This window comes from Streptomyces sp. NBRC 109706, from assembly GCF_000974485.1.
Taxonomy (GTDB): Bacteria; Actinomycetota; Actinomycetes; order Streptomycetales; family Streptomycetaceae; genus Streptomyces.
On the sequence record NZ_BBOM01000014.1, the window covers coordinates 57,672 to 114,483 of the forward strand.

Below are 56,812 nucleotides of genomic sequence, written 5' to 3' on the forward strand. Positions count from 1 at the left end.
CAGCGCGGCGAGCCAGCCGGGGCGCGGCACCGCGTCGTCGTCCAGGAAGGCCACCAGTTCCGCGGTGCTGTGCCGCACCCCGGTGTTGCGGGCCCCGGACAGCCCGGGGTTGCCCTCGCTCGGCACGACGCGTTCGGCGGGCCAGCGCTGTCTGGCCCGGGCCAGCAGTCCCTCCTCGTGGTCGATCACCAGGACGAGTTCGTCCCCGTCGTCGAGCTGTGCGCGGACGGCCTCGACGGCCTCGCCGAGCGCCGCCCAACGCGCTTGGGTGTAGGCGCAGATGACGACGGCCATCCGGTCGGTGGCGCGCCCGACGCCGCTGGGCCGCGGCGTCGGGCGCTGGCCGGTCAGGGCGCCACCTCGGTGAGCGTGGCGGGGGCGGACACGGCGACGGCGCGGTCGGTGGCGCGCAGCGCCCGCAGCCGGACGCGGTGCGCGCGGTGTCGGTCGGCGGCGGCGGTCCTGAGGGCGCGCAGCCGGAACCGCTCGCGGAGGATGGTGCGCAGCACCCGCAGCCCGTCGCGGACGGCGTGCAGATTGGACTCGCCGTGGATGCGGCAGCGTTCGACGCTCGGCACCTCGGTGACCGTGAGGGAGGCGGCCGCGATACGGCAGTTGATGACGGTCTCTATCTCGAACCCGTCTCCCCAGGGGGTCTCCTCCGGTGGCAGCGTGGTGTCGGGCAGGTCCAGGTAGACCAGGACATCGCGCCAGAAGGCGTTGTAGCCGTAGCAGAGGTCGGTGTAGCGGGTGCGGTAGAGCGTGTTGACGGCGACGGTGAGCGCCCGGTTGCCGAGGCCGCGCACCACGGTGAGGTCCTCGCTCCCGCCGTCCGGCAGGTGGCGCGACCCCTTGGCGACATCGGCGCCGGCGACGAGGGTGGCGACCATCGGTTCGATCTCCCCCGGGTCGGCGGATCCGTCGGCGTCGAACATCACCAGGATGTCGCCGGTGGCGGCCTCGAACCCGCAGGCGAGGGCGTTGCCCTTGCCCTTGCGGGTCTGCTGTACGAGCCGTGCGGTCGGCATCACCCGGCGCACCGTCTCGACGGTGTCATCGGCTGAGCCGCCGTCGACCACGATGACCTCGTGGACCGGCGGCAGGGTGGGCAGGACGACTTCCAGATTTCTGGCCTCGTTGTACGCGGGGACGATGACGCTGACCGTCGGGACGTACGACCCGACGTGGGGGTGCTGCACGGTGCCTCCGTGGCTCGGGAGTCCGAAGACCTGGCGCGCGGAGGGCTCCGCGCGCAGGAGGCGAGTGCGGTACTAAGGTTAGGTGAGGCTTACCTTATCAAAACTTTATGGGGGTTGTGCTGGCGGCCGTGTGGAAACCGCACCGAAAAGCCATCTCCTCCCTCAACTCCCCCTGGGTCGCCCCCGGTCCACCCACAACAGCCAGGCCAGATAGCCGCCGCCGAGCAGGCCCGTCAGCACGCCCACGGGCAGCACGATCGGCGCCAGCAGACGCTGCGCGGCCAGATCGCTCGCCACCAGCAGCAGCGCCCCCAGCACGGCGGCGGCCGTCACCCCGGGGCCGACCCCACGGGTGAGCCGGCGCGCGAGCTGGGGGGCGGCCAGGGCGACAAACGCGATCGGCCCGGCCGCCGCGGTCGCCGCGGCGGTGAGCGCGACCCCGGTCAGCACCAGCAGCAGCCGCGCCCTGGGGACCCCCACGCCCAGCGCGATCGCCGTGACATCCCCCATCTCCATCATGGTCAGCACCTGTTGACCCGCCATCGCTACCGGCAGCAGCACCAACAGGGCGCAGGCCAGCGGCAGCGCGTGCTCCCAGCCCCGCCCGTTGAGGCTGCCCACCAGCCAGGTCTGGGCGGCGGTCGCGTCGCCCAGCGAGGCCCGGGTGAGCAGATAGCCGTTGAACGCGGTGAGCACCGCCGAGACGCCGATGCCGACCAGCACGAACTGATGGCCCGTCGCGGATCCGGCGGAGGCCACCAGCGCCAGGACGAGCGCGGCGCACAGCACCCCGCCGGCGACGGAGAACAGCGCCACCGCCAGCGAGCCCCCGCCGGCGAGCACGATGCCCAGGATGGCGCCGGTCGCCGAGCCGGCCGTGAAGCCCACCACATCGGGGCTGCCCAGCGGGTTGCGGGTCAGGCTCTGGAACACCGAGCCCGAGGCGCCGAGCGCCAGCCCGGCCAGCGCGCCCACCACGACCCTGGGCAGCCGGAACTCGACCACCACCAGACGCACGCGCGGATCGCCGCCCCCACCGGTGCCCGTCACCACCGACCACACCTCGCCCGGCGTGGTCGGCACCTCCCCGACCACCAGGGCGGCGGAGGCCACCACCAGCAGCGCGGCGAGCAGCAGGACGACCACCGCCGCCTCGCGCGCCCGCGCACCGTCGTAGCGCGGGCGGCGGAACCGGGGCCGGGCGACGGGGCTTTCCCTGGCCGTCACGCGGCGGCCCCCCGGCGCCTGGCGCCGCGCTCGGCGCGGCGCACCATGGCGACGAAGAAGGGGCCCCCGATCAGCGCGGCGACGATCCCGACCTCCAACTCCCCCGGCCGGACGACCACGCGGCCGACCAGATCGGCCGCCACCACCAGCGAGGCGCCCAACAGCCCGGACAGCCACAGCACCCACCGCTCGTCCGAACGGGCCCAGCGGCGCGCCACATGGGGCACGGTCAGCCCGACGAAGGCGAGCGGTCCCGCGGCGGCCGTCGCGGCACCGCAGAGCAGCGTGATCACCAGCAGCCCGGCGAGACGGATCGACGTCAGGTTCGCGCCCAGGGTCCGCGCCAGCTCGTCGCCGAGCACCAGCGCGTTCAGGCCCCGGCCGAGCAGCAGCGCCCCGCCGATGCCGACCGCGATGAACGGCAGCACGTCCAGCAGCACGTCCGTGCCCCGGCCCTCCAGTGAGCCGACCGCCCAGAACCGGAACTGGTCGAAGGCCCGTGGCACGGAGAGCACCAGACCATTGGTCAACGCCACCAGCGCGGCGCTGATCGCGGTCCCGGCGAGCACCAGCTTGGTCGGTGAGCCGCCGTCCAGACCACGGGAGCCGAGCAGATGCACCACCACCGAGGCCAGCGCGGCGCCGGCCATCGCCCACCACACCGTCATCGCGACCGAGGACGCCCAGGACAGCGCGAGCGCCACCGCCACCGCGGCGGCCGCCCCGGCGTTCACCCCGAGCAGGCCCGGATCGGCGAGCGGATTGCGGGTCAGCGCCTGCATCACCGCGCCCGCCAGGCCCAGCGCGGCGCCGACCAGCACGGCCAACACCGTGCGCGGCAGCCGCAGTTCCCACACCAGATCGTGTTCCGCCGCCGTCTCGTCGCCCAGCAGCGCGGCGACCACGTCGGCGACCGGCGCCGGCCGGGAGCCGACGAGCACGCCCAGCGCCGTCAGGACCAGCAGCACGACGCCGAACACCACGACCATCCAGGCCGGATGGGCACGTCGCTCCCCGACCGGGGCGGCCTCGACGGCCCGCCCGGGGGCCTCGGGCGAACGGGGCGGCGCCGTCATCCGGTCTCCCCCGCCGCCGAGCCCTCCTCCGAGCCCTCATCCGGCAGCAGGACATCGACGATCTCGGCCTCGACGATCAGCCGCCTGGTCGCCGCGCCCTCGCTGTAGTCGCAGGTGATCAGCGTGAGTTGGGCCGTGGTCGGCTCGGCGCCCGGCTGGTCGCGCACCGGCAGCAGCACGGAGACCTCCGTGGGCGCCACCACCCGGGTCCCCGTGACGGTGTACACCCAGGTGCCGACGGCGGTCTCGAAGCGGACGGTGTCGCCGGCCGCCACCTCGGTCAGCCGGTCGAAGGGACCGCCGGGACCGGAGCGGTTGTTGTGCCCGGCGACCACCGCGTTGCCGATCTCGCCGGGCAGCGCCGTTCCCGGGTAGTGGCCCGGCCCCCGGCCGAGCTGGTCGAGGGACACCCCGGCCACCACCGCGAGTTGGGGATCGTCGGTGAGATCGGGGAAGCGGAGGACGCCCACCAGATCGCCGACGACCGGCTGCGGCAGGGACCCCACGGGCACCACGGGCTGACCCGTCGCGGCGGCACCGGTCGAACCGAGCGGGGGCGCGAACCGGTCCAGCAGCTCGGCCTGCGCCTCCCGGGCGCGCGCCTCCTGCGTCCAACGCTTCGCCCCCCAGTGGCCGGCGAGCACCAGGGCCGCCACCAGGACGACGACGCCGAGCGCGAACAGCGCGGGCACGCCCCGGTATCGGGCCCGCCGCAGCAGGACCCAGACGACGGCGAAGAGCGCGAGCAGCGGAAGGACCCATGGCCAGGACTCCACCTCGGCCACGAACGAGGAGCCGGCGGCGGCCTCGTCCACCGCGCCGTGCAGCACATAGCGGCCGGCCACCAGCCCGTCCAGCGACACCGGGATGGAGTAGGTCGCGCTCCCGCCGGGTGCTACGGCGGCGACGTCCACCTCGCCGACGGGGCTGCCGCCCAGTTCGTTGCGGCCGGCCAGGACCTGGACGGTGCGGGCCGGCAGTTCCACGGTGCCGGTGTTCTGCACGGTGACGGTCAGGGTGTAGGAACGGTGGCCCAACACGGCGCCCAGCAGCCGGTCCCGCCAGCCGGAGGGCCCGTCCACGGCCGAGGCGACGACCACCCGGGGCGGCGCCGTCTCGCCCTCGCCGTCGGTCCCGGTGTCCGTTCCGGGGTCGTCCGGGTCGGCGACCGGCGCTTCGGGGACGGCCACCGGGAGGACCGCGCTGATCCCGCCGGTGAGGGTCTGGCCGCGCAGCACGCAGGGGCAGCCGCCCGGCGGCGCCACCGCCAGGAGATCACCGCTGCCGGTGCCGTCCGCGCCGACCGTGACGGTGGTCGACGCCGCCACCGCGCAGTCGGCGGAGCCCTGTTCGGCGCGCTCGCCGCAGAACGAGACGGCGACCAGCCCGGCGGGCCAGCCGGCGAGGGTGACGTTCACCCGCTCCCCCAGCGTGATGCTGGTGGAGTCGGTCTGGATCGTCGGCTCGGCCGCCGGCTCGGTCTCGTCCGCCCATGCCGCGCCCCGGAACACCACGCCCGACACGGCCAGCAGACACACCGCCACCAGGCGGACCCAGGGGGCTCTCATGGCGTCCGGCCCGGGGCCGCGCCCGGGTCGGTTCCCGTTCCCGTTTCCGTTTCCGTTCCCGTTTCGGTTTCGGTTTCGGTTTCGGTTTCCGGGCCCGGTTCCGGATCGGCTTCCGGCTTCGGCTTCGCTTCCGTTTCCCGATCGGCTGCCGGGTCCTCCGCGTCCGTCTTCTCCCGCAGTTTCGCCCGCAGTTCGGCGATGACGGCGTTGCGACGGCGCCGGCGCCAGAGCAGGAGCCAGACCACCCCGCCGAGCAGGGCCAGGGCGAGGACGAGCAGCCAGGGCACGACCCAGAGCGCCGTGCCGAACCCCTGGGCATCCAGGTCCTCGTCGAAACGGTCCGTGGTGTCGACCGGACGCAGCAGGCCGTCGACCTCAAGACGCACCCCGGCCGGCACCCCGTCCAGGACCGCCCGCTGCTCGACGACATTGCCCGGCAGCACCTCGGGGAGTTCGACGGTGGTGGTGGTCCGCCCCCAGCCGGCCACGCCGGCCGCCCCGATCTCCTGCTCCCCGGCCAGCCGGACGTTGCCGGTGTTGCGCACGCTCCAACTCATCTCGATCCGGCCGTCGAACGGGTTCCACCAGCCGCCGACATGGCGGACCTCAAGGTCCTCGATCTCAAGACGGGGTTCCAGCTCGCCCCGCACCGTCAGATACACCCGGGCGGCCACCCGCGCGTCGACCAGAACCTCCTGGCCGTCGTCCGTGGTCCGCACGCTGGGCAGCGAGGTCACCACGCCCCCGACATGGTCGCCGGGCGTCGCGTTCTCCGGGACGGTGACGCGGAACGGGAGATCCACGCGGGAGCGCGCGGGCACCGTCACCGAGCCGTCGGACGCCACCTGTTCGGACGCGACGCTGATCCAGGCGCCCACGTCCACCGGGGCCTCGGCGGTGGCGAGCAGGTCGAAGTCGCCCTCCGGGGTGTTCAGCGCGTCCGTTCCGAACACCCGGAGGGTGATGGGGTGTTCGGAGTGGTTGCTGATGCCGACGACATCGTCGACCACCGCGCCGGCGTCGACATCGTGCACGAAGTAGGGCCGTTCGCCTGGCCCTTCGGGGCCTGACGGCTGGACCTGCCAGCTGGTGGGCTCCGGTTCCTCGGCGTCGTCCGCCTGGGCGAGCGGGGCGCCGAGCTGGAACCCCAGCAGGATGAGCAGGATCACCGCCGGCGCGGCGAGACGCCGCGCCGGCGCCCGCGTCGCGCGCGGGGAGAAGGCGAGGGGCACAGGGGGCTCCAGTTGGGGCTGGCCGGAGAGTTCCGAGGAGGGACCGGAGAGTTCCGGAGGAAGAAGGGGGCGCGCCGTTCAGCCGGTGCCGTGGGGCACGGGCGCCGGGCGGGCGGCGCGCCCGTTCACCGTCTCAGGAGAGGGTGAGGGTCACGGTGGCGGTGTAGGCACCGGGCACCGTGGTGGTGGGGGCGGCGAACCGCAGGCTCGCGCCCACCTCGGCCGTAGCGCGTCCCGCGCCGGGGTCGGTGCGGGCGAGGAGGGCGCCGGCGCCGAGGCCGGTTCCCGCCGCCACCCGGTCCCCGGCGACGACATCCCGCCCGTCGCCGGTGGACACGACCTCGGGACGCCAACCGAGGTACCGGCCGTCGACGGTGGCGCCGTCGGGGCCGGCGAAGTCCGACACCTTGCCGACGACGTTCCAACCGGGGTCGGCCGAACGGGTGTCGGTCACCGTGACCAGCGGGAGGTACCCGCTCGCGGTCAGGGCGTCGACACCGGGGTTGAGCTGGGCCTCGCCAAGGTCGACGGAGGAGTCGGCGATGTTGAGGGACAGCCCGCCGTCGGTGGCGACATCGACGCCGATGTCGACGCCGACCGAGTCACCGCCACCGGGATCCGTCGGATCGGTCGGGTCCGTCGGGTCCGTGGGATCCGTGGGATCCGTGGGATCCGTGGGATCCGTCGGGTCCGTGGGATCCGTCGGGTCGGTGTGCTCGGCGAGCACGGTGAAGCGGGTGTCGTAGAACTCGGGGCTGGTGAAGTACCCGAGCATGCCCTGGACGTCGTAGGGCTCCAGGGTCTCCGGGTCCAGCCCGCCATAGCTGCCGGTGAGCAGCTGGATGTAGTAGGAGCCCGGTTCGAAGGCGACGTCCGAGGAGTTGGGGCTGCCGGAGGTCGTGCCGTCCGGCAGCTCGAAGCTGATCTCGAAGTCACCGCTGTCGGCCTCGGCGTTCACCAGCACCCAGGCGCCCTGGCCGAGTTGCGAGGCGGTGCCGCCGATGGTGCCGGGACGGGTGTCGGTGTCGGGCACGGTCTGCTGATAGGGCGCCACCCGTCGGAACTGGGTGGCGTCCTCGGTCGCCATGACCTTCAGCCCGAGGACCGAACCGTGTTCCCCGTCCCGCTTGAGCCATCCCGAGCCGCTGACGGTGATCTCCTCGCCGGGGACGAAGGTGTCCCCGGAGATCGTCAGGGTCCGGCCGGCCAGGGCACCACGACCCTCGACGGAGATGGGATCGCCGGCCGCGTGGGCCGGTTGACCTGCTATCAGGCCGGTCGCGAGGAGCCCGACCGCGGCGGCGAGCACACCCGCCACCCGGCCGGGCCGTCTTCTTGTCTGATACATGGACGACAACTCCTTCTGCCCCTTTCACGATGCGCGCCCCGCCCACCGGGGGCGGTCCCCCGGGCCGACGGTGCGACGGACGGCACCGCTCCGCCCAGGAACGCGCCAACGAGGTTAGGTTAGGCTAACCTACATGCCTACCAACGTCCGGGTGTCCCCGGTGCGGGCGCCGGCCGGCCGCACCAGACCCCATCCGCTCCGCGCCACGCTCTGCGCCGTCATATCCGCCCTGCTCCTCGCAAGTTGCGGTCTCGCCGCGAACGACGAGACACCGACGACCACCGAGGACACCCGAAGCGTCACCGACGCCCGGGGGCGGTCCGTGGACATCCCCTCCGAGCCGACGCGCGTGGTGACGCTGAGCGAACCGACCCTCGACGCGGCGCTCGCGCTCGGCGTCACACCGGTGGGCACGGCCGCCGCGCGCGGGCAGAGCAGCCAGGTGGCGAGCTATCTGCCGGCCGGCGCCGCCGAGGCCACCGTCGTGGGTCAACTCACCGCGCCCAACCTGGAGGAGATCGTCCGGCTCGACCCGGAGCTGATCCTCGTCGACGGGACCGCCGTCAACGACGATGTGCTCATCGGGAAGCTCCAGGACATCGCCCCGACCCTGTGGATCGGCGAGGCCGGCAACGCCGACTGGCGCACCGGGCTGCGTGCCGTCGCCGACGCCCTCGGCGAGAGCGAGGCCGCCGACGCCTTTATCGCCGACTACGCGCTGCGGGTCGAGGAGGTCACCGCCGCGCTCGGCGCCAACGCCGGGGCGCGCGTTTCGATCGTGCGCTGGGGACTGGCCAGCGGCGCGTTCCTGCCGCAGTCCACCTTCCCCGCGATGGTGCTCGGCGATCTGGGGCTGACCAGGCCCGAGGCGCAGAACATCGAGGGCAACGGCCACTCCGAGCAGGTGAGCATCGAGAACGTCGGGATCCTCGACGGCGACTGGATGTTCTTCTGCACCCTCGGCGGCGCCGCGGGCCCCGCGACGGCCGAGGACGGGGGCGGCGAGACCGGGGTGGAGGCGAGCGCGGAGGCGCTGCGCCGGGCCGCCGAACTCGCGGTCGGCTTCACCGAGTTGGACGTCTACCAGGCCGACCGGATCGTGCCGGTGGACGGCACCGCCTGGGGCAGCGCCGGCGGCCCGCTGGCCGCCCAACGGATCCTCGACGACGTGGCGGACCACCTCGCCGAGTGACGCCTCACCCCACTTCCCCCGCACGCGCCTCGCGCAGTTTCCCGACCCGAACCCGCGACCCGGAACGCCCGGGCCCGACGCATCTGGAGTACCGATGAGACGACGCCTCCCCCGTACGACGCGCACCGCCCTGGCCCTGGGGACCGGCGCGTTGCTGGCCCTGGGCGCGGCGCCGGCCGCCGCCGCGCCGGCCACGGTGTCCACCGCGTGGCCGGCGGCCGACGACGACTGCCAGTCCGATCCGACCACCGCGATACGCGGCAGGCTCCCGCTGTGCGGCAACCCGGCCGGTCGGACGGTGACCATCACCTCGGGCCCGGTGGCCCCCGGCGGCACCGTCACCTTCACCGGCACCGGGTTCGTGCGGGATGTCGACGGCAGGGGACAGACCGTCAACCTGCGCTTCAACGATGTGGACCTGATCGGCGGCAGCTTTGTCGCCGACGACGAGGGGAACCTCAGCGGCGAGGTCACCATCCCCGACCAGGCCACCCTGGACGCGTACCGGAGCGAGTACGGCGCCGAGCGCTTCTGGCTGCGGTTCCTCACCGGTGCGGCGGCCACGGACGGCGAGGACGACGCCCCGGCCCGGTCGTTGCACGCCTTTGTCGAGCTGGTCGACGACGGCGCGGCCGACTCCGGTGGCTCCGACTCCGGCGCCGACGGCGGCTCGGGGGACAACGGCGGTTCGGACTCCGGTGGTTCGGACGCGGGAGGTTCGGGTGACAGCGGCGGCTCGGACGCGGGCGGCGCGGGCGACAGCGGCGGCTCCGACGCGAGTGGCACGGCCGGGAGCGCCGGCGCCGAGGCGGGCTCGGGGGGACGGCTGCCGGAGACCGGCGTCGACGATTCGTCGGCCCTGACCTGGGCCGCGGCGTTGGCGGCCGGTGCGGCCGGGATCTTTGTGGTGGACCGGGCGGTGCGCCGGCGGCGCGCTCCCGCGGAGTGAGGCGTCCGGGCCCGATTCCCGCACCCGCATCCGCACTTCTTAGGTTAGCCTTACCTGAATTTGGTGTGGGCGGGGCTCCGTCCCCGCCCACACCCGTCCCGTCGCCCGCAGCGCCCGTTTCCCCGTAACCCCGTAACCCCGTAACCCCCTCATCGCCCCGGAGGCCGATCCGATGTCCGCCGAGCCCCCCGTCCTGACCCCGGCGCAGCTGCGCGCGGATGTGTACGAGCTGCTGGGCCACGAAGTCCCGGACGAGGCCCATCTCTTCGACGAGGGCCTTGACTCGGTGCGGCTGATGTCGCTCGTCGAACGGTGGCGGGCCCAGGGCGGCGAGGCGGGCTTTATCGACTACCTCCAGGAGCCGACCCTCGCGGCGTGGACGGCGCTGCTCGCCGACGACCGGTGAGCGGAGACCCCCGGGAGCGGGAGACGCTGCCCCTCACCCGTGCCCAGCTCGCCATCTGGTTCGCCGTGGCCCTGGACCCGGCCAACCCGGCGTTCGAATGCGCCGAGTACGTCGAGCTGTCGGGACGGGTCGAGGCCGAGGCGTTCCGCCGCGCGGTGGACCGTTCGCTCGCCGAGGCGGTGGGGCTGCGGGCCCGCTTCGCGGTCGTCGACGGCGTGCCGGGCCAGACCATCGCCCCGCCCGAACTGGCCCCCCGCACCCGGCTGCGCGATCTGCGCGACCGGCCGGACGACGAGGCCGCGGCCCGGTCCTGGATGGGCGAGCAGCTGACCGTCGCCCAGGATCCGCTGGCGCCGGACGCCCGGCTGGTGGACAGCGTGCTGCTGCGGCTGCGCGACCGTGACCTGTGGTTTCTGCGGATCCATCATCTGCTCGCCGACGCCTACGCGTTCGGTCTTGTCGAGCAGCGCGCCGCCAGGATCTACACGGCGGAGCGGCGCGGTCAGGCGCCGCCCCCGCCCCGGATCGCCACCCCGCACGAAGTGCTGGCCGCCGAGGAGAGCTGGCTGGCCGGCCCGGGGCATGCCGCCGATCTGGAGTACTGGGCGCGGCAGTTGGCGGGCGCCGACCGTCCGACCCGGCTCGGCCGCGACGCGGCCCCCGCGCGCCACCGGCACCACCTCGTCGCCCATCTCGGCCCCGAGCACACCGACCGGCTCAAGGCGGCGGCGACCGCCACCGGGGCCTCCTGGCCGGCGCTGGTCGCCGCCGCCCACGCCGACTACGCGGCCGCCATGACGGGCACCGGGGACGTGCTCCTCGGGCTGCCGTTGACCGGACGCGCCTCGCCGGCCGCCCTGCGTTCGGTCGGCACCCAGGTCAATGTCCTCCCGCTGCGCCTGGCGGTGGACCCGGGGCGCCCCCTGGCCGAGCTGGCCGGCGAGGTCGCCGAACGGCTGCGGCGGGCCAGGGACCACCAGGGCGCCAGGGCCGAGGCCGTCGCCAGGTTCCTCGGCGACGGGCAGGCCGTGCCGGCCTGGACGCGGGCCACCCGGATCAACCTCAAACCGTTCGACACCGCCCTGCGTTTCGGCGAGTTGACGGGCCGGGTGCAGCATCTGGCCACCGGACCCGTGGAGGATGTCGAGATCACCGTCACCGCCGAGGAGTCGACCGGCGACCTGCGGGTGGTCCTCGACGCCAACCCCGACGCCTGCACCGAGGACGAGGCACGGGCCCACCACCGGCGGCTGCTGCTGCGGCTGCGCCGGGCCGCCGCCGGCACCAGGGGGCGTCGACCGGACGGCCGTGGCCACCTCCCGGTGGCGACGGACGGCGAACGGGCGCGGCTGGCCCGGTGGAACGCCACCGACCATCCGGTGCCGGACCGCACCCTCGCCGATCTGCTCGCCGAGGCGCTCGACACCCCGGGGCCGGCGCCCGCGCTGCGCTGGGACGGCGGGCGGATGTCACGCGCCGCGCTCGCCGGGCGGTCCCGCGCGTTGGCGCACACCCTGACCGAACTCGGCGTCGGGCCGGGCGGGATCGTCGCGGTCGCCGCGCCGCGCGGCCCCGAGCTGGTGACGGCGCTGCTCGCCGTCCTGGAGGCGGGCGCCGCGTTTCTGCCGCTCGATCCGGACGCGCCCCCGGCGCGCACCGGGGAACTGCTCGACCAGGCGGCGCCCCTCGCCGTCCTGGCGGGGCCGGGGGTGCTCGCCGGTCCGCACGGCCCCGCGCTGCGCGCCCACGGACCGGTGGTGGAGGTGCCGCCGGCGGACGAGGGCGACGAGGGCGACGTCCCGGTGGCCGGACGGGTGACGCCACGGCGGCCGCTGTCCCCGTCCGATCCGGCCTATGTGCTCTTCACCTCGGGTTCCACCGGCGCGCCCAAGGGGGTGGTGGTGCCGCACCAGGGCATCGTCAACCGCCTGCTGTGGACACAGCACGCCCTTCCCCTGGGGCCCGACGACGTGGTGTTGCAGAAGACGCCGGCCACCTTCGACGTCTCGGTCTGGGAGTTCTTCTGGCCGCTGCTCGCCGGCGCCTCCCTCGCGCTGCTCGCTCCGGGCGCGCACCGCGACCCGGCCGCCATCGCGGCGGCGGTGGCCCGACACGGCGTCACCACCCTGCACTTCGTGCCCTCGATGCTGCGGGAGACCTGCGCGCATCTGCGGGCGGCCGACGAGGACCGCCGCCGGGTCGCGCCGCTGCTGCGTCGTGTCCTGTGCTCGGGCGAGGCCCTGGACGCGGGCTCCGTGCTGGCGGTCCACCGGCTCCTGCCGGCGGCCCGGCTGGTCAACCTCTACGGCCCGACCGAGGCCGCCATCGACGTCACCTGGTGGGACGGTGGCTCGGGCCGGGCTCCGCGCCCGTCGCCCGATGCCGGGTCCGTGCCGATCGGCGGGCCGGTGTGGAACACCAGGGTCGCGGTGCTCGACGCGGCGGGCCGGGAGCTGCCGCCCGGCGGCGTCGGTGAACTATGGGTCTGCGGCGTCCAGTTGGCCACCGGCTATCTGGGCAGGCCCGATCTGACGGCGGACCGCTTCGTCACCCTCGACCCCGGCGTCGCGGGCACCGGCGGGGCGACACGCTGGTACCGCACCGGCGACCGGGCGCGGTGGCGGGCGTCGGCGGACGGGGAGCCCGGCGTCCTGGAGTATCTGGGGCGTTCCGACCGGCAGGTCAAGATCCGTGGCCAACGCGTCGAACTCGGCGAGATCGAGGCCAGGTTGGCGGCCGATCCGGCCGTCGTCACGGCCACCGTGCTGGCGCTCGCGGACGCGGCGGGCGATCTGGGCCTCGCCGCCCTGGTGGTGACCGCCACAGGGGCGCCGGACGAGGCCGGTCCGCTCCGGGAACGCCTCGCCGCGCTGCTCCCGGCCGCCCTGGTGCCGCGCGTCGTGGTGACCGACGCGCTGCCGACCACCCGGCACGGCAAGCTGGACACCGGACGTGCCGCCGAGCTGGTCGCCTCGGCGGGCGCGCACCGTTCGACGGCGGTCGATCCCGGACGGGCCTGGTCCGAGCGGGCCGGCCGGTCGACGGCGGCCGTGCGCGGCGCGGTGGCCCGGGTGTTGGGGCACGACGCCTTCTCGCCGGAGGACAGCTTCTTCGCGGTGGGGGGCGATTCGCTCAAGGCGGCCCGGCTGGTCGCGGCGCTACGGCCGCTCGGCCCGGGACGCGTCGAACTCGCGGACGTCTTCGCCGGTGGCTCGTTGGACCGGCTGGTCGCCCTGGTCGACGAGGGCCCCCGGGCCGACGCCGACGGCCCCGGCACCGGCGTCGTGCTGCCGCTGCGGCCCGCCGGGCGGGAGGTGGTGGTGTGTGTCCATCCGGCCGGTGGCCTGGCGTGGTGCTATGCCCCGGTGCTGCGCCATCTGCCGCCCGATATCGCCCTGTTCGGGCTCCAGTCGCCGGTGTTCGGCGAGCCGGCGGCCGCCGGGCGGAGCCTGACGGAGCTGGCCGGACGCTATGGGGAGGAGACCGCGCGGATCGCCGACGGGCGGCCGGTGCATCTGGTCGGCTGGTCGGTCGGCGGGGTGATCGCGCACGCCGTCGCCGCCCAGGCCGGCGCCGCCGGCTTCCCGGTGGCCTCGCTGACCCTGTTGGACTCCTATCCGGCGGCGGCCTGGCGCGCGCTGCCGCCGCCCGACGACGTGGACACCGCCCGGGCGTTGGCCACCATGGGCGGGCTCGACGCGGACGCGCTGGCCACGGCGGCGGAACGGGCCGGCGGCCGGCTCACCGTCGACGCGGTTCTGACGGCCCTGCGGGCCGCCGGTTCCGCGCTGGCCACCGTGCCGGCCGGCGTGCTGGAGGCGCTGCCGACCGTGGTGGCCGGACATGTCAGGGCGTTGCGTACGCATGTGGAGCCGGTGGTGAAGGGCGATCTGACGGTGGTGCACGCCACCGGTTCCAGCGGCCCGGAACCCTTCTCGGCCGAGCTGTGGGCGCATGCCTGCGCCGGCGCGGTCCGTGCGGTGCCCTTCGCCGGCCGCCACCCCGATCTGGTCCGCGCCCCGGGGCTCGGCCTGCTCGCCGGGCTGCTGCCCCTGACGGGCCCGGCCGGGGCGGGACGCTGACGGTCGGTCGGGGCCGGGGAACGGTCGGGGCCGGCGGTCAGTCGAGGGCCGCCGTCAGGAGCCGGTGGGCGGTGCCCCGCTCCGGCAGCCCCTCGGTGTCGCCGGTGTGGGCGACGACCCCGGCGGCGATCCGGGCGCCCAGCCGTGCGGCGGCGAGGGGGCGGGCACCGGCGAGCCGCCCCGCGAGGAACGCGCCGAGGAAGGCGTCGCCCGCGCCCACGGTGTCCCGCACCCGCGTGGGGTGCGCCGGGACGTGACGCGGCCCCTCGTCCCGGAGCCAGCAGCCGCGTTCGCCGCCCTTGAGCACCGTTTCGCCGACCCCGGCGGCGGTGGCGGCGGCCAGTACCTCCACGGGGTCCGTGGTGCCGAACAGCGGCCCCGACTCGTCGTCACCGAGCAGAAGGAGATCGACCAGCGGGAGCAGGCGCCGCATCGTGGCCAGCGCCGCGTCGATGCCGAGGGCGGGGCGCAGGTTCACATCGAGCACCACCGCGGTGCCCGCGTCGCCGGCCTCCCTGACCAGCCGTTCCAGCAGCCGCCGGGGGCCGGCGCCGAGCGAGGCGGTCAGTCCCGAAACCACCACGGAACGTGGGGCGTTGCCCGGGTCGACGCGGTCGGCGGCGGAGGCGTCGAGGGCGGCTGCGGCCGAGCCGGCGCGGTAGTAGGTCACGCGCCGCCTCCCGTCGGCGGGCGTCTCGCGCAGGAACAGGCCGGTCGGGCGGTCGGGGTCGTCGGCGACCAGGGTGTCGTCGACGCCGAGGTCCCGCACGGCGCGCCGCACCCGACGCCCGGGGGCGTCCGCCCCGACGGCGGAGAGGAACGCGGCCCGGCCGCCGAACCTGGCGACGGCGGCGCACACGTTCAGCTCGGCCCCGGCGACCGAGACCGACAGCGCCTCGGCCTCCTCGATCGGCGAGGGCGGCGGCGCCTGGAGGAGGAGCATGGCCTCGCCGACCCCGACGACGTCCAGCCGGGTGCCGAGCGGTTCGGGCGCCGGCGGCCAGGTCACGGTGCCTCCCCCGCGTGCTCGATGCCGCCGGCGTGCCAGGCGGCGGTCAGCTCGGCGGCCCGGGTGCGCAGCCCCTCGAAGTCGCCGGTCGCGGTGAGGCGGTCGGAGACGAGGTGGCCGCCGACGCCGACGGCCCGGCAGCCGAGGGCCGCGTAGGCGCGGGTGGCGCGCGCGTCGACGCCGCCGGTCGGTACCAGCGGGACGTCCCCGAGCGGCGCCCGGACGGCCCTGACATAGGCCGCTCCGCCGAGCGCGTCGACGGGGAACACCTTGACGGCGGCGGCGCCCAGCCGCCAGGCCGTGTCGATCTCGGTCGGGGTCATCGCGCCGCAGAGCACCGGCACCCCGGCCTCGCCGGCGAGGTCGAGCACCGCCGGCGAGGTGGTCGGGGTGACCAGGAACTGCGCCCCGCACCGCACCGCGCGGCGCGCCTCGTCGGGGGTGCGCACGGTCCCGGCGCCGACCGAGGCGGCGCCGCCCGACTCCCGCCACCGCGCGATGGCCGCCTCGGCCCCCGGGGTGGTGAGGGTGACCTCCAACGCCGGTACGCCGGCGTCCACCAGGGCGGTGCGGATCTCGTCGGGCGGGGCGGTGTTCAGCCGCACGATGGCGACGACGCCCGTCGGGCACGCGTGTCCGCTGTTCCCGGCGTTCATCCCTTCACCGATCCCGTCGCCATCCCCTTGGTCAGGAACGGTTCGAGCAGCAGGAAGAGCACGACCATCGGCACCATCGAGATCAGTCCGACGGCCATCAGCCCGGACCAGTCGACGCTGAACTCGCCGATGAAGGAGGCGATGCCGACGGTGACGGTCCAGCCGTCGGGGTTGCCCATCAGGGTGCGGGCGAAGAGGAAGTCGCCCCAGGTGAGGATCGAGGCATAGGTGAAGGTCGCGGCGATGCCGGGCTTGAGCAGGGGGACGATCACCCGCCACAGCGCCCCCGCCCGTCCGCAGCCGTCGATCATCGCGGCCTGTTCGATCTCGACCGGAACGGCGTCGACAAAGCCCTTCATCAGCCAGGTCGTGAACGGAACGGTGGCCGCGATATTGACCAGGGTGACCGACCACAGGTTGTTGACCATGCCGAAGTTGGCGAAGAGCACAAAGATCGGAATGATCAGCAGCGTGCCCGGCAGCATCCGGCTGAACAGCAGGGCGAAGCCCATCGTCTGCTGGCCCCTGGTGCGGAAGCGGGAGAGGCTGTAGCCGCCGAGCGTGCTGATCACCGTGGAGATGACGGCGGCGCCCAGGGTGGTGACCACGGAGTTCCACAGCCACTTCAGCACGGGCACATCGCTGAGCACGGTGCGGTAGGCGTCGACCGAGGCGACGTCGGCGGGCGGGACCAGCGGCGGATCGGAGACCAGCAGCCGTTCGGAGGGGACGATCGAGGTCATGATCATCCAGTAGACGGGGAACATCAGCACGGCGGTGACCGCGATCGCCAGGGCGAGCAGGGACCACCTGCGGGGGCGGGAGAGTGTGGTGGACATGGGTGCTCCTGTGGTGAGAAGGGCCGGTTCAGCCGAACTCGCGGCGCACGGACCGGCCGGCGGCCGCCAGCAGGGCGCCGCAGATCGCCATGGTCACGATGCCGAGCGCGGCGGCGATGCCCATCTCGAAGAACTGGAAGGCCTCGTTGTAGATCCGGATGGCGAGCGTCTGGGTGGCGTCGTTGGGGCCGCCGCCGGTGAGCGGGAAGATGAAGTCGAACTCGCGGAAGACCCCGATGCCGGTGATCACGATGGCCAACGACGAGGCCGCCCGGACGGCCGGCCAGGTGACATGGGCGAACTGCCGCAGCGGCGAGGCGCCGTCCATCCGCGCGGCCTCGTACAGCTCGCCCGGCACCGACTGGAGCTGGGCCAGCAGGATCAGCACGAAGAAGGGGTAGTACTTCCAGATCGTCGGCAGGATCACGGCGAACATGGCGGTGTCGGAGTCGACCAGCCAGGCGACGTTGCCGTCGATGACGCCGACCGTGCGCAGCAGGTAGTTCACCACGCCGTAGGAGGCGTCGAGCATCCAGCTGAACGCCGCGCTCACCACCACGCCCGGCACCGCCCAGGGCAGCAGGACCAGTGGCCGGATGATCCGGCGCCCGGGGAACGCCTTGTTGAGCAGGACGGCGAGGCCGAGCCCGATACCGAACGCGGGCAGTACGACGCCGAGGGTGTACACCATCGACCGCACGATGTCGTTGACCAGACCCGGGTCGGTCAGGATCTCGCCGTAGTTGTCGAACGTGAGCGGGTTCTGGTCCAGATTGAGCAGATCGGAGATCTGGCCACCCCGGAGGCTCAGGTCGATCGCCACATAGAGCGGATAGGCCATCAGCAGGCCGACGACGGCGAGGGTGGGCGAGAGCGTCAGATAGGCGAACGCGCCCCGACGTCGGTGCGCACGCCGCAGCGCGGGCGAGGTCTCGGACGTGGTCGGCGGTGCCGGGACGCGTGACGTCGACTTCGGTTCGGTGCTCATCTGGACTCCATGGCCTGCTCGAGCTCGTCCTGCAGGTGGGCGGCGATCGAGGCGGTCGACTCGCCGGTGGTGATCAGCGCCGTGGCGGCGGCCGACACGATGTCGCTGATCCGGCCGAACCGCTCGCGGTGCTCCTGGTGGCCGGGGAAGATCGACACGGCCTCGTCCGCGAGCCGCTGGAAGAGTTCGAGCTGCGGGGTCTCGGCGACGGCCTCGGCGGTGACGGAGTCGGCCCGTGGCGCGGGGTTGGTGGTCACTTCGGTGTAGCGGCGCTGCCACTCGGGGCTGCTGGCCAGCGCGATGAACTCCCAGACGGCCTCGGCCTTGTCCGGGTCGATGCCGGCGGGCATGTGGATGCTGTTGGAGACGCCGCCGGGGACCCGTGGGAACGGTGCGCGGGCGACGTCGAGATGGGGGCGGACCGCGTCGCCGGCGCCGGCCAGCTCGTTCAGGAAGAACGGGCCGTCCAGCAGCATCGCGATCTTCCCGGTGAGGAAGAGCTCGTTGCGCTGCTGGGACTGGATGCCGCGCGGCGCCTGGGCGAGGGCCCGGCGGTAGAGGTCGAGGCCGGCGATCGCCCCGTCGCTGTCGGCGGTGAACCGGCCGTCGTCGGTGGAGAGTTCGGCCCCGGAGCCGACGACAAAGGCCGCCAGCTCGGTGTAGTTGTCGGGGTTGGGCGCCGTGGTGGCGCCGAAGCCGAAGATCCCGTCGCCGGTGATCGCCTCGGCGGCGGCGATCATCTCCTCGGGGGTGGTGGGGACCCCGGCTCCGACGGATTCGAGCAACCGCCTGTTGTAGTAGAGGTTGTAGCCGTAGCCGAGCAGCAGGACACCGTGGTTCTCGCCGTCCAGCGCCATCTCCTCCTGCAACGGCGTCCAGCTGTCCAGGATGTCGGTGGACCGCAGGCGGTCCTCCAGCGACGCCAGCCAGCCCCGGCCGGCGAACTCGGCGGCGTTGCGCGCCGGGAGGTGGGTGATCGCGGGGCGGTCGTTGGCGGCGAACCGGATGGTGAGCTGGTCGACATAGCTGTCGAACGGCAGCGAGTAGAAGTCGATCCGCACCTCGGGGTGGAGCCGTTCGTACTCGGCGATCAGCTCGTTCCACCACAGCGAGAACGTGCCCTCGACGGCCTGCCAGGAGGGGAACTCCAACACGGTCCTGCCGCCGGCCGATCCGCCGCGCGAACCGCAGCCGGCGAGCGTGGCGCCCGCGGTGGCCGCGAGCCCCATGGCCAGCAACTGCCGCCGGGAAGGGCCCGAGGGACGGTTGCGCGCCGCCATCACGCGACACCGCCCGAGGTGCGGGGCGTGACGGGGGCCCCACCGGCCCGGTGGGGGTGCACGGCGGGGCCGGTGTAGCCCAGGGCCGTGCTGACCTCGTCGGCGGTCTCGATCACGCGTCCGGCCAACTCGCCCTCGCGGTGGTCGATGTCGACGGCCGACAGCGAACCCGAGATCGAGATGGCCGCGACGACCTCCCCCGAGGTGTCCCGGATCGGCGCCGCCACACAGGCGCGGCCCAGGGCCAGCTCCTCGACCTCCGTGGCGTAGCCGCGCTCGCCGACCAGCGCGATCTGCGCGTCCAGCTCCTCATGGGTGCCGACGGTCCGGCCGGTGAACCTCGGCAGCTCGGGAAGGAGCGCGCGGCGCTCCTCCGGGGTGGTGCCCACCAGCAGGCACTTGCCCATCCCGGTGGCGTGCAGGGCGTTGCGCTGCCCGGCCAGCGTCATCGCCTTGGGGGCGAGCGCTCCCTCGTAGTTCGCGAGGTAGAAGACGGTGCCCCGGTGCAGGACGGACACGTTGACGCCGAGCCCGAGCAGCGCGGCCGCCTCCTGGGCGTGCGGGCGGGACGCGCGGTAGACCGGATGCTGGTTGAGCGCCGAGCCGGCCAGGGTGATCAGCCCCGTGCCGAGCCGGTAGAGCCCTGACTCGGCGTCGCGCTCCACGTATTCGAGCGATTCGAGCGTCGCCAGCATGCGGGACGTCGTGGACTGTCCGAGCCCCGCGCGGGAGGAGACATCGGCGACCCGGAGCGGTCGTCCGTCATGGAACGCGGCGAGCACGGCCGCGGCGCGTTCCACGCTCTGGTTCGTGCTCGTGCCCTGCTCAGCAGCCATGGCCAACTCTCCTACATCCGGAATACTTGCGATACGCGTTGGATACTGCATTAGGCTATCCGCACATTGCAAGGCTTCAACCGAAGAATGGATGCACGCATGCAGATCGCCTCGGTCGAGACGTTCGTTCTCAAGGTCTTCCATGACGAGGCCTATCTCGGCGTCCTGCCGGACGGCAGCGAGGTGCCGGCGGGCTACCAGGTGCGCGCGCCCTGGCGCAGTCTCTACTCGCGCCGGTTCGAGACCCTGCTGGTCAAGGTGACGGCCGAGGACGGCACGGCGGGCTGGGGCGAGGCGCTGGCGCCGGTCGCCCCCGAGGTGCCGGCGGACATCGTCGATCTGCTGCTCGCCCCCGTCCTGCTGGGGCGGGACGCGCTCGCCCCGCGCCCCGCCTGGGTGACGCTGCGGGACCTGATGCGCGAGCGCGGGCATCTGGTCGGCCACCAGGCGGACGCGCTGGCGGCCGTGGACATCGCGCTCTGGGACCTGGCGGGACGGCTGCGCGGCGCCCCCGTCGCCGCGCTGCTCGGCGGGGCGTTCCGGGACCGGCTGCCGGCCTATGTCTCGGGGCTGCCGCGCGCCACCGACGAGGAGCGGGCCGAGCTGGCCGCCGACTGGGCGGGCCGGGGCGCCGACGCCGTCAAACTGCACCTCGGACACGGCGTCGACGCCGACCTGGCGACGGTGGACGCCGTCCGGGCCGCCGCGCCCACGCTCCGGGTCGCCGTGGACGCGCACTGGGCCTACGGCCAGGCCGACGCCCGGCGGCTCGCCGCCGGCCTCGCCGACCGTGGCGGCTGGTTCCTCGAGGCGCCCCTGGCGCCCGAGGACGAGGAGGGCCACCGCAGGCTCGGCGAGCGGGCGACGCTGCCCGTCGCCGTCGGCGAAACCCTGCGCAACCGCTACGAGTTCGCCCGCTGGCTGCGCGGCCACGCGCTGGGCATCGCCCAGCCGGACGTGGCCCGCACCGGCATCACCGAGGCGATGGCGATCGCCGAGCTGTGCGCGGCGTCACACATCCCGGTGGCGCCGCACCACTCCGTGGGGCTCGGCGTCGCCCTCGCCGCCGGCCTGCAGGTGGCGGCGGCCGTCGAGGACCTGTTGGTCTTCGAGTACCAGCCGACCTCCACCGAGGTCGGCCAGCGCGTGCTGCGCACCCCGTTGGAGGTCCGTCCGGACCACTTCCCCCTCCCCGCCGGGCCCGGGCTCGGCATCGACGTCGACGAACAGGTCGTCCGCGACCTCGCCGGAAAGGACTGATTCCGCCATGCCCCTCGTCCACGGGCTCGCGCCGATCCTGGCCACCCCCTTCGCGTCCGACGGATCCCTCGACCTCCCCTCGTTGCGCCGGGTGGTGGAGTTCAACCTGGTCAGCGGCGTCGACGGGCTGGCCGTCTCCGGCATGGCGAGCGAGACCTTCGCGCTGACCGCCGACGAACGCGCCCGCGTGCTGCGCGAGGTCGTCGACGTCGCGGCGGGTGCCGTCCCGGTGGTGGCCGGCGTCAACGCGACATCCACGGTCACCGCCGTGGAACAGGCCAGGGCCGCGGCGGCGGACGGCGCCGCCGCGCTGATGGTGCTGCCGCCCTACATGGTCAAGCCGACGCCCGCCCAGCTCGTCGACTTCTACGCGGACGTCGCCGCCGCCACGGACTGCGAGGTGATGGTCCAGGACGCCCCCGGCGTCACCGGCGTGACCATGGCCCCCGCGACGCTGGCACGGCTGGGCGAGCTGCCCGGCGTCACCTCCGTCAAGGTCGAGGCGCCGCCGACGCCGGCGAAGGTGACCGCCGTGGTGGACACCGTCGGCGAGGAGTTCGCCGTACTGGGCGGCATGAACGCCCAGTTCTGCCTCGACGAGTACGCGCGCGGCGCCATCGGCACCATGCCGGCCTGCGAGTTCCCCGACCTGCTGCGCCCGGTGCTCGACGACTGGGCCGCCGGCCGGCGCGCCGAGGCCAGGGAGGGTTTCGCCCGGCTGCTGCCGCTGGTCCTGCACGGACTCCAGCAGGGGTGGGCCTGGGCGATACACAAGGAGGTGCTGCTCGCCCGTGGGCTCATCGCCGACGCCACCGTCCGCGCCCCCGCCCGCCCGCTCGACGCCCCGACCAGGGCCGCCCTGCACGAGGTGCTCACCCCGCTGGGCATCACCACCCGCTGAACCCGGCCGCGCCCACCCTCCGTACTCCCGCGCGCTTCCGCCCGGAGGCCGCCCGGAGGAGGGTGGCGCGGGCCGACACCGGCCGGCTACCCGGGCGTTCCCGACCCCGCGCTCCCCTCGCGCCGCCACGCCAGCAGCCGGCGGTACGCCTCCATGCCGTCGGGCACCCAGCTCCACTCGTCGAGCCGCCGGTCCAGCTCCTCCTGGGTGAGGAACGCGTGCCACGCGACCTCGGACGCCTGCGGATCGACCGGTCCGTCGCACCGGACCTCGTAGACCGCCGACCACCAGGTGTGCTCCGGGGTCTCGTAGAGGAACCTGAACAGGGGCGTGGGAGCGGCCAGGCCCGACACCCCCAGCTCCTCCTCCGCCTCGCGCAGCGCCGCCTCGTCGTACGACTCCCCCGCGCCCACCACCCCGCCGACGAACATGTCGTAGCGCGAGGGGAAGACCAGCTTCCTGGCGGTGCGGCGGTGCACGAAGAACTCCCCCGCCGCGTTCCGCGCCAACACGAACGTGCAACGGTGCCGCAACCTGCGGGCATACGCCTCACCCCGCCGCGCCTGCCCCACCACCCGGTCGCGCTCGTCCACGATGTCCAGCAGCTCGTCCGCGGAGAGCGGTGTCTGATCAGCCATGCCGCCATCCAACCAAGAACCCCGGGCCGCGATCACCCCAGGAAGCTCAACCGCACCTGACGGTCGGTGTTGGAGACGTTGGTGTCCACCAGGCAGACCGACTGCCAGGTGCCCAGGGCGAGTTGGCCGGACAGCACAGGGAGGGTGGCGTGTGGGGGGACGAGCGCCGGCAGCACATGGTCGCGGCCGTGGCCGGTGGGGCCGTGTCGGTGGTGCCAGCGGTTGTCGGGCGGCAGCAGGTCGCGCAGGGCGGCCAGCAGATCGTCGTCGCTGCCGCTGCCCGTCTCGATCAGGGCGATGCCGGTGGTGGCGTGCGGGGTGAACACGTTCAGCAGGCCGTCCCGGCCGCCGGCCGCCCGGCGCAGGAAGGCGGCGCAGTCCCGGGTGAGGTCGTGGATCACCTCGGACGATCCGGTGGCGATCTCGATCACATCGGTGGTGAAGGCGTCAGACATGCTTCCATCGTCCCCCGCCCTCGCCCCCGGCGCACGCGGGCGCGGCCCCCGGGCGTGGTCAGCGGCGCGTGCGGAGGGTGGAGTCGCGGACGATCAACTCCGGGTCCAGGACGATCCGTTGGTGGCGGTGGAGGCCGGCGTCCTCGCCCGTCTCCTCCAGCAGCAGCTCGGCCGCCTGACGCCCCATCCGGAACGCCGGTTGGCGCACCGAGGTGAGCGGCACGGCAGCGGCGGCGGCGAACTCGATGTCGTCGTAGCCCACCAGCGCCATCTCCTCCGGCACCCGGACGCCGCCGGCGAACAGCGCCTGGAGGACGCCGAGCGCCAGCAGGTCGTTGGCGCAGAACACGGCCGACGGGCGCGGGGAGAGCCCGAGCAGACGGGCGCCGGCGTCGCGGCCCGCGGTGACGTCGAGGCGTTCGGCCTCCACATGATGCAGGGCCGAGGGCGCGAGGCCCGCCTCGTCGAGGGCGATCCGGGCGCCCTCCTCGCGGTCCCGGCACTGCTGGAGCGACATCGGGCCGCTGACATAGGCGACCGAGGTGTGGCCCTGCTCCAGCAGATGCCGCACGGCGAGCGTGCCGCCGCGCACATCGTCCACGGAGACCGAGCAGCCCTCCGCACTGGGCAGGACCCGGTCGACGAAGACGAACGGGATCCCGTGCCGGCGGAACTCGGCGAGGTTACGGCCGCTCATGTCGGCCGGGGTGAGCAGCACGCCCCGGACCCGCTGTTCGGCGAAGAGGGAGAGATAGTCGGCCTCCTCGGCGACGCTCTGCGCGCTGTTGCAGAGCATCACGCCCAACTTCTCGGCGCGCGCGACGCGTTCGGCGCCGGAGGCGACATCGACGAAGAACGGGTTGGCCATGTCGAGCACCAGCAGCGAGATGATCCGGCTCTGTCCGGCGCGCAGTTGCCGGGCGGACTCGCTGCGCACATAGCCGAGCCGGACGATGGCGGCCTGGACGCGTTCCCTGGTCTCCTCGGCGACCATCTGGGGGCGGTTGATGACGTTGGAGACGGTTCCGACGGACACGCCCGCGGCCCGGGCCACTTCCTTGATCCCCACCGTCTGCGCCATGTGCGTGTTCCGTTCGTCTCGTGACCCGCCGCGTCCCGCCGGGCCATGGTATGCACCTTCGCCGCCGGGAGTTCGCGCCGCCCGGGCCGAAGGGGGGCCTCACCGGGCGGCGTCACCGGACGACGTCCCGCCGCGCGGGCCGAGGGTGTTCGGGCCGCGCCGGGCGGCCCGGTGGTCAGGCGAGGTGGAAGACCTCGGTCAGCGGCCTCATCGCCTCGTCCGGCCGCTCCCCGTCGAGCGCCTCGAAGAGGTCGCCCATCTCGGCCTGCCAGCGCGCGTTGACCTCGGTCTCCTCCATGGCGCGCCGCGCCGCGTCGAAGTCGTCGGTCTCCAGATAGCCCACGAGGAGCCCGTCCTCGCGCAGGAAGAGCGAGTAGTTGTGCCAGCCGCTCGCCGACAGCGCGGCACACATCTCGGGCCAGACATGGGCGTGCCGCTCCCGGTACTCCTCGATCCGGTCGGCGCGGACCCTCAACAGGAAACAGACGCGCTGCACGGGAATCACCCAGCTCTCTGAAAGGTTTCACGCGGGTGGACGCAAGCTAGCCAGCCGCCTCGCCCAGCGTCAAGGCGGGGCGGCGCGCCCCGGCGACATCCGAAAAGGCGGTGGTAGACGGCGAATGGATCGCTTCGCTCCCTTGACAGCGCTCCCGCCCCGCTCTTAGCGTCGGAGCGGAGTGAAACGTTTCACACATGGCAGAGATCCTGGTTCGACAGAACCTCGTCCGCGCGCTACGGGAGCCCTGATCGCATGACCCCCTCCACCGCCGTCAAGGCGGCCCTGTCCTCCCAGGCCATCGAGACCCCGTCCTGGGCCTACGGCAACTCCGGCACCCGGTTCAAGGTGTTCGCCCAACAGGGCGTGCCGCGAACCCCGTGGGAGAAGCTGGACGACGCGGCGCGGGTGCATCGGCACACCGGGGTGGCGCCCACCGTGGCGCTGCACATCCCGTGGGACCGGGTGGACGACTACGCGGCGCTGGCCGAGCACGCCGAGGGGCGCGGACTGCGGCTCGGGACGATCAACGCGAACGTGTTCCAGGAGGACGACTACAAGCTGGGCAGCGTCACCCATCCGGACGCCGCCGTGCGTCGCAAGGCGCTGGCGCACCTGCTGGAGTGCGTGGACATCATGGACGCCACCGGCTCGCGCGATCTGAAGCTGTGGTTCTCCGACGGCACCAACTACCCGGGGCAGGACGACATCCGCAGCCGCCAGGACCGGCTGTCGGAGGCCCTGACGGCCGTCTACGAGCGGTTGGGCGAGGAGCAGCGGATACTGCTGGAGTACAAGTTCTTCGAACCCGCCTTCTATATGACGGACGTTCCGGACTGGGGCACGGCCTACGCGCACTGCCTGAAGCTGGGGCCGAGGGCGCAGGTGGTGGTGGACACCGGGCATCACGCCCCGGGCACCAACATCGAGTTCATCGTGGCGACGCTGCTGCGGGAGGGGAAGCTCGGCGGGTTCGACTTCAACTCGCGTTTCTACGCGGACGACGATCTGATGGTCGGCTCGGCCGATCCGTTCCAGCTCTTCCGGATCATGTACGAGGTGGTGCGCGGCGGCGGGTTCGTCCCCGAGGTGGCGTTCATGCTGGACCAGTGCCACAACATCGAGCCCAAGATCCCGGCGATCATCCGTTCCGTGATGAATGTGCAGGAGGCGACGGCCAAGGCGCTGCTGGTGGACGCCGAGGCGTTGGCGGCGGCGCAGGCGGCGGGTGATGTGCTGGGGGCGAACGCGGTGCTGATGGACGCCTATCACACCGATGTGCGCCCGCTGTTGGCCGAGTGGCGCGAGGAGCGCGGGCTGGACCCGGATCCGATGGACGCCTACCGGCGGTCGGGCTGGGCGGAGCGGATCGTGGCGGAGCGCGTGGGCGGCCAGCAGGCCGGTTGGGGGGCCTGAGCGGATGAGCGCGGAACGGAACGGAGCGGGCGAGGCCGTGGTGGCGGCGCTGTTGGAGCGTTCGCACCGGCTGGGCGCCGATCCCAGGAACACCAACTACGCGGGGGGCAACACCTCGGCGAAGGGCACCGTGGACGATCCGGTGACGGGTGGCGCGGTCGAGTTGCTGTGGGTGAAGGGCTCGGGCGGCGATCTGGGGACGCTGCGGGCCGAGGGCCTGGCGGCGCTGCGGTTGGATCGGCTGCGGGCCCTGGTGGAGGTGTATCCGGGGGTGGAGCGCGAGGACGAGATGGTCGCCGCGTTCGACTACTGCCTGCATGGCAAGGGGGGCGCGGCGCCCTCGATCGACACGGCGATGCACGGTCTGGTGGAGGCGGCGCATGTCGACCATCTGCATCCGGACTCGGGGATCGCGTTGGCCTGTGCGGCGGACGGCGAGGAGTTGACCCGGGCTTGCTTCGGGGACACGGTGGCGTGGGTGCCGTGGCGGCGGCCGGGCTTCCAGTTGGGGCTCGACATCGCCGAGGTGCGGCGGTCGCGTCCGGAGGCGATCGGCTGTGTGCTGGGCGGGCACGGGATCACGGCGTGGGGTGCGAGCAGCGAGGAGTGCGAACGCAATTCGCTGCACATCATCAGGACGGCGGAGGCGTTCCTGGCCGAGCGGGGCCGGGCCGAGCCGTTCGGCCCGGTGCTGCCCGGGTACGGGGCGCTGCCGGAGGCGGAACGCCGGGAGCGGGCGGCGGCGTTGGCGCCGCTGATCCGGGGGTTGGCGTCGACGGACCGGCCGCAGGTGGGGCATTTCACGGACACCGGGCCGGTGTTGGACTTTCTGGCGCGGGCCGAGCATCCCCGGCTGGCCGCGCTGGGGACGTCGTGTCCCGACCACTTCCTGCGGACGAAGGTCAGGCCGCTGGTGGTGGATCTGCCGGCGGACGCTCCGCTCACGCGGGTGGAGGAGCGGTTGCGGGAGGCGCACGCGGCCTACCGGGAGGAGTACCGGGCCTACTACGAGCGGCATGCCACGGCGGACTCCCCGGCGATGCGGGGCGCCGATCCGGCGATCGTGCTGGTGCCCGGCGTCGGCATGTTCTCGTTCGGGAAGGACAAGCAGACCGCGCGGGTGGCGGGCGAGTTCTATGTGAACGCGATCCAGGTGATGCGGGGCGCCGAGGCGGTGTCGTCCTATGCGCCGATCGAGGAGTCGGAGAAGTTCCGCATCGAGTACTGGGAGTTGGAGGAGGCGAAGCTGCGGCGGATGCCCGCGCCCAAGCCGTTGGCGACGCGGGTGGCGCTGGTGACGGGCGGCGGGTCCGGCATCGGGCGGGCCACGGCGGTGCGGCTGGCGGCCGAGGGGGCGGCCGTGGTGGTGGCCGACGTGAACGGGGAGGCGGCGGCGCGGGTGGCGGCCGAGATCGGCGGTCCCGACCGGGCGGTGGCGGTGGCCGTTGATGTCACCTCGGAGGAGCAGGTGCGGGCCTCGGTCCGGGCGGCGGTGTTGGCGTTCGGCGGGCTGGACCTGGTCGTGAACAACGCCGGGATCTCCATCTCCAAACCGCTGTTGGAGACGACGGTCGCCGACTGGGACCTGCAGCACGACATCATGGCGCGGGGCTCGTTCCTGGTGTCGCGGGAGGCGGCGCGGGTGATGATCGAGCAGGGCATGGGGGGCGACATCGTGTATGTGGCCTCCAAGAACGGGGTGTTCGCCGGCCCGAACAACATCGCCTACGGGGCGACCAAGGCGGATCAGGCGCATCAGGTGCGGCTGCTGGCGGCCGAGTTGGGCGAGCACGGGGTGCGGGTCAACGGGGTGAACCCGGATGGTGTGGTGCGCGGCTCCGGGATCTTCGCCGGCGGTTGGGGGGCGAAGCGCGCGGCGGTGTACGGCGTGGAGGAGGAGCGGCTGGGCGAGTTCTACGCGCGGCGGACGCTGTTGAAGCGCGAGGTGCTGCCCGAGCATGTGGCGGCGGCCGTGTTCGCGTTGACCGGTGGCGATCTGAGCCACACCACGGGGTTGCATATCCCGGTCGACGCGGGGGTGGCGGCGGCGTTCCTGCGCTGAGGCGGGTTCGGTCGGGGTGTCGGTGGCAGCGCGTCGGGTGGGCCGGTTCCCGGTCCGGTCCGCCCGGCGCGTTCCGCCGTCCCCGGCCGCCCCGGTCCACCCGCGATCGTCACCCGTTCCGTTCTGTCCCCTTTCGGCTTTCTCCTTCGGCTCTTTTTCCCGGCTGTTTCCTTCGGCTGTTCCCTCCGACTGTTTCCTTCGACTTTTCGAGGTGCCTCGTGTCTGCTTCCCCGGTGTCCGTGGGCGCCGACGGTCTTCCGTTCGCCGCCGTGGATCTGGGCGCGTCCAGCGGGCGGGTGATGCTGGGCGAGGTGCGTGACGGCGCGGTGTCGCTGGTCGAGGCGCACCGGTTCGCCAACCGTCCGGTGCGGGTGGGCGGCACGCTGCACTGGGATGTGCTGGCGCTCTATCGCGGGGTGGTGGAGGGGCTGCGGGCGGCGGGGCGGCGGACCGGGGGGCGGCTCGCCGGGGTGGGGATCGACTCCTGGGCGGTGGACTTCGGCCTGCTGGACGCCTCGGGCGCGCTGTTGGGGAATCCGGTGCACTACCGGGACGAGCGGACGGCCGGCGCGGCCGAGCGGGTGGCGTCGGTGCTGTCGCCCGAGCGGCTGTACGCGGCGACCGGGTTGCAGTACCTGCCGTTCAACACGGTCTACCAGCTGGTCGCGGCGCGGGATACGCCGCAACTGGCCGCCGCACGCAGCCTGTTGTTGATCCCGGATCTGATCTCGTACTGGCTGACGGGGGTGCGGGGCACGGAGCTGACCAACGCGTCGACGACCCAGCTGATCGATCCGCGCACCGGCGACTGGGCGCGGGAGGTGGCCGATGCGGTGGGGATCGATCTGGGGCTGTTCCCGCCGCTGCGGCGTCCGGGCGATCCGGCGGGCGAGCTGCTGCCGGCGGTGTTGGCGGAGACGGGCCTTGAGGGGCCGGTTCCGGTGACGGCGGTGGGTTCGCACGACACGGCCTCCGCGGTGGCCGGGGTGCCGGCGGCGGAGGGTCCGTTCGCCTATGTCGCGACGGGCACCTGGTCGTTGGCGGGTCTGGAGCTGTCCGCGCCGGTGCTCACGGAGGAGAGCAGGCGGGCCAACTTCACCAACGAGTTGGGCGTGGACGGCACGGTACGCTATCTGCGGAACATCATGGGCCTGTGGCTGTTGCAGGAGTGCCTTCGGGACTGGGCCGACGGCGGGGCCGAGCCGGAGTTGGGGCCGCTGTTGGCGGCGGCGGCGCGGGCCCCGGGACTGCGTTCGGTGGTGGACGCGGGGGCGGCGGAGTTCATCGCGCCCGGCGGGATGCCGGCGCGGATCGCCGCCGCGTGCCGGCGCACCGGCCAGCCGGAGCCGAGGGACCGGGGCGAGATGGTGCGCTGTGTGCTGGACTCGCTGGCGCTGGCGCACCGCGCGGCGCTGCTGGACGCCCGCCGGCTGTCGGGCGTCGAGGTGGCCACGGTGCATGTGGTGGGGGGCGGCGCGCACAACACGTTGCTGTGTCAGCTGACGGCGGACGCCTGTGGGCTGCCGGTGGTGGCGGGCCCGGCGGAGGCCGCCGCGCTGGGCAACGTTCTGGTGCAGGCGCGGGCGGCGGGGGCGGTGCGGGGCGGGCTGTCGCGGCTACGCTCGTTGCCGCGCGCCTCGCTGCCGCTGCGTCGGTTCCTCCCCGAGGGGGATCCGACGGCGTGGCGGCGGGCGGCGGACCGGATCGCCAGCGGTGGAAGGGACTGACATGCGCGTCGCGCTCTTTGTCACCTGTGTCAACGACACGTTGTTTCCACGGACCGGCCAGGCGGTGGTGACGCTGCTGGAACGGCTGGGGGTGACCGTGGACTTCCCCGAGGAGCAGTCGTGTTGTGGGCAGGCGCAGTTCAACACCGGGTACCGCAGGGAGACGGAGCCGCTGGTGCGGCGCTTCGCACGGGCGTTCCACGGCTATGACCACATCGTGACGCCCTCGGGTTCGTGCGCGGCGATGGTCAGGGACAACTATCCGAGGATCGGCGCGCGGGCGCTGGCGGAGGGGCGGGACCGGGGCCTGGCCTCGGTGGCGACCTCGGTGGTGCCCAGGACCTATGAGCTGACGGAGTTCCTGGTCGACGTCCTGGGGGTGACGGATGTGGGCGCCTACTATCCCCATGCGGTGACCTACCACCCGACCTGCCACGGGCTGCGGATGCTGGGCCTGGGCGAGCGGCCGCGTCGGCTGCTGTCGGCGGTGCGGGGGCTTGAGCTGCTGGATCTGCCGGGTGCCGAGGAGTGTTGCGGTTTCGGTGGCACGTTCGCGATGAAGAACGAGGCGGTGTCGGCGGCGATGGGCGCGGACAAGGCGCGGCATATCGAGGAGACCGGGGCGGCGGCGGTGTGCACGGTGGACAACTCCTGCCAGATGCATATCGGCGGCACCCTCTCCCGGATGGGTTCCTCGGTGCGGCCCGTGCACCTCGCCGAGATCCTTGCCAGCACGGAGGATGAGCAGTGGTGAGGGTGCGGGCTACGGCTTCCGGCGGCGAAGGGACGACACGGTGAGCGGAACGTATCTGGGGATGCCGGCCTTCCCCCGGGCGGCGACCGCCGCGACGCGGGACCGGCAGCTGCGGGCGAATCTGACGCATGCCACGCACACGATCCGCGACAAGCGGGCGCGCGCGGTGGCGGAGCTGCCGGACTGGGCGCGGCTGCGGGCCGCGGGGGCGGCGATCAAGGATCGGACGCTGCGCCATCTGGACGGCTATCTGGAGCAGTTGGAGGCGGCGGTCACCGCGGCCGGCGGCCAGGTGCACTGGGCCGAGGACGCCGAGGCGGCGAACCGGATCGTCACGGAGCTGGTGCTGGCGACCGGCGAACGCGAGGTCGTCAAGGTGAAGTCGATGGCGACGCAGGAGATCGGGCTGAACGCCGCGTTGGAGCGGGCCGGGGTGCGCGCCTACGAGACGGATCTCGCCGAGCTGATCGTGCAGTTGGGGGACGATCTGCCCTCGCACATCCTGGTGCCGGCCATCCACCGCAACCGCCGGGAGATCCGCGACATCTTCCGGGAGCGGATGGCGGACTGGGGGCGGCCCGCGCCCGAGGGCCTTTCGGACCGGCCGGCCGATCTGGCGGAGGCGGCGCGGCTGCACCTGCGGCAGAAGTTCCTGGACGCCAAGGTGGCGGTGTCGGGGGCGAACTTCATGGTGGCCGAGACGGGCACCATGGTGGTGGTGGAGTCCGAGGGCAACGGCCGGATGTGTCTGACGCTGCCGGAGACGTTGATCTCCGTGGTGGGCATCGAGAAGGTGGTGCCCGGCTGGCGCGATCTGGAGGTGTTCCTCCAGCTGTTGCCGCGTTCGTCGACGGCCGAGCGGATGAACCCGTACACCTCGATGTGGACGGGCACGACGGACGACGACGGGCCGCGCGCGTTCCATCTGGTGCTGTTGGACAACGGCCGCACGGACACCCTGGCGGACACGGTGGGGCGCCAGGCGCTGCGCTGTATCCGCTGTTCGGCCTGTCTGAACGTGTGCCCGGTGTACGAGCGGGCGGGCGGCCACGCCTACGGCTCGGCCTACCCGGGGCCGATCGGCGCCATTCTGACGCCGCAACTACGCGGTGTGGGCAGCGAGTTGGATGCCTCGCTGCCCTATGCCTCGTCGCTCTGCGGCGCCTGTTACGAGGTGTGCCCGGTGGCGATCGACATTCCGGAGGTGCTGGTGCATCTGCGGGAACGGGTGGTGGAGGGCGGCGAGGTGGCGGAGAACGGGCGTCGGGTGCGGCTCAGGCCGGCGCGCGGGCACGCGGCGGAGCGGGCGGCGATGCGGGCCGCCCGGTGGACGTTGGACCATCCGGGGGTGCTGCGCGCCGGGCAGCGGCTGGCGGGCCGGATGCGGGGCCTGCAGCCGCGGCGGCTGCCGGGCCCCGGGCGGGCGTGGACGGCGTCCCGTGATCTGCCGCCGCTGCCGGCGGAGCCGTTCCGGGAGTGGTGGCGCAGAACGCGGGGCGAGCGGCGGGAGACGGGCCGATGAGCGCGCGTGACGTGGTGTTGGGTCGGGTGCGTCGGGCGCTGGCCGATGTGCCGCGCGAGGAGACGCCGGACCAGGTGCCGGTGGAGCGGGCGTATCTGGACAGCCACGCCCCGGCGGACGCCGTGGAGCTGTTGGCGGAGAACCTGGCGGACTACCGGGCGTTGGTGCATCGGGCGACGGCGGCCGAGCTGCCCGATCTGATCGCCGGTCTGCTGGCGGCGCGCGGGGCCCGTTCGGTGCTGGTGCCCGCCGGCCTGCCGGCGGGCTGGTTGGCGGCGGCCGACGGGGTGCGGCGGGTGCCGGACGAGGCGTCGGCGACGCCGCACGCGCTGGACGCGGTGGACAGCGTGGTGACGGGCTGCGCGGTGGCCGTCGCCGAGACCGGCACGCTGGTGCTGGACGGCGGCCCGGACCAGGGGCGTCGACAGATCACGCTGGTCCCCGACCACCACATCTGTGTGGTGCGGGTGCCGGACCAGGTGGTGGAGTCCGTGCCACAGGGCCTGCGCCGGCTGGCACCCGAACGACCCCTGACCTGGATCTCCGGCCCCTCGGCCACCAGCGACATCGAACTCGACCGCGTCGAGGGCGTCCACGGCCCGCGCCGCCTTGAGGTGGTGCTGCTCACCGATCAGCCGGCGACCGGGCCTTCCAGTCTAGGTCGATGGGGCCTGGTCGAACCGGGTCCCGGGTCCGTTACCGGGGCGGGGCACGGTGCGTAGCGTCGGGGTATGGACGAGACGCAGCGGCAGGACGGCGTGCGGGACGGCACGTTGGACGAGGGGCTGGAGCGGCTGCACCGCACCGGCCCCGAGTTCGTCGGATGGTTGACCAACCACGGTCCGATGGCGGTGGAGGCGCTGGTGCGCCGGGGGCAGGGGCGGCGGGTCCACCGCTGGATCGACGCCTACCAGCGGCGGTTGGAGGACCGGCCGGCGCCCTTCGGGCGGATCACGGCGGCGAACTGGCACGACCGGCTGGGGGACGCACGGTATCTGACGGACTGGTCGGTGTACTTCCGCGAACGGCTCGCGGAGCGGCCGTGGCCCGAGGTGCTGGTGGAGTGGTGGCCCCGGCTGCTGCCCGGCATCGCGGGCGGGTCGACCCATCCGGTGATCCGGGTGGGGCACGCGGTGCGGGTGCTGTTGACGGACGGGGCGTCGGGGCCGAGGGTGGCCGAGCTGGCGGAGGGCCTTGGCTACTGGGCGGCGCGCCACCGACGGCTGCCCGAGCGACGCACGCCGCTGCCTCCCGGCGCGGACGATCCGGCGGCGGCACTGCGCGCGGTGCTGCCCGTCGCCGACCGTTCGGGCGGGATCAACCACCGGTTGGGGCAGCTCGACGGGCTGCCCGGATGGGAGCGCGCCCTGCCGACGGACCCGGTCGACGCGCGGCGGCGGTTGGCGGAGCTGGTGCGGGCCGCCGCCGGGTACTACGTGGGGCATGCGCGGGGCGGGCCGGTGATGTTGGTGCACGCGGTGACCGCGCCCAACGCGGTGCTGCGGACGCTGCCCGCGCTGCCGCCGGCGCTGTGGCGCCGGAGCGTGGACGCCGCCTGGGCGGCGAGCGCGGCGGTGGTCGCCGGCTACGCGCCGGCCGGCGGCCCGACGGCGGCGCCGCCCGGTGGGCCGCTCGACGCGGCGGAGATGTTCGACCGGGCGGCGGAGCACGGCGACGAGCATGTGATCAAGCTGGCCGACACCCTGTGGGACCTGTGGGAGGCCGATCCCGACGACCCGTTGCCCGGGGTGGCCGCGAGCCGCGCGGTGGAGCTGATCGAGCCGGAGGGCTGACGGTCCGTCCGCGGGACGGGCCCGGGGCCGGTCAGCCGGCGGGGTCGAAGATACGGTAGGCGTTCTCGTCGAAAAGCACGAACCGCAGCTCGGTGAAGGCGCCGCCGGCCGCCGCCCGGTGCGCGACGTCCAGGGCGATGCGGGCGGCGTCGGCGAGGGGCCAGCGGTAGACGCCGGTGGAGATCGCCGGCAGGGCCACCGTGGCGGCGCCCAACTCCTGGGCGACGCGCAGCGACTCGCGGTAGCAGGAGGCCAGCAGCGCGGAGCGGTCCTCGGTGGTGGAGTGGACCGGGCCCACCGTGTGGATCACCCAACGGGCGGGCAGCCGGCCGGCGGTGGTGGCGACCGCCTGGCCGGTGGGGAGTCCGCCGCCGAGATGGCCGGCGCGCAGCTCCCGGCAGGCGGCAAGGATCTCGGGCCCGCCGGCGCGGTGGATCGCGCCGTCCACTCCGCCGCCGCCCAGCAGCGAGGAGTTGGCCGCGTTGACCACCGCGTCCACCTGTTGTCGGGTGATGTCGCCGCGTACACGTGTGACCACTGGCATGCCCCCCATGGTGGCATCCACGACCGGGCCGGGGCTACGCGGGCCGCTCGGTCGCCCAGCGCAGCCCGCCCAGCAGATGGGCGCGGAAGGCGGGGTCGTCGAAGGACTCGGAGGTGTGGCCGAGCGCGGTGTAGAAGGAGCGGCCCCCGGCCAGGGTGTGGCACCACGCCAGGGGGTGGTCGGCGCCCATCCCGCCGCCCTCGTAGCTGCTCTCGTCGGCGCTGACCAGCACCCGCACCCGGGGGCGCGGGTTGCTGGTGAAGTTGTACCACTCGTCGGTGAACTCCCAGCGTGCGGGCAGGTGGGCGGTGGCGGGGTGGTCGTGGTCCTCCACGACGACGACGCCCGGCTGCAGCGCCGGATGGCCGTCGAAGACGGCGCCGACCACATCGCTGCCGAACCAGGGCCAGTCGTACTCGGTGGTGGAGGCGCCGTGCACGCCGACGAAGCCGCCGCCGGCGGCGAGGAAGGCGCGCAGGCCCGCGCGGGACGTGTCGGTCAGGACCTCGCCGCTGGTGGACAGGAAGACGACGGCGCGGGCCCCCGGCAGGGCGTCGGCCAGCTCCTCGGGGTCCTCCGTCGCGGTCACCGCGAACCCCTCCCGGGCGCCCAGTTCGTGGAAGGCGGCGACGCCGTCCGGGATCGAGTCATGACGGAATCCGGTGGTTCGGCTGAAGACGATGATCCGCTGAGCACTCATGGCGCCATCGTAGAACGCGCTTACCTCCCCCCGACGGGCCCGCCGACCCACCGCCGGGGCCAACCGTCGACGGCCGTGCCGCGATGGGGAGATGACCGCGCCGACGGCAATCGTCCGGTCGGTCGACAAAGGTGTCATGGGCACGAACATTCGGGGCACAGAAGTACGAGTGAGCCCTTATCCCGGGGCTATTCCTCTGTTGGCCCTTCCCTTCACCACCGGTGGGGCCTCATGATCTTGAGCGACCTTGAGTGAGGAGTACCGATGCCCCGTGAACAAGTTGTCCGGGCCTTCCTGCAACAGGCCGGGGCCTGTGGTCGCCTCGGCTCGCCGCTGTACGCCGCGCTGCTGGAACGGGCCGCGGAGGACGTCGAGCGCGGTGGACCGTGCGCCGAAGCGCTGCTGGGGCATCACACGGTGCGACTGGACGACGCGTTGCCGCTGCGGTTCCTCGGCGGGGCGCACGCCCTCGCGCTGACCGGGCGCGCCCCGGAGCTGGCGGCGCACTTCCCGAGCGCCGGGGGCACCCTTACCCCGGGGCGCCCCGACGCGGCCTGGCCGGCGCTGCGCGCGGCCGTCGCCCAGGAGCCGGCGTGGATCGCCCGGTGGCTGACCCGCCCGCCGCAGACCAACGAGGTCGGCCGCGCCAACCTGCTGGTCGCGGCCCTGCTGCATATCGTGCCCAGCGCCCAACTGCCGCTGCGGCTCTTCGAGCTGGGGTCGAGCGGTGGTCTCAATCTGCGGGCGGAGCAGTTCCGCTACGAGGCGGACAGGTTCGCCTGGGGCCCGATGGACTCGCCGGTGAAGCTCACCGACGCCTGGGAGGGCGGGGTGCCCGGCTGGCTGCGCGCCGGCGCGCGCCGTCACCAGGCCCTCCGGATCGTGGAGCGGCGCGGCTGCGATCTCGCCCCCATAGACCCGCTCTCCGCCGAGGGCTCGCTGACCCTGCGCGCCTATGTCTGGCCGGACCAGATCGCCCGGATGGAGCGCCTTGAGGGCGCGCTCCGGGTCGCGGCCAAGGTGCCGGCCACGGTGCAGTCCTCCGGCGCCGCGGAGTTCCTGTCCACGGTGGACGTCGAGCCGGGGACGCTGACGGTCGTCTGGCACTCGGTGCTGCGCCAGTATGTGTCGACGGACGAATGGGCCGCCGTGGAACGGGAGTTGGCGCGGCTGGCCGCCTCGGCGACGCCCGAGGCCGGGTTCGCGCATATCGCCTTCGAACCGGGTGTCCGGGGCGGCGAGGCGGCCTTCTGGCTGTCGGTGCGGGTGGGGGACGAGCCCGAGCAGCCACTGGCGACCGCCCACCCGCACGGCGTACCGGCCCGATGGCTGGGCGCCGACGGATGACGCACGATGGCCCCATGGCACACGCGATGCGGTCAGAAGAATGGCGGGCCTTCCTCACCGACGGCACCCGCACCGGCAAGTTGTCCACCGTGACGTCGGACGGCCTGCCGCATGTCGCGCCGGTGTGGTTCGTGCTGGACGGCGACGAGGTGGTGCTGACCACCGGTAGGCAGACGGTCAAGGGGCGCAATCTGGCCAGGGACGGCCGGGTCGCCTTCTGCGTCGACCAGGAGAACCCACCGTTCGGCTTCGTGCTGCTGAGGGGGCGCGCCGAGCTGAGCGAGGATCCGGGCGAGCTGCGCACCTGGGCCACCAGGATCGCCGCCCGCTACATGGGAGCGGACCGCGCCGAGGAGTTCGGGTCCCGCAACGCGGCGCCGGGCGAGGTGCTGGTGCGCATCAGGCCCGAACGGGTGGTCGCCGAGGCGGAGATCACCGCCTGAGCCGCGGGACAGGCCCTAGGCTCGGCCCCATGCCTCCCGCACGTTTCAAGGATCTGGCGCTGGACGCCGTCGACCATCAGGCCCTCGCCGACTGGTGGTGTGCCGCGCTGGGCTACCGGCGCCGCAACCAGGAGGAGGACGGGCGGACCTGGCCCGCCGACTGGCCCGTGCCGATCCACGACCCCGAGGGCGAGGGCCCGTCGATCTGGATCAATCCTGTTCCGGAGGCGAAGTCGGGCAAGAACCGGATGCATCTCGACGTCCGGGGCGACACCGACGAGTTGCTGGCCCTGGGCGCCTCCCTGATCCGCACGAACGAGGGCGCCACGGTCACCTGGGACGTGCTCGCCGACCCCGAGGGCAACGAGTTCTGCGTCTTCCCCCCGGAACCGCCCGTCGTGGTGCCGCCCACGGTCCGCTAGCACGGCCGGCGTCTCCTCCCCCGCACGCCGCGTGGCACCATCGTGCCCGGCAGGCGGCGCGGACGGCGCGGCGCGGCGAGCGTGGGGAAGGCGGGCATCGGTGACGCAGCTGATCGACACCGTGGCATGGGTGCACCTTCGGGACGGGCACATCCTGGGCGCCCGCTCCCAGGGGAAGGACGTTTTCTATATCCCCGGCGGCAAGCGGGCCCCGGGCGAGAGTGATCTGGAGACGTTGGTGCGTGAGGTGCGGGAGGAGCTGACGGTGACCGTCGACCCGATGACGGCGCGCCATGTCGGCACCTACACGGCCGCGGCCCACGGGCATCCGGAGGGGACGCTGGTGCGGATGGCCTGTTACACGGGCGACTACCGGGGGACGTTGACGGCCAGCAGCGAGATCGAGGAGATCGCCTGGCTGGCGTTCGCCGACCGGGCCCGCACCGCGCCCGTGGACCACGCCGTCTTCGACGAACTGGCGCGGGACGGCCGGCTTCGCTGACCCCGGCGCCGTCGGAACGCCCGGGCGACGCGGGAGCCGGGGGCCGGTCCCCGAGTACGATGGGCGCACAGGTGGCGGAAGGGCGGGCGAGGTGGCCGGGGCACGGATCGACGGGCGGGTCGAGCGGGGGAACCAGTCCCGCCGGCTGGTGCTCGGCAGGACGATGGAGATCGCCTCGGTCGAAGGTCTCGGCGCGCTCTCCATCGGGCGGATCGCCACGGAGCTGGGCCTCAGCAAGAGCGGGGTGTTCGCCCTCTTCGGCTCCAAGGAGGAGCTGCAGCTCGCCACCGTCAGGGCGGCCAAGGCGGTGTTCGTGGCCCAGGTCGCCCGCCCGGCGGACGACGAACCGCCCGGAACGGGGCGGGTGTGGCGGGTGTGCCGGAGCTATCTCGCCTACTCCCGGGACCGGGTGTTTCCCGGTGGCTGTTTCTTCACCACGGTCTCCGCCGAGTTCAGCGCCCGCTCGGGCGCGGTCAGGGACGCGGTGGCCGAGGCCAGGGGCGAGTGGATCGACTTTCTGCGGGGCCTGCTCGAAGAGGCCCGGCGGGTCGGGCAGTTGGTCGGGACCTGCGATGTGCCGCAGCTGGCCTTCGAGTTGGTGGCGTTGATGGAGATGGCCAACGCCGACTCGGCACTGCACGCCGACGACGACGGCTACCAACGAGCCGCCGTCGCCATCCGCGCCCGGCTGAACGCCTCGGCCACCGACCCGGGCGTGTTGCCCGACGCTCCCTGAGGGACAGGCCCTACCGCACCGGATCGCCGGTGGCGGCGACCGTGGCGAACGCGGTGAGCGCGTCGATCACCTCGGGGTCGGCCAGGATCCGGTTGTGCCCCAGGCCCCGGGTGAACAGCGCGTCGGCCCGGGCGGCGTAGGTGGTGTGGGTGCGCCGCCCCTCGGCGACGGGCACCACCCGGTCGTCCTCGTCGTGCACCACCATCAGCGGGGCGGTGAGCCGTTCGGGCCGGTGGGTCACCGCCAGCGCGCTCAGCGGGTCGACGGTGCCCGGGAAGTAGCGCCGCTCGATCAGTCGGCGCAGCGCGAGCCGGAGACGGGGGCGCAGCCCGAGGTGGTCGCAGTACCCGTCGAGGATCCCGCCGAAGTCGCCGGGCGCCCCCACCATCACCAGCCGGTCGGCGGCCGCGCCCTCGGCCAGCGCGTACCAGGCGGCCAGCCCGCCGAAGGAGTGCCCGAGCACGGTGGAGAACGGGCCGTGGTGGCGCTCCAACTCCCCGATGATCCGGCGGATTTCGGGCAGGTCGCTGCCGGTGCCGCCGGATGCGCCGTGGCCCGGCAGGTCGAAGGCGAGCACCGAGTGGCCGCGCTGCCGCAGCGCCTCGACCAGCGGCGCGAAGCGGGAGGCGCGGTACTGCCAGCCGTGGACGAGCAGCACAGGACGGGGTGCGTCGCCCCAGCGGTAGACGGCCACCGGCACCCCGTCGACGGTCAGGCGTCGGTGTTCGGCGGCGGCCAGGGTCGGCTCCTCGGCCGGCCGGACGGGCACGCGGCCCCGGGGGCGGCGGAAGAGCCCAAGGGCGCCTCGGGCGGCGAGGCCGGGGGCGAGGTGGGCGGTGGTGTTCAGGGTCGCGCCAAGCACGGCGAGGCCGAGCCGCATGGGTGGTCTCCTCGGTCGGGTGGTGACTGTGTCGAGATATTAGCACGACCGTTCGCACAGTTTTTGGTGCGTCCCGTTCCTCCGGGCGGGGCCCGGAGGGAGCTGTCAGGGCGTCAGTTCCACCGTGGGCTGGCCGGGTTCGGCCGCTGTCGTCCCCGGCCCGGGTGAGGCCGTCGCGTCCCGGCGCACCAGGGCGGCATAGCGTCCGTTCCTGGCCAGGAGCTCGGTATGGGTGCCGCGCTCGGCGATCCGGCCGCCCTCCAGGAGCACGATCTGGTCGGCGTCGCGGACGGTGGAGAGCCGGTGCGCGATGGTGATCACGGTGCGGCCGGCGGACAGGGCGTCGACGGCGCGTTGCACCGCCAGCTCGGTGCGGGTGTCCAGGGCGCTGGTCGCCTCGTCCAGCACCAGGACCGGCGGGTCCCGCAGGATCGTTCTGGCCAGCGCCAGTCGTTGCTTCTCCCCGCCGGAGAAGCGGTAGCCGCGCTCCCCCACCACCGTGTCGTAGCCGGCCGGAAGGGCGGCGATATGGTCGTGGATCTGGGCGGCGCGGGCGGCGTCCTCGATCTCGGTCCTGGTCGCGTCCGGCTTGGCGAAGCGCAGGTTGTCGGCGATGGAGGCGTGCAGGAGGTAGGTCTCCTGGGAGACCACGCCCACCGCCCCGGCCAGGGAGGCGAAGTCCAGGTGCCGGACGTCGACCCCGTCGAGCGTGACCCGTCCCTCGGTGACGTCGTAGAGCCGGGGCACCAGATAGCCCAGGGTGCTCTTGCCGGCTCCGGTCGCGCCGACCACGGCGAGGGAACTCCCGGCGGGGACGGTGAGGTTGATATCGCTGAGGGTGGCCGGCGCCTCGGCGCCGTAGTGGAACGAGACCCGTTCGAAGGCGATCTCCCCCCGGGCGCGCTCCAGCGCGACGGGCTCGGCCCGTTCGGTGATGTCCACCGGCAGGTCGAGGTATTCGAAGACCCGTTGGAACAGCGCCAGCGACGCCTGGATGTCCACGCCGGTGGACAGCAGCGAGACGGCGGGGCGCAGCAGGCCCTGCTGCAGGCTGACGAAGGCGACGAGGGTGCCGATGGAGGGGGCGGAGCCGCCGAACCGGGTCATGGCGCCGGCCGACCAGTAGAGCAGCGGCGGTATGGCGCCCATGATCATGCCGATGGTGGCCATCCGCCAGCGCCCGGCCATGCTGGCCCGCACCTCAAGGGCGACCAGCTTCTCGGACTCCTCGGTGAAGCGGTCCGTCAGCGCCTCCGACCGGCCCATGGTGCGGCCCAGCAGGATGCCGCTGACCGACAGCGATTCGGTGACCATCGCGGCCATCGCGGCCATCTGCTTCTGGCGTTGGCCGGTGATCCGCTTCCGTTCCCGGCCGACGCGGCGTGCGATCCAGACGAAGAACGGCAGCAGCGCGAGCGACACCAGGGTCAGCCGCCAGTCCAGGGCCAGCATGGCCACCAGGGTCGCGGTCACGGCCGTGAGGTTGGAGACCAGGGAGGTGGCCGTGGAGGTGACGGTGGCCTGCATGCCGCCGATGTCGCCGGCGATCCTCGACTGCACCTCGCCGGTGCGGGTCCTGGTGAAGAACGCCAGCGGCATCCGCTGGAGCTTGCCGTAGACGGCGGCGCGCAGATCGTGCATCACCCGCTGGCCGACGGTGGTGGAGATCAGCGTCTGGAGCACGCCGAAGACGCTGCTGGTGACGGTCGCGGCGATCATGCCCAGCGCGAGCAGCGTCAGGAGGTCGGTCCGCTGCTGCGGCAGCGCGACGTCGATGACCTCGCGGAGGAGGAACGGGGAGGCGACGCCGACCAGTGAGGAGGCGCCGACGAGCAGGCCCACCACGGCCAGTCGGCCTCGGTAGGGGCGGAAGAGTCGGACGATACGGCGCAGCTGTGCGGGTTGCCGGGGCGGGGCGGGGGCGTCGGGGTGGGACGGCCCCGGGGTTTCGGGGTGGGGCATGGCTCCTTCGAGGGTGCGGGGGTGTGACGATCCTCCAGCCTACGACCGGGGACCGCGTTCGGGCTGCCCTTCGCGCAGGTCGGTGCCGGTGCCCACGGCGGATACGCGGGTGCGGACGGGTGGCCGGTGGGTGGCCCCGCGTGTTACCAAGAGCCATGCCCTCTCACTCCCGGTACGACGTGGTGATTGTCGGGGGTGGCCACAACGGACTGGTGGCCGCCGCGTATCTGGCCGGCGCCGGCCGTCGGGTGGTGGTGCTGGAGCGGATGGACGCCGTGGGCGGCGCCGCCGTCTCCGGCGCGCCGTTCCCCGGGGTCGCCGCCCGGCTGTCCCGCTTCGCCTATCTGGTCAGCCTGTTGCCCCAGCGCATCGTGCGGGATCTGGGGCTGCGCCTGGAACTGCGGCGGCGCCCGTTCGCCTCCTACACCCCGACCACCAGGGGTGGTCGGCCGACGGGGCTGCTCGTCGGCGACGGGGAGCGGCGGGTGCGCGAGTCGTTCGCCCGGCTCACCGGGGACGAGCGGGAGTACCGGTCCTGGCGGGAGTTCTACGCCGCGACCGGGCGGCTGGCCGGCCGGGTGTTCCCCACCCTGACCGAGCCGCTGCCCACCCGGGCCGAGCTGCGCGCGAAGGTCGACGACGCGGCCCTCTGGGAGGCGCTGTTCGAACGGCCGCTGGGCGAGACGATCGAGGAGCGGTTCGCGGACGATCTGGTGCGCGGGGTGGTGCTCACCGACGCGCTGATCGGCACCTTCGCCGACGCGCACGACCCGTCGCTGGCGCAGAACCGCTGCTTTCTCTACCACGTGATCGGGCAGGGCACCGGCGACTGGGACGTGCCGGTGGGCGGCATGGGCGCGGTGACCGGGGCGCTGCTCGACGCCGCCCTCGCGGCGGGCGCCGAGATCGCGGTCGGCCACGAGGTGACGGGCCTGGCAACGGACGGGCGGACGGTGGAGGTGGGCTACCGCACGGCGGGGGCCGAGGGGCGGCTGGGCGCGGAGCTGGCGCTGGTGAACGCCTCCCCGAGCGAGCTGGCACGGCTGCTGGGCGAGGCCGCGCCGCCGGCCCCCGAGGGGTCGCAGTTCAAGGTGAACATGCTGCTCACCCGGCTGCCCGCGTTGCGGGACCCGGCCGTCGATCCACGCGAGGCGTTCGCCGGGACGTTCCATATCGCCGAGGGCTACCGGGAGTTGGCGACGGCGTATGCCGAGGCGGCCGAGGGGCGGCTGCCGTCGAGGCCGCCGAGCGAGGTGTACTGCCACTCGCTGACCGACCCGTCGATCCTGGCCCCCGAACTGGCCGCCGCCGGCTACCAGACGCTGACCCTGTTCGGGCTGCACACGCCCGAACGGCTCTTCGCCGGCGACGAGGGGCGGCAACGGGAGGTGCGGGAGGAGCTGTTGGCGGCGACGACGCGGGCGCTGGACGAGCATCTGGCCGAGCCGATCGCCGACTGTCTGGCGGTGGACGAGCGGGGTCGGCCCTGTGTGGAGGCGAAGACCCCGCGCGATCTGGAGCGCGAGCTGCGGCTGCCGGGCGGTCATATCTTCCACGGCGATCTGGCGTTCCCCTGGCGGGAGACGGAACGGGACGGGCCCGGCGACCGTTGGGGGGTGGCGACCGGCCATCCGAACATCCTGCTGTGCGGGGCCGGCGCGGTGCGCGGCGGCGGGGTCAGCGGCGTGGGCGGGCACAACGCCGCGATGGCGGCGCTGGGCCGCTGAGCGGGCGCGGGGCGAGGAAGCTGGGCAGTCGGCTGAGCCGCCGGTGGGTGTGCGGGGTCGATCCGGCGCGGCTCGTCGACGGGCCGGGGCTCCACCAGCCGGTCGACCACCAGGTCGGTGACCAGCGCCCGGCGGAGTTCGCGCGGCGGTTGGGCGCGGCGCTCGACAGGGTGGAACACCGGGCGCGGGCGACTTTGTCGAGGGAGGAGTCGGCGGCGGAGGAGAGCGGCTGTTCCAGATCGTGCACCCGCACCTCGGCCGGATCGCCGAGCCCGGGACGGCGCTGCCCGGCGCGGGCCGCCGGCGGCGCGGGTTCAGCGGCGCGCGTCGGCCGGGGGGCGGCGCGGCGGCGGGGCGGTGGAGTCGCGGAGCACCACATGGGTGCCGAGGAGGGCGCGCTGGTCGGCCGCCGAGACCGTGCCGGCGCCGAGGCCGAGGGCCAACCGCACGGCGGTACGGCCGAGTTCGGCGTAGGGCACGTGGACGGTGGTGAGCTGGGGCAGCATGTCGGTGGCGCAGTCGGCGTCGCCGTAGCCGACCAGCGAGACATCGTCGGGGACGCGGCGGCCGGCGGCCCGCAGGGCGGCCAGCGCGCCGGAGGCGGCGGGGTCGGAGACGGCGAAGACGGCCGTGAAGTCGGAGCCGCCGGCCAGCCGGCGGGAGAGCCGGTCGCGCGCCTCGGCACGGCCGGACCCGCCGCCGACCAGCAGTTCGGGGCGGAACGGGAGGTCGAAGTCGGCCAACGCCCTGCGGTAGCCGGCCAGTCGGCCGGCGGTGGTGGAGGTGGACGCGGTGTCGGTGGGCCCCAGGAAGAGGACGCGTCGGTGGCCCTGCACCAGAAGGCGGCTGACCACGGCGTAGGCGCCGCCCTCGTTGTCGTACTCCACCACGGTGGCCGGCGCCGCGTCGTCGGGGGCCGGTCGTCCGCAGAACACCAGCCGGGATCCCGCGGCGGCCAGTGAGCCGGCGATATGGGACAACTCGGCGTGGTGGTGCGGGTCCTGGGAGCCGCCGCCGATGAGGACGACGGCGCCCGCGCCCTGCTGGCGCATGGCCCGCAGCACGGCGCGTTCGCGTTCCCTTTCGCCCTGGGTGGTGGCGATCAGGCAGCTGCGGCCGTTGCGGGCGGCCTCCTCCTCGGCGCCGTGCGCGATCCTGGCCACCGGTTCCTGGCGCAGGTCGTCCAGGACCAGGGCGATCGTCGGGGTGGCGTGTCCGCGGAGGGCGCGGGCGTGGGTGTTGGCGACGTAGTCGAGCTCCTGAACGGCCCTCAGCACCCGTTGTCGGGTGCGTTGCGCCACGGGGTAGTTGCCGGCGAGCACCCGGGAGACGGTGGCCATCGAGACGTCGGCGGCCCGTGCGACCTGGCGCAGCGTGGTGGGGCCAGAGGTGCCCCTGGACACGGGAACGTCCCTCGGTTCGGCCTGGCTAACGGATCTGGTGGACATGACCAACCCTCACGATTCATTGGTCTGGACATGACGAAAACCTCGCAGTAACGTCAGCCTTGGTCTAGACCGCGAAAATCCCCCTTTGGAGCGCTCCTCCCCCACAACCTCCGGGAGCGAATAATGCGCAAGAAAGTCCTCACCGCCGCAGCCGGGGCCGGTCTCGCCCTGGCGACGGTGTTCGCCACGGGCACGACCGCCCAGGGCCACGGCTACACCACCAGCCCGTCGAGCCGCCAACAGCAGTGCGCCCAGGGCGCGGTGGACAACTGTGGCGCGATCGTCTGGGAACCGCAGAGCGTCGAGGGCCCCAAGGGCTTCCCCGGCGCCGGACCCGCCGACGGCACCATCTGCTCCGGCGGCAACAGCCGGTTCGCCGAGCTGGACGACCCCCGAGGCGGCACCTGGCCGGCCACGAACCTCTCGCCCGGCCAGAACGTCACCTTCAGCTGGACCTTCACCGTGGGGCACAGCACCAGCGAGTTCGACTACTACATCACCAGGGACGGGTACAACCCGTCCCAGCCGCTCACCCGCGCGGACCTGGAGCCCCAGCCGTTCCTGACGGTGCCGCTGAACGGCGCCCGGCCCGGCGACACCGAGCACCACCAGGGCACGGTGCCCCAGAAGTCCGGCCGCCATCTCATCCTGGCGGTCTGGAACGTCGCCGACACCGGTAACGCGTTCTACGCCTGCTCGGATGTGAATTTCTGACGCCTCCAGCCCGGGTGTGTACGGGTTTGACGCGGGTGCGCGGGGAGGAGAGACACACTCCCCGGGCACCCGCCGCCTTCAACCGGCCGGGGCACCTGGCGCGCGGCAGGCGCCCAACGTCCCGGCCGGCCCCGACCACGCGTCAGCGCAGCCAGGGGTAACTCGCCACCAGCGGGGTCCGCTCCCACCACGAGCCAAGGCCCCAGACGCGCCCCGCGGAGAACAGCGCCACCACGATCATCACGCCGGCGTAGACCACATGGGAATCGACCAGCGGGTTCGGCGACATGGTCGGCGAACCGTCCGAGGCATGCTTGGCCAGCGGGAACTCACCGAGCCACAGCATCAGCATCATCAGCGGACCGGCGATGGCGGTGACCCGCAGCCCTATGCCGAGCACCAGGGACAGGCCGAGTCCCGCCATGCCCCCCATGTAGAGCCAGTCGATGATCATCTCGCCGGACCACGAGTGGAACGTCGACTCCAGCGGGCCCACCGAGACCGACGCCAGATAGCCCTTCGCCGGCGAACCGCCCTGCAGCCAGGCGTTCTCGGACGAGGTCGCGTACCCCAGTCCGAACGTCTTGTCCAGGAAGGCCCAGAGGAAGATCGCGCCGGTCACGATCCGAAGCGCCGCCAGAGTTCTGAGCGCCTGAGTCGCCTCGACACGATCAGGCTGCCCGTCGACGGAGGGAGAACTCGCCCGAGGCGAGGAGAACCGCACATTCATGCTTTCACTCCTTGTATGGAAGGCCGCGCCCAACATGTCATGCTCACGGCCCCACCACTGCCGCGGGCTCAATTCCCGAAACCAGAACGCCATCCTCATAAGCCGTGAGGTAGGAGGAAACCGCTGGTTCCGCCCCCAACCCCTGGTAGGACCAGTCGTTCTCCGGGTCCCAGTCGGGACCGCCGGTCACCCGGAACTGCACCTCGGCCCGGTGCGCGGACTGCCCGCCCGGATAGATCGAGCGGCCGGTGCAGCTGAGCTCCGCGTAGTAGAGATCCCCGGCCGCCCGGACGACCGCGCTCTCCAACTCGGGACACTCGTGATACCCCGAGGTCAGAGTGATTCCGTCGGGATCGACGCCCTCGTCGAGGGTGAACCAGTAACGCACCGAGGCCCGGTCGAGCGAACGGGCCGGGAAGGCGGAGACGTTGCGCAGCGTCGCCCGCACCTCGGTGAAGGTGTCCCCCGTCGCGTTGGTGCCGGCCTCGACATAGACCTCGTCCCCGTCCGGCTCCTCCACCGGTGGGAAGTCCGGCAGCGGGGCGCCGCCGTGCACCCCCGTCAGATAGGCCAGGGCGCCGGAGAAGCCCGCGTTGTAGTCGGTCGCCACCTCGTTGGCCACATAGTCCTGGCGGTCGTCCTCATAGGCGTCGTCGGGTGCGGAGGGGCCGCCCACCAGAGCGCCGTAGAGCACATGACGGCTGGCCTCGGGCACGGTCAGCTGATCCGTCCAGGAACCGTGCGCCGTGCGGTGGTGCGGATCGCGCGGCGGATCCTCCCCGAACCCCACCACATAGCTGGCGCCCCGGGGGTTGTCACCCAGCGCGTAGTCGATCTGGGCCTGCCCGAACTCCCGGTAGCGCGCCGCCCGTTCGGCGTCCGTACCGGCCAGCCAGTCCCCGTACAGCAGGGCGACGAACGAGGTGTTGGCGGCGTACCGCAGCGATCCCCAGGTGTCCAGCACCGCCTGGCCGCCGGGTGAGTAGCGCACACGCTCGCCGTTCACCCCCACCGTCCAGAAGTCGAGCCAGCGGTTGGCGTCCGCCACGTACTTCGGATCGCCCGTCTCCATCGCCAACAGCGCGTACGCGCCATAGGACTTGTCGTCCCAGGCGAGCGTCCACCGATAGCTGCGCAGCTCCGACTGCGGCTCGGTGGCCAGCGCGTCGTACTCGGCCTCGGCCTTCGCCAGATAGTCGGCGTCCCCGGTCGCCTTGTACAACCAATAGGCGCCCCAGACCAGTTCGTCCTGGTAGCCGGACCAGGACCGGTAGAAGTCGCCGGCCGGCACACAGTCCGAGTAGACGCCGCGATGCTCGTCGGCGAAGGCGTACAGCTGCTCGGCGTGCGTCACCAGTTCGGCGGCGTAGGCGGGATCGTCCTCGGCGAACAGCAACGAGGAGGCGGCCATCGCGGCCGCCGTCTCGCCGGCCACGTCGGAGCCCGGGCAGTCGGCGTCCACCCGGTAGGCCGGCCGCTCCATGGGCATCACCTCGGCCGGCCCCCACCACCGGTGGTCCTCCGCGCCATCGCCCACCTGCGCGTAGAGCACGTCGGGCTCCGGATGCGCCCGGATGAAGTAGTCGTTCACCCAGCGCAGATTGCCCTTCAGATACTCCAACTGCCCGGCCTGCTCGTACCCCTCACCCGCAGCCAGGCCACCCCACGCCAACAGGGTGGCCGAAGCGGCCATCGGCAGGCCGAACTTGACGTGGTCTCCCGCGTCGTACCAGCCACCGGTGAGGTCGAGACCCACATCGGCGCCGTCGTCGAGAGCGGAGTCGCCGCGCCAGCTCACCCGGTTGTCCGCGGGCAGCGCGCCGGAGCGCTGCGCCTCGTAGAAGAACATCGACTTCTGCAGCGCCTCCGCGTAGGCGAACGCGGGCGCGGCCACCTCGACGACCGGCTCCGCGCGCGCCTCCTGGCCGGCGGACGGCAGTAGCAGGCCGGCGGCGAGCGCGGCCGCGGCTAAGACGGCGGTCCGGACGCGTCCACGCGACGGCCGGGGTCCCGAGGGTGACATGCGGTGATCCCTGAGGGGTTGAGGAGACATCAGTGGCTCGATCCTGGGAGTCCGACGGAGAACCGCCGCCGGGTGGTGACCGCCTCGCACCCCTATGGGTGGTTGACGGTCGGATTGGGAGCGCTCCCACCCGGCGACGGCAGCCTCATATTGCAGGGGGGTCATGCCCCCGTCAAGGTTTCCCGTTCCTGCGGTTCCCGCGGGCTGGAACCCGTCGACGAGGAAGCGGCCCCCGCACTCCCCCTCCGACACCGTGGTCCGACGAACGGACCACCACACCACCGGGACGCGCGTCCCGGTTGACGCCGGTTCGCCCCCGCCCGTCCCTGACGGGGGCGAACCGGCCGGATCCCGCTGCCCACCGGACTACCCCCTCCCGCAGGGGGTCCGGAGCGGCTGACACCACGGTGGAGAGCGGGTGTTCACCATCGCCGTCGAGGTCCGAGGGCGACCGGCCCGTACGGACCGGTCAACCGACGCCCCGGCTACGGCGGTTGAAGTCGCTGCGCCGGTTGACCTCACGCACCCGGAGCCGCAGCAGCGGACGGAGGTCACGACCGGGCCCCGGGGGCGCCGTCACGCACGCCCCGCCCTCGGGGGACGCGCCGCGTTCGGCGGCATCGTCCCCACCCGCGGCCTCGTCGTCGGTGCTGAGAGTCCGGCATACGCCGGTGGAACCTTCGGGGGGTGGCATGTTGGCTGCCCTTCTCGTTTCCTGGTCAACGATCCGAGAACCACCACCGCGTGGGAGGCGCATGCCGCCCCCGGGTGGGAGCGCTCCCACTTGGTGGTTGACCTCATAGTGGAAGCACAGCAGGGCGCCGTCAACCGCCCGCGCATTCTTTTCTCAAACAAAGTCGGCGGCGAAGGACCGGCCGCCAGGCGCGGGCCGTGCGAGGAGTGAACGCCGCGCGGCACCAAGGGCGTTGGCCCGGCCGTTGCCGGCCGGGCCGCGTTCGAGCTGTGGAGTCAGCCGATCAGCGTCGGCGGGTGGGGGTCGCTCGGCCGTCGGGGATCGACCCGCTCCGGCCGGGGTCGGGCGTTGCGCATCCGGATCGCGCTGTGCCCGAGGGTGCTGCCGGCGGCCGCGTCCCAGAACGGCCAGAGGTTGTCGTAGAGCCGCAGCTGGATGCCGGCCTCGCGGTGCAGCGCGAGCAGGTCCCCCACCGGTTCGGGCGGCCCCAGCGGGGCGACCTCCTCCCGGGCGACCAAGGCGTGCGACTCCGCCCCGATGGGGCGGAAGGAGGCGGCGGGCAGGCGGTAGGCGAAGAGCTTCACCTGCTGCAGGGCCGGCAGCCAGCCGTACTCGATGGCGTGCACGCGTTCGCCGCCACCGTCGCCGATCAACCGGGCGCGGTCGGCGCGGGAGCTGCTGGCCCGTGCCCAGACCATGGCGCGGGGGCACTGCCGGGGGAACCAGTAGTCCGGGGCGCGGGCGGCGTCGACGGCCCAGACCAGGGCCTCCATCCGCCGGGCGCTCGCCGCGATGTGCGGGCGGAAGAGTCTGATGTCGGAATCCTCGGAGAAGTGCAGGACCTCACCTGCTGCGGGGCGCATGATCATATCTTCGCAGCGCTCGGGGAGCGGGCCGAACGGCCGAACGGTCCGCCGGGATCCGCCGAAGGATCCCGGGCGGCCATCGCGCGAGGACCGATGACTTTCAGCCAATCGACCGCGCCACGGTCCTATCGCCGGAGGTTCACCGGAGCACCACGCCCGGGGCACATGTCAAGCCGGGGGGCGCGGCTCCCACCAGGGGAAAAACCCATTGATTTTCGGCACCCAGGACGGTGACTCTTGCAAGGTTGCCCAATTCCCAAACGCACTGACTCTGGGATGTCATGCAGATTCGCGATCTTCCGCATACCGACCCCGGCCAACCGGACGTGAGGTCGGGTTTTCGTTTTCTGGTCTGGCTCTTCCGCCGCCAACTCGGTGGCCAGCTGAGGGCCCTGGGATGGGGCACACTCCACATCACGGCCATCGCCAGCCTGCCCGTCGCCACCGGGTTGGCGATCTCCGCGGTGGTCGACGGCTCCGGCCGACGGCTTCTCGCCATCGGACTGCTGCTGCTGGCCATCACGCTGGTGATGGCGTTCGCCGACACCATGCTGCACCGCGCCGCGGTCACCAACTGGATCACGGCGGCCGCGCGCGTGCAGCAGCTGCTCGCCCGCCAGACCGCCGAGCTGGGTGGGGTGCTCACCCGCCGGGTGGCGGCCGGTGAGGTGGTGAAGGTCTCCACGGGAGACGTGGAGAAAATTGGCTGGTTCGTGGAGACGTTCTCGCGTTTCGCCGCCGCCGTGGTGGTCGCGGTCTCCGTCTGCGCCGGGCTCATCTGGTACGAGCCGCGGCTCGGGCTGCTGGTCGCCGGCGGGGTGGCGGCCGTGGTGCTGAGCGTCTTCCCGCTGCTGCCCGCGGCCACCCGCCGCGCGGACTTCGAACGGGGCAAGTCGGGGCGGGCCACCGAGTTGGCCTCGGACACCGTGGCGGGGCTGCGGGTGCTGCGCGGGATCGGCGGCGAGGAGCTGTTCCTCAGCCGTTACCGCAGGGCCTCGCAGGAGGTCAGGGCCGCCTCGGTGCGCAATGCCCGGATGTGGTCGCTGATCGACGCCGTCCAGGTGGTACTGCCGGGACTGCTGCTGATCGGGGTGGTCTGGCAGGGCGCCACGCTGGCGCTCGACGGGCGGCTGAGCCCGGGCGAGTTGGTGACCGTCTACGGGGCCGTCACCTTTCTGATGTTCCCGCTCCGTCTGTTCACCGAGATGGCGATGGCTTTCACCTTCTCCCGGCCGTCCGCCAAGCGTGCGGTGCGGGTGCTGGGGCTGCGCCGGGAGCTGTCCGACGAGCCGTCGGCCCCGATCGCGCCGGACGCGCCGCTCGGCGGCGATCTGACCGATCCGGCCACCGGGTTGCGCGCCGTCCAGGGCCGGTTCACCGCCGTGGTCTGTGGCGATCCGGACGCCGCCGAGCGGCTGGCGGAGCGTCTTGGCGGCCATCCGGCCGTGCCTCAGGAGGAGCCGTCGGCGCGGCTCGGCGGGGTGCCGCTGAACGAGGTGCCGCTGGTCGCGGCGCGCACGGCGGTGCTGGTGCAGGACAAGGATCCGGTGCTGCTGTCCGGCACCCTCGCCGAGCTGCTTGACGTCCCCTCGTCGGGGCGGACCGATGCCAAGGCGGCGCTGGCCGCCGCGCACTGTCACGACGTGTTGGAGGCGCTGTCCCGGGCGACCAGGGACGGCAGCCGGGATCCGATGCGCGGGGCGATCACCGAGCGGGCCCGTGCGCTCTCGGGCGGGCAGCGGCAGCGGCTGGCGCTGGCGCGTTCGCTGATCACCGATCCGGAGGTGCTGGTGCTCGACGAGCCGACATCGGCGGTGGACGCGCACACCGAGGCCGGGATCGCCGAGGGCCTGCGGGAGGCGCGGGCCGGGCGCACCACCGTGGTGTTCACCTCCAGCCCGCTGATGCTGGACCGCGCGGACGAGGTGCTCTTCGTCCACGAGGGCGGGGTGATCGCCTGCGGCACGCACCGGGAGCTGCTGCGCGGGGCGCCCGCCTACCGGGCCGTGGTCACCCGTGAGGTGGAGCAGGACCAGAAGACCGAGCACGAGTTGGCGGACGTGGAAAACGTTCACCTTGCCGAGGAGTCCGCATGATCGGCGTCAGACCGCCGGAGTACGATCCGGCCAGCACCGAGCACACGACGACCCTGCCGGTGGCGGGCCGGGCGACGGTGAGCGCCTATGTGCGCGAGCTGCTGCGCCGCCACCGACGGGCGTTCGCGATCCTGATCGCGGTGAACGCGGCGGCGGTGCTGGCCTCGATGGTGGGGCCCATCCTGCTGGGGAACGTCGTGCAGGATCTCGCGGACGGGTCACGCGAGCTGCATCTGGGGCGCAACCTGTCCGTGTTCGCGGTGGCGCTCGCCCTCCAGGCGGTCTTCGTCCGCATGGTGCGGCTGCGGGGCGCGGTGCTGGGCGAGCGAATGCTGGCCGACCTGCGGGAGGACTTCCTGGTCCGCTCGGTCGCGCTGCCGCCGGGCGTGCTGGAGCGCGCGGGCACCGGGGATCTGCTGGCCCGGATCAACACGGATGTGGACCGGCTGGCCAAGGCGATGCGCGAGGCGCTGCCGCAGATGTCGATCGCGGTGGTCTGGGCTGGGCTGCTGATGGGCGGCATCGTGGCCACGGCGCCCGTACTGGGACTGGCGATCCTGCTGGCCCTGCCGCTGTTGCTGGGCGTGTGCGTCTGGTACTTCCGGCGGGCGCCGGCCGGCTATCGGTCGGAGGCCGCGGGCTATGCGGCGGTGGCGGCGGCGTTGGCCGAGACGGTGGACGCCGGGCGGACCATCGAGTCGCACCGTCTTGAACGGGAGCGGATCGCCCTTTCCGACCGCCGGGTGGCCGAATGGACCAGTTGGGAGCGGTACACGCTCTGGCTGCGGTCGGTCCTGATTCCGGCGATCAACGTCTACCACGCCTCGCTGTTGAGCGGGGTGCTGCTGCTCGGTGGCTGGTTTGTCATCGAGGGGTGGATGTCCGTGGGGCAGCTGACCACGGGTGCGCTGTTGACGCAGCTGATGGTCGAGCCGGTGGGGATGATCCTGCGGTGGATGGACGAGCTGCAGGTGGCCCGGGTGTCGCTGGCGCGGCTGGTCGGGGTGCGTGAGGTCGAGGAGGACCGGGGGGACCCCTCGCTGGCGCCCGAGGGGCGCGATCTGCTGGCCGACGAGGTGCGTTTCGGATACGAGGCGGACGTCGATGTGCTGCATGACGTGACCCTGGATGTGGCCGCCGGGACCAGGATCGCGCTGGTGGGTCCCTCCGGTGCCGGGAAGTCGACGCTGGGGCGGCTGCTGGCGGGGATCTACGGTCCGCGCACCGGCTCGGTGACCTTGGGCGACGCCCGGCTGGCCGCGATGACGGCGGAGCGGGTGCGTGAGCGGGTGGCCCTGGTGAACCAGGAGCACCATGTGTTCGTCGGCCCGCTGCGGGACAACCTGCTGTTGGCCAGGACGGACGCGACGGACGCGGAGCTGTGGGCGGCGCTCGGCGCCGTGGACGCGGCCGGCTGGGTGCGGGAGCTGCCGGAGGGGCTGGACACCGAGGTCGGTTCGGGCGCGCTGACGGTGACTCCGGCGCGGGCTCAGCAGATCGCACTGGCGCGCCTGGTGCTGGCGGACCCGCACACCCTGGTGCTGGACGAGGCGACCTCGCTGCTCGATCCCCGTGCGGCGCGGCATCTGGAGCGGTCGCTCGGCCGGGTGTTGGAGGGGCGGACGGTGATCGCCATCGCGCACCGGCTGCACACCGCGCATGACGCCGATGTGATCGCGGTGGTGGAGCACGGGCGGATCACGGAGCTGGGCAGCCATGACGAGCTGGTGGCCGCTGACGGCGCGTATGCCGCGCTGTGGCGGTCCTGGCACGGCTGACCGGGCCGTCCCCGCATCGCCCGCCAGGGCCTGTCCCCCACAGGGGGGCGGGCCCTGGCCCGTCCCGGCGACCGCCCGTCCGCCGGAGCTTCGGGCCGTCAGGGGGCGAGCAGGCCCGCTCCGATGCCGCCGGCCGCGCCGAGGATGACAAAGGCGGGCATCAGCACCTTGTTCTCCACCCAGGCGCCGGCCCGGAACCGCATGAAGCTCGGCGGGCCGAGGGGGTACCAGCGGCGGCCGGCTATGGGGAGGGGCCAGAGCATCGGGCAGCCGGAGATGGTGATGGAGTCGCCGAGGGTGTGCACGATGGCGCCCAACACGATCGGCAGGCCCAGCCAGGCGTAGGGCTCGTCGGCGAACAGCCAGTTGGCGCCGTTGCCCGGCTCGTTGAGGACGCCGGCGAGGATCCAGGCGGTGGTGGCGCCGAGCAGCCAGACCAGCACATCGCTGGAGACCCTGGCCATGCGCCAGAGCAGACCCTCGACGGCGAGCACCATGTGGATGAAGAGGGTGGCCAGCACGGCCCAGCGGCCGAAGGCGATGGCCGCGCCGGAGAAGCCCGCGCCCAGCAGGACGGCCCAGATCCAGGTGTGGGTGAGGGTGCGGTGGCCACCGCTGCGCCGGCGGTCCTTTGGGCCTCTGGTGGCGTTGTAGACGGCGGCGGACAGCTTGTCGATAAAGCCGGCGAGGATCTTGGAGAGCGGGCCGAAGGCCCGGGAGATGGTGGCGTTCTTGTGGTCGAGGTCGGGGGCCAGTGCCGCTCCGGCACAGATCAGCGTGCCGACGACAAGGACGGGCCACGGCATGGGGTGGCCGGCCCAGGAGGCGGCGGCGCCGACCCCCAGCCACGCCATCGCTCCGGACAGCGAGTGCGCTGGTCCCATCATCGGTAACTCCCCCGCCCGTACTTCACTGTTGAGTAGTCCTTCGGCGGGACAGCGTAGCGCCATGTGATCTTCGGACGAGCAGCCGGTTCTCGTTTGCGGGCTCGGTACGGGCACTATGGGACGGTGACCCTTATCGATCAGATGCCGCAGGACAGTGACCCCGATGCCCTCTTCGACGCGTTCTCGTCGTGGGTGAACGAGCGGGGGATCACCCTCTATCCCGCGCAGGAGGAGGCGCTGATCGAGGTGGTCTCGGGGTCGAACGTGATCTTGTCCACTCCCACCGGCTCCGGCAAGTCGCTGGTGGCGGCGGGGGCGCACTTCGCCGCGCTCTCCCGGGACGAGGTGACGTTCTACACGGCTCCGATCAAGGCGCTGGTGTCGGAGAAGTTCTTCGAGCTGTGCAAGCTCTTCGGCACCGAGAACGTCGGGATGCTGACCGGCGACGCCTCGGTGAACCCGGATGCTCCGGTGATCTGCTGCACGGCCGAGGTGTTGGCGTCGATCGCCCTGCGGGACGGGGCACAGGCCGACGTCGGTCAGGTGGTGATGGACGAGTTCCATTTCTATGCGGAGCCGGATCGGGGGTGGGCCTGGCAGATCCCGCTGTTGGAGCTGCCGCAGGCGCAGTTCGTGCTGATGTCGGCGACGCTCGGCGACATGTCGCGGTTCGAGGAGGACCTGACGCGGCGCACCGGGCGGTCGACCTCGGTGGTGCGCTCGGCGACGCGCCCGGTGCCGCTCAGCTACGAGTACCGGACGACGGGGCTGACGGAGACCCTTACGGAGCTGTTGGAGACCCGTCAGGCGCCCGTCTATATCGTGCACTTCACCCAGGCGCAGGCCGTCGAGCGGGCGCAGGCGTTGATGAGCATCAACATGTGCACCCGGGCGGAGAAGGACGAGATCGCCTCGCTGATCGGCAACTTCCGCTTCACCACGCGTTTTGGGCGGAATCTCTCCCGCTTCGTGCGTCATGGCATCGGGGTGCACCACGCGGGGATGCTGCCCAAGTACCGCAGGCTGGTGGAGAAGTTGGCGCAGGCCGGGTTGTTGAAGGTGATCTGCGGTACCGACACCCTGGGGGTCGGGGTGAACGTGCCCATCAGGACGGTGTTGTTCACCGCGCTCACCAAGTACGACGGGAACCGGGTGCGGGTGTTGCGGGCGCGGGAGTTCCATCAGATCGCCGGCCGTGCGGGGCGGGCCGGGTTCGACACCTCCGGGTTTGTCGTGGCGCAGGCGCCGGAGCATGTGGTGGAGAACGAGAAGGCCCTGGCGAAGGCGGGCGACGATCCGAAGAAGCGCCGCAAGGTGGTGCGGAAGAAGGCGCCCGAGGGGTTCGTCAACTGGAGCGACCAGACCTTCGAGCGGTTGATCGCCGCCGATCCCGAGCCGCTGACCTCGCGGTTCCGGGTGACCCACGCCATGCTGCTCGCGGTGATCGCGCGGCCGGGCGATCCGTTCGCCGCGATGCGGCGGCTGTTGGAGGACAACCACGAGCCGCGCCGGCAGCAGTTGCGGTTGATCCGGCGGGCGATCGCGATCTTCCGTTCGCTGCTGGACGGGGGGATCGTGGAGCGGCTGCCCGAGCCGGACGCGCAGGGGCGTACGGTGCGGTTGACCGTGGATCTCCAGGCGGACTTCGCGCTCAACCAGCCGCTGTCCACGTTCGCGTTGGCCGCGTTCGAGCTGCTTGATCCCGAGTCTCCTTCCTATGCGTTGGACATGGTCTCCGTGGTGGAGGCCACCCTGGACGACCCCCGGCAGATCCTGGCCGCGCAGCAGAACAAGGCGCGGGGGGAGGCCGTGGCGGCGATGAAGGCCGACGGGGTCGAGTACGAGGAGCGGATGGAGCGGCTGATGGACATCAGCTATCCCCGACCGCTGGACGAGCTGCTTTTCCACGCCTTCGGCCTCTATCGCAAGAGCCACCCCTGGGTGGGGGACCACCCCCTGTCGCCCAAGTCCGTGGTGCGGGACATGTACGAGCGGGCCATGACATTCTCGGAGTTCGTCTCCTTCTACGAGCTGGCGCGCACCGAGGGGATCGTGTTGCGCTATCTGGCCAGCGCCTACAAGGCGTTGGAGCACACGGTGCCGGACGATCTGAAGTCGGAGGACTTCGAGGACATCACGGCGTGGCTGGGCGAGTTGGTGCGTCAGGTGGACTCCAGTCTGTTGGACGAGTGGGAGCAGTTGGCCAATCCGGCGACCGAGGACGCGGAGCAGGCGCGGGAGCGTGCCGATCAGGTGCGGCCGGTGACGGCCAACGCGCGGGCCTTCCGGGTGCTGGTGCGGAACGCGATGTTCCGCAGGGT

The 56,812-nt window shown here is 73.1% G+C and carries 49 protein-coding genes (2 of these 49 only partly in view); 23 read left to right on the forward strand and 26 right to left on the reverse strand.

The annotated features are described in order from the left end of the window. The 7 genes from AOM46_RS29905 to AOM46_RS34850 all read right to left on the reverse strand — a co-directional run. Nucleotides 1–294, reverse strand: partial view of a glycosyltransferase gene (locus tag AOM46_RS29905; RefSeq protein ID WP_062217588.1) — the 5' end (the start) only. Its footprint begins 2,034 nt before the window's first position; the window shows 294 of its 2,328 coding nt (coding positions 1–294); the start codon lies at nt 292–294; its stop codon lies beyond the left edge, outside the window. 53 nt (nt 295–347) lie between these two features. Next, complete coding sequence (locus AOM46_RS29910; RefSeq protein WP_067226714.1) at nt 348–1,199, reverse strand: glycosyltransferase family 2 protein; 852 nt, start codon at nt 1,197–1,199, stop codon at nt 348–350. A gap of 162 nt (nt 1,200–1,361) precedes the next feature. After that, entirely contained in the window at nt 1,362–2,426 is a 1,065-nt protein-coding gene (locus tag AOM46_RS29915) for an iron chelate uptake ABC transporter family permease subunit (protein WP_062217590.1), read from the reverse strand. Beyond that, nucleotides 2,423–3,502 (reverse strand): iron ABC transporter permease, encoded by a 1,080-nt coding sequence (locus AOM46_RS29920; protein ID WP_067226716.1) that lies wholly within the window; start codon nt 3,500–3,502, stop codon nt 2,423–2,425. Before AOM46_RS29920 ends, AOM46_RS29915 begins: the two co-directional genes overlap by 4 nt. Further along, complete coding sequence (locus tag AOM46_RS29925; protein ID WP_062217593.1) at nt 3,499–5,070, reverse strand: sortase; 1,572 nt, start codon at nt 5,068–5,070, stop codon at nt 3,499–3,501. The genes AOM46_RS29920 and AOM46_RS29925 overlap by 4 nt, the downstream gene beginning before the upstream one ends. Further along, entirely contained in the window at nt 5,067–6,302 is a 1,236-nt protein-coding gene (locus AOM46_RS29930) for a WxL protein peptidoglycan domain-containing protein (protein ID WP_062217596.1), read from the reverse strand. Before AOM46_RS29930 ends, AOM46_RS29925 begins: the two co-directional genes overlap by 4 nt. Nucleotides 6,303–6,435: 133 nt before the next feature. Next, nucleotides 6,436–7,650, reverse strand: coding sequence for a hypothetical protein (locus AOM46_RS34850; protein ID WP_062217599.1), 1,215 nt, complete (start codon nt 7,648–7,650; stop codon nt 6,436–6,438). Between the two features lie 133 nt (nt 7,651–7,783). Here AOM46_RS34850 and AOM46_RS29940 point away from each other — a divergent pair, with 133 nt between their 5' ends. The 4 genes from AOM46_RS29940 (at nt 7,784) to AOM46_RS29955 (ending at nt 14,279) form a co-directional block, all read left to right on the forward strand. Further along, a complete protein-coding gene (locus AOM46_RS29940) occupies nt 7,784–8,842 on the forward strand; it encodes an ABC transporter substrate-binding protein (RefSeq protein ID WP_062217602.1) in 1,059 nt (352 codons plus the stop codon). A 94-nt stretch (nt 8,843–8,936) separates the two neighbouring features. Next, a complete protein-coding gene (locus AOM46_RS29945) occupies nt 8,937–9,791 on the forward strand; it encodes an LPXTG cell wall anchor domain-containing protein (RefSeq protein ID WP_062217605.1) in 855 nt (284 codons plus the stop codon). Nucleotides 9,792–9,963: 172 nt separating this feature from the next. Beyond that, a complete protein-coding gene (locus tag AOM46_RS29950; RefSeq protein ID WP_062217608.1) occupies nt 9,964–10,197 on the forward strand; it encodes a phosphopantetheine-binding protein in 234 nt (77 codons plus the stop codon). Beyond that, nucleotides 10,194–14,279 carry a non-ribosomal peptide synthetase gene (locus AOM46_RS29955; protein ID WP_062217611.1) on the forward strand — a complete coding sequence of 1,362 codons (4,086 nt, stop codon included), beginning with the start codon at nt 10,194–10,196 and terminating at the stop codon, nt 14,277–14,279. Before AOM46_RS29950 ends, AOM46_RS29955 begins: the two co-directional genes overlap by 4 nt. Before the next feature lie 37 nt (nt 14,280–14,316). Here the strand turns inward: AOM46_RS29955 and AOM46_RS29960 are convergent, their stop codons facing one another. The 6 genes from AOM46_RS29960 to AOM46_RS29985 are packed head-to-tail and all read right to left on the reverse strand — an operon-like array spanning nt 14,317 to nt 19,887. Continuing rightward, entirely contained in the window at nt 14,317–15,288 is a 972-nt protein-coding gene (locus tag AOM46_RS29960; RefSeq protein WP_062217614.1) for a sugar kinase, read from the reverse strand. Continuing rightward, nucleotides 15,285–15,944 (reverse strand): bifunctional 4-hydroxy-2-oxoglutarate aldolase/2-dehydro-3-deoxy-phosphogluconate aldolase, encoded by a 660-nt coding sequence (locus tag AOM46_RS29965; protein WP_062217617.1) that lies wholly within the window; start codon nt 15,942–15,944, stop codon nt 15,285–15,287. The genes AOM46_RS29960 and AOM46_RS29965 overlap by 4 nt, the downstream gene beginning before the upstream one ends. Further along, entirely contained in the window at nt 15,941–16,783 is an 843-nt protein-coding gene (locus AOM46_RS29970; RefSeq protein ID WP_062217620.1) for a carbohydrate ABC transporter permease, read from the reverse strand. Before AOM46_RS29970 ends, AOM46_RS29965 begins: the two co-directional genes overlap by 4 nt. A gap of 28 nt (nt 16,784–16,811) precedes the next feature. Then, nucleotides 16,812–17,771, reverse strand: coding sequence for a carbohydrate ABC transporter permease (locus AOM46_RS29975; RefSeq protein ID WP_062217623.1), 960 nt, complete (start codon nt 17,769–17,771; stop codon nt 16,812–16,814). After that, nucleotides 17,768–19,051 (reverse strand): ABC transporter substrate-binding protein, encoded by a 1,284-nt coding sequence (locus AOM46_RS29980; RefSeq protein WP_062217625.1) that lies wholly within the window; start codon nt 19,049–19,051, stop codon nt 17,768–17,770. Before AOM46_RS29980 ends, AOM46_RS29975 begins: the two co-directional genes overlap by 4 nt. Further along, a complete protein-coding gene (locus AOM46_RS29985) occupies nt 19,051–19,887 on the reverse strand; it encodes an IclR family transcriptional regulator (RefSeq protein ID WP_062217628.1) in 837 nt (278 codons plus the stop codon). Before AOM46_RS29985 ends, AOM46_RS29980 begins: the two co-directional genes overlap by 1 nt. 99 nt (nt 19,888–19,986) lie before the next feature. On the opposite strand from AOM46_RS29985, the gene AOM46_RS29990 reads away from it, so the two are divergent. Together AOM46_RS29990 and AOM46_RS29995 are read left to right on the forward strand one after the other, a co-directional pair. Then, complete coding sequence (locus AOM46_RS29990) at nt 19,987–21,147, forward strand: mandelate racemase/muconate lactonizing enzyme family protein (RefSeq protein ID WP_062217631.1); 1,161 nt, start codon at nt 19,987–19,989, stop codon at nt 21,145–21,147. 7 nt (nt 21,148–21,154) lie between these two features. Continuing rightward, nucleotides 21,155–22,048: a dihydrodipicolinate synthase family protein gene (locus tag AOM46_RS29995; protein WP_062217634.1), complete on the forward strand. Its 894-nt coding sequence runs from the start codon at nt 21,155–21,157 to the stop codon at nt 22,046–22,048. An 86-nt stretch (nt 22,049–22,134) separates the two neighbouring features. Here the strand turns inward: AOM46_RS29995 and AOM46_RS30000 are convergent, their stop codons facing one another. The 4 genes from AOM46_RS30000 to AOM46_RS30015 all read right to left on the reverse strand — a co-directional run bounded on the left by AOM46_RS30000 (nt 22,135) and on the right by AOM46_RS30015 (nt 24,718). Then, on the reverse strand, nt 22,135–22,686 hold the full coding sequence (locus AOM46_RS30000) for an NUDIX hydrolase (RefSeq protein WP_062217953.1): 552 nt from the start codon (nt 22,684–22,686) through the stop codon (nt 22,135–22,137). Nucleotides 22,687–22,718: 32 nt separating this feature from the next. Next, entirely contained in the window at nt 22,719–23,141 is a 423-nt protein-coding gene (locus AOM46_RS30005; protein ID WP_062217637.1) for a YjbQ family protein, read from the reverse strand. A gap of 58 nt (nt 23,142–23,199) precedes the next feature. Further along, entirely contained in the window at nt 23,200–24,222 is a 1,023-nt protein-coding gene (locus AOM46_RS30010; RefSeq protein WP_062217640.1) for a LacI family DNA-binding transcriptional regulator, read from the reverse strand. 175 nt (nt 24,223–24,397) lie between these two features. Continuing rightward, nucleotides 24,398–24,718: an L-rhamnose mutarotase gene (locus AOM46_RS30015; protein WP_062217643.1), complete on the reverse strand. Its 321-nt coding sequence runs from the start codon at nt 24,716–24,718 to the stop codon at nt 24,398–24,400. A gap of 255 nt (nt 24,719–24,973) precedes the next feature. On the opposite strand from AOM46_RS30015, the gene rhaI reads away from it, so the two are divergent. From rhaI to AOM46_RS30050, 7 genes are all read left to right on the forward strand, one after another. Next, the gene (gene rhaI / locus AOM46_RS30020) at nt 24,974–26,134 is read left to right on the forward strand and encodes an L-rhamnose isomerase (RefSeq protein ID WP_062217647.1); all 1,161 of its coding nucleotides are present in this window, start codon (nt 24,974–24,976) and stop codon (nt 26,132–26,134) included. Nucleotides 26,135–26,138: 4 nt separating this feature from the next. Next, on the forward strand, nt 26,139–28,196 hold the full coding sequence (locus AOM46_RS30025; protein ID WP_062217650.1) for a bifunctional rhamnulose-1-phosphate aldolase/short-chain dehydrogenase: 2,058 nt from the start codon (nt 26,139–26,141) through the stop codon (nt 28,194–28,196). A 218-nt stretch (nt 28,197–28,414) separates the two neighbouring features. After that, entirely contained in the window at nt 28,415–29,923 is a 1,509-nt protein-coding gene (locus AOM46_RS30030) for a rhamnulokinase family protein (protein ID WP_267887833.1), read from the forward strand. Between the two features lies 1 nt (nt 29,924). After that, a complete protein-coding gene (locus tag AOM46_RS30035; RefSeq protein ID WP_062217653.1) occupies nt 29,925–30,677 on the forward strand; it encodes a (Fe-S)-binding protein in 753 nt (250 codons plus the stop codon). A gap of 40 nt (nt 30,678–30,717) precedes the next feature. Then, complete coding sequence (locus tag AOM46_RS30040) at nt 30,718–32,199, forward strand: lactate utilization protein B (RefSeq protein ID WP_062217959.1); 1,482 nt, start codon at nt 30,718–30,720, stop codon at nt 32,197–32,199. After that, entirely contained in the window at nt 32,196–32,921 is a 726-nt protein-coding gene (locus AOM46_RS30045; protein WP_078857339.1) for a lactate utilization protein C, read from the forward strand. Before AOM46_RS30040 ends, AOM46_RS30045 begins: the two co-directional genes overlap by 4 nt. A 9-nt stretch (nt 32,922–32,930) precedes the next feature. Continuing rightward, the gene (locus AOM46_RS30050; protein ID WP_062217660.1) at nt 32,931–33,992 is read left to right on the forward strand and encodes a questin oxidase family protein; all 1,062 of its coding nucleotides are present in this window, start codon (nt 32,931–32,933) and stop codon (nt 33,990–33,992) included. 31 nt (nt 33,993–34,023) lie between these two features. Here AOM46_RS30050 and AOM46_RS30055 read toward each other — a convergent pair whose 3' ends face one another. After that, nucleotides 34,024–34,536, reverse strand: coding sequence for an O-acetyl-ADP-ribose deacetylase (locus tag AOM46_RS30055; protein ID WP_107080224.1), 513 nt, complete (start codon nt 34,534–34,536; stop codon nt 34,024–34,026). Between the two features lie 34 nt (nt 34,537–34,570). Next, complete coding sequence (locus AOM46_RS30060) at nt 34,571–35,236, reverse strand: ThuA domain-containing protein (protein WP_062217667.1); 666 nt, start codon at nt 35,234–35,236, stop codon at nt 34,571–34,573. Nucleotides 35,237–35,500: 264 nt separating this feature from the next. On the opposite strand from AOM46_RS30060, the gene AOM46_RS30065 reads away from it, so the two are divergent. The 5 genes from AOM46_RS30065 to AOM46_RS30085 all read left to right on the forward strand — a co-directional run bounded on the left by AOM46_RS30065 (nt 35,501) and on the right by AOM46_RS30085 (nt 38,686). Then, on the forward strand, nt 35,501–36,583 hold the full coding sequence (locus AOM46_RS30065; protein ID WP_062217670.1) for a DUF2332 domain-containing protein: 1,083 nt from the start codon (nt 35,501–35,503) through the stop codon (nt 36,581–36,583). A 14-nt stretch (nt 36,584–36,597) separates the two neighbouring features. Next, a complete protein-coding gene (locus AOM46_RS30070; RefSeq protein WP_062217672.1) occupies nt 36,598–37,026 on the forward strand; it encodes a PPOX class F420-dependent oxidoreductase in 429 nt (142 codons plus the stop codon). A 29-nt stretch (nt 37,027–37,055) separates the two neighbouring features. Then, nucleotides 37,056–37,448 carry a VOC family protein gene (locus AOM46_RS30075; protein WP_062217675.1) on the forward strand — a complete coding sequence of 131 codons (393 nt, stop codon included), beginning with the start codon at nt 37,056–37,058 and terminating at the stop codon, nt 37,446–37,448. 100 nt (nt 37,449–37,548) lie between these two features. Continuing rightward, nucleotides 37,549–37,950 carry an NUDIX domain-containing protein gene (locus tag AOM46_RS30080; RefSeq protein WP_062217678.1) on the forward strand — a complete coding sequence of 134 codons (402 nt, stop codon included), beginning with the start codon at nt 37,549–37,551 and terminating at the stop codon, nt 37,948–37,950. A gap of 91 nt (nt 37,951–38,041) precedes the next feature. Next, nucleotides 38,042–38,686 carry a TetR/AcrR family transcriptional regulator gene (locus AOM46_RS30085; RefSeq protein WP_062217681.1) on the forward strand — a complete coding sequence of 215 codons (645 nt, stop codon included), beginning with the start codon at nt 38,042–38,044 and terminating at the stop codon, nt 38,684–38,686. 10 nt (nt 38,687–38,696) lie between these two features. Here the strand turns inward: AOM46_RS30085 and AOM46_RS30090 are convergent, their stop codons facing one another. Continuing rightward, nucleotides 38,697–39,566, reverse strand: coding sequence for an alpha/beta hydrolase (locus AOM46_RS30090; protein WP_062217684.1), 870 nt, complete (start codon nt 39,564–39,566; stop codon nt 38,697–38,699). A 105-nt stretch (nt 39,567–39,671) separates the two neighbouring features. Beyond that, on the reverse strand, nt 39,672–41,528 hold the full coding sequence (locus tag AOM46_RS30095) for an ABC transporter ATP-binding protein (RefSeq protein WP_062217687.1): 1,857 nt from the start codon (nt 41,526–41,528) through the stop codon (nt 39,672–39,674). Nucleotides 41,529–41,683: 155 nt separating this feature from the next. Between AOM46_RS30095 and AOM46_RS30100 the strand changes: the two genes are divergently transcribed. Beyond that, on the forward strand, nt 41,684–43,255 hold the full coding sequence (locus AOM46_RS30100) for an NAD(P)/FAD-dependent oxidoreductase (protein ID WP_199824090.1): 1,572 nt from the start codon (nt 41,684–41,686) through the stop codon (nt 43,253–43,255). A 314-nt stretch (nt 43,256–43,569) separates the two neighbouring features. On the opposite strand, the gene AOM46_RS30105 is transcribed toward AOM46_RS30100, so the two are convergent. Beyond that, complete coding sequence (locus tag AOM46_RS30105) at nt 43,570–44,703, reverse strand: LacI family DNA-binding transcriptional regulator (RefSeq protein WP_078857340.1); 1,134 nt, start codon at nt 44,701–44,703, stop codon at nt 43,570–43,572. Nucleotides 44,704–44,826: 123 nt separating this feature from the next. On the opposite strand from AOM46_RS30105, the gene AOM46_RS30110 reads away from it, so the two are divergent. Next, nucleotides 44,827–45,417 carry a lytic polysaccharide monooxygenase gene (locus tag AOM46_RS30110; protein WP_062217697.1) on the forward strand — a complete coding sequence of 197 codons (591 nt, stop codon included), beginning with the start codon at nt 44,827–44,829 and terminating at the stop codon, nt 45,415–45,417. 142 nt (nt 45,418–45,559) lie between these two features. Here the strand turns inward: AOM46_RS30110 and AOM46_RS30115 are convergent, their stop codons facing one another. From AOM46_RS30115 to AOM46_RS30130, 3 genes are all read right to left on the reverse strand, one after another. Continuing rightward, nucleotides 45,560–46,039 carry a hypothetical protein gene (locus tag AOM46_RS30115; RefSeq protein ID WP_062217700.1) on the reverse strand — a complete coding sequence of 160 codons (480 nt, stop codon included), beginning with the start codon at nt 46,037–46,039 and terminating at the stop codon, nt 45,560–45,562. 151 nt (nt 46,040–46,190) lie between these two features. Next, a complete protein-coding gene (locus tag AOM46_RS30120) occupies nt 46,191–48,170 on the reverse strand; it encodes a glycoside hydrolase family 9 protein (protein WP_062217703.1) in 1,980 nt (659 codons plus the stop codon). Nucleotides 48,171–49,139: 969 nt separating this feature from the next. Beyond that, complete coding sequence (locus AOM46_RS30130) at nt 49,140–49,727, reverse strand: DUF6886 family protein (RefSeq protein WP_062217961.1); 588 nt, start codon at nt 49,725–49,727, stop codon at nt 49,140–49,142. Nucleotides 49,728–50,011: 284 nt separating this feature from the next. On the opposite strand from AOM46_RS30130, the gene AOM46_RS30135 reads away from it, so the two are divergent. Beyond that, nucleotides 50,012–51,826 (forward strand): ABC transporter ATP-binding protein, encoded by a 1,815-nt coding sequence (locus AOM46_RS30135; protein ID WP_062217708.1) that lies wholly within the window; start codon nt 50,012–50,014, stop codon nt 51,824–51,826. Then, entirely contained in the window at nt 51,823–53,604 is a 1,782-nt protein-coding gene (locus AOM46_RS30140; protein ID WP_062217711.1) for an ABC transporter ATP-binding protein, read from the forward strand. Before AOM46_RS30135 ends, AOM46_RS30140 begins: the two co-directional genes overlap by 4 nt. A 98-nt stretch (nt 53,605–53,702) precedes the next feature. Here the strand turns inward: AOM46_RS30140 and AOM46_RS30145 are convergent, their stop codons facing one another. Continuing rightward, nucleotides 53,703–54,491 carry a metal-dependent hydrolase gene (locus AOM46_RS30145; protein WP_062217714.1) on the reverse strand — a complete coding sequence of 263 codons (789 nt, stop codon included), beginning with the start codon at nt 54,489–54,491 and terminating at the stop codon, nt 53,703–53,705. Nucleotides 54,492–54,614: 123 nt separating this feature from the next. Between AOM46_RS30145 and AOM46_RS30150 the strand changes: the two genes are divergently transcribed. After that, nucleotides 54,615–56,812, forward strand: partial view of an RNA helicase gene (locus AOM46_RS30150; protein WP_062217964.1) — the 5' portion only. The gene runs 316 nt beyond the window's last position; the window shows 2,198 of its 2,514 coding nt (coding positions 1–2,198); its start codon is at nt 54,615–54,617; its stop codon lies beyond the right edge, outside the window.

Coding starts and splice junctions, on each gene's coding strand:
- AOM46_RS30010 (WP_062217640.1), bottom strand. CDS start 24,222: ATGGCGCAGACGGTGGGGATCAAGGAAGTGGCCCGGGCCGCGGGCGTG.
- AOM46_RS30050 (WP_062217660.1), top strand. CDS start 32,931: ATGGACGAGACGCAGCGGCAGGACGGCGTGCGGGACGGCACGTTGGAC.
- AOM46_RS29920 (WP_067226716.1), bottom strand. CDS start 3,502: ATGACGGCGCCGCCCCGTTCGCCCGAGGCCCCCGGGCGGGCCGTCGAG.
- AOM46_RS30145 (WP_062217714.1), bottom strand. CDS start 54,491: ATGATGGGACCAGCGCACTCGCTGTCCGGAGCGATGGCGTGGCTGGGG.
- AOM46_RS30045 (WP_078857339.1), top strand. CDS start 32,196: ATGAGCGCGCGTGACGTGGTGTTGGGTCGGGTGCGTCGGGCGCTGGCC.
- AOM46_RS29925 (WP_062217593.1), bottom strand. CDS start 5,070: ATGAGAGCCCCCTGGGTCCGCCTGGTGGCGGTGTGTCTGCTGGCCGTG.
- AOM46_RS29995 (WP_062217634.1), top strand. CDS start 21,155: ATGCCCCTCGTCCACGGGCTCGCGCCGATCCTGGCCACCCCCTTCGCG.
- AOM46_RS30000 (WP_062217953.1), bottom strand. CDS start 22,686: ATGGCTGATCAGACACCGCTCTCCGCGGACGAGCTGCTGGACATCGTG.
- AOM46_RS29970 (WP_062217620.1), bottom strand. CDS start 16,783: ATGTCCACCACACTCTCCCGCCCCCGCAGGTGGTCCCTGCTCGCCCTG.
- AOM46_RS30135 (WP_062217708.1), top strand. CDS start 50,012: ATGCAGATTCGCGATCTTCCGCATACCGACCCCGGCCAACCGGACGTG.
- AOM46_RS30100 (WP_199824090.1), top strand. CDS start 41,684: ATGCCCTCTCACTCCCGGTACGACGTGGTGATTGTCGGGGGTGGCCAC.
- AOM46_RS30075 (WP_062217675.1), top strand. CDS start 37,056: ATGCCTCCCGCACGTTTCAAGGATCTGGCGCTGGACGCCGTCGACCAT.
- AOM46_RS30120 (WP_062217703.1), bottom strand. CDS start 48,170: ATGTCACCCTCGGGACCCCGGCCGTCGCGTGGACGCGTCCGGACCGCC.
- AOM46_RS29980 (WP_062217625.1), bottom strand. CDS start 19,051: ATGGCGGCGCGCAACCGTCCCTCGGGCCCTTCCCGGCGGCAGTTGCTG.
- AOM46_RS29985 (WP_062217628.1), bottom strand. CDS start 19,887: ATGGCTGCTGAGCAGGGCACGAGCACGAACCAGAGCGTGGAACGCGCC.
- rhaI (WP_062217647.1), top strand. CDS start 24,974: ATGACCCCCTCCACCGCCGTCAAGGCGGCCCTGTCCTCCCAGGCCATC.
- AOM46_RS29990 (WP_062217631.1), top strand. CDS start 19,987: ATGCAGATCGCCTCGGTCGAGACGTTCGTTCTCAAGGTCTTCCATGAC.
- AOM46_RS30140 (WP_062217711.1), top strand. CDS start 51,823: ATGATCGGCGTCAGACCGCCGGAGTACGATCCGGCCAGCACCGAGCAC.
- AOM46_RS30105 (WP_078857340.1), bottom strand. CDS start 44,703: ATGTCCACCAGATCCGTTAGCCAGGCCGAACCGAGGGACGTTCCCGTG.
- AOM46_RS29950 (WP_062217608.1), top strand. CDS start 9,964: ATGTCCGCCGAGCCCCCCGTCCTGACCCCGGCGCAGCTGCGCGCGGAT.
- AOM46_RS30090 (WP_062217684.1), bottom strand. CDS start 39,566: ATGCGGCTCGGCCTCGCCGTGCTTGGCGCGACCCTGAACACCACCGCC.
- AOM46_RS30095 (WP_062217687.1), bottom strand. CDS start 41,528: ATGCCCCACCCCGAAACCCCGGGGCCGTCCCACCCCGACGCCCCCGCC.
- AOM46_RS34850 (WP_062217599.1), bottom strand. CDS start 7,650: ATGTATCAGACAAGAAGACGGCCCGGCCGGGTGGCGGGTGTGCTCGCC.
- AOM46_RS30055 (WP_107080224.1), bottom strand. CDS start 34,536: ATGCCAGTGGTCACACGTGTACGCGGCGACATCACCCGACAACAGGTG.
- AOM46_RS29965 (WP_062217617.1), bottom strand. CDS start 15,944: ATGAACGCCGGGAACAGCGGACACGCGTGCCCGACGGGCGTCGTCGCC.
- AOM46_RS30110 (WP_062217697.1), top strand. CDS start 44,827: ATGCGCAAGAAAGTCCTCACCGCCGCAGCCGGGGCCGGTCTCGCCCTG.
- AOM46_RS30060 (WP_062217667.1), bottom strand. CDS start 35,236: ATGAGTGCTCAGCGGATCATCGTCTTCAGCCGAACCACCGGATTCCGT.
- AOM46_RS30025 (WP_062217650.1), top strand. CDS start 26,139: ATGAGCGCGGAACGGAACGGAGCGGGCGAGGCCGTGGTGGCGGCGCTG.
- AOM46_RS30070 (WP_062217672.1), top strand. CDS start 36,598: ATGGCACACGCGATGCGGTCAGAAGAATGGCGGGCCTTCCTCACCGAC.
- AOM46_RS29975 (WP_062217623.1), bottom strand. CDS start 17,771: ATGAGCACCGAACCGAAGTCGACGTCACGCGTCCCGGCACCGCCGACC.
- AOM46_RS30035 (WP_062217653.1), top strand. CDS start 29,925: ATGCGCGTCGCGCTCTTTGTCACCTGTGTCAACGACACGTTGTTTCCA.
- AOM46_RS29940 (WP_062217602.1), top strand. CDS start 7,784: ATGCCTACCAACGTCCGGGTGTCCCCGGTGCGGGCGCCGGCCGGCCGC.
- AOM46_RS30130 (WP_062217961.1), bottom strand. CDS start 49,727: ATGCGCCCCGCAGCAGGTGAGGTCCTGCACTTCTCCGAGGATTCCGAC.
- AOM46_RS30005 (WP_062217637.1), bottom strand. CDS start 23,141: ATGTCTGACGCCTTCACCACCGATGTGATCGAGATCGCCACCGGATCG.
- AOM46_RS29945 (WP_062217605.1), top strand. CDS start 8,937: ATGAGACGACGCCTCCCCCGTACGACGCGCACCGCCCTGGCCCTGGGG.
- AOM46_RS30065 (WP_062217670.1), top strand. CDS start 35,501: ATGCCCCGTGAACAAGTTGTCCGGGCCTTCCTGCAACAGGCCGGGGCC.